The sequence below is a fragment of the Streptomyces sp. NPDC086989 genome (assembly GCF_044745505.1).
Classification (GTDB): domain Bacteria; phylum Actinomycetota; class Actinomycetes; order Streptomycetales; family Streptomycetaceae; genus Streptomyces.
Map to the genome: position 1 here is coordinate 109,094 of NZ_JBIVAL010000001.1, position 53,999 is coordinate 163,092.

Genomic DNA, 53,999 nt, shown 5'->3' on the forward strand with positions numbered 1-53,999 from the left:
CTGGCCGGCGGCGTGGCCGTCATCAAGGCCGGCGCCGCGACCGAGGTGGAGCTCAAGGAGCGCAAGCACCGCATCGAGGACGCCGTCCGCAACGCGAAGGCCGCCGTCGAGGAGGGCATCGTCGCCGGTGGTGGCGTGGCCCTGCTCCAGGCCTCCGCGGTCTTCGAGAAGCTCGACCTCTCGGGTGACGAGGCGACCGGCGCCAACGCCGTGAAGCTCGCCCTGGAGGCCCCGCTCAAGCAGATCGCCGTCAACGGTGGTCTCGAGGGTGGCGTCGTCGTGGAGAAGGTCCGCAACCTGACCGTCGGCTGGGGCCTGAACGCCGCGACCGGCGAGTACGTGGACATGATCGCCGAGGGCATCATCGACCCGGCGAAGGTCACGCGCTCCGCTCTGCAGAACGCCGCGTCCATCGCCGCGCTGTTCCTGACGACCGAGGCCGTCATCGCCGACAAGCCGGAGAAGGCCGCCGCGGGCGCGCCGGGCGGCATGCCGGGCGGTGACATGGACTTCTGATCGACCGCGGCTCAGGCCGCAGCCGATCGGCTGTTCTCACGACCGAGGGCGGCACTCCCGTACAGGGGGTGCCGCCCTCGGGCGTTTCGGCGGGCCGGGCATGAGCCCCGGTCCCGGGTGGCGGGGCATGGAGGGCCGCGCCCGGGTGCCGAGACGGATCACCACGCAACAGGGCGGTTTGGTTGACTGGGTGCATGAGCGATCTCTTCGTCAAGATCTGCGGGCTGAAGACCGCGCACGACGTCGCCACGGCCGTGGACGCCGGGGCCGATGCCGTCGGGTTCGTCTTCGCGCCGGGCAGCCCGCGCACCGTCGACGTCGCCACGGCGCGGGCGCTGGCCGCCGACGTGCCGGACTCGGTGCTCACCGTCGGGGTGTTCCGCGGGCAGCCGGTCGACGAGGTGCGGCGGCTGACCGAGGAGAGCGGCGTACGGGGAGTGCAGCTGCACGGCGACGAGGGCCCGGAGTTCTACGGGGCGCTGCGCGCCGAGGGCCGGACCCTGCTGCGGGCCACCGCCCTGCACGTCGGGCGGTGCGGGGAGTACGGCGAGGACCTGCTGCTGATCGACGCGCCCGACCCCGGCTCCGGCAAGCCGTGGAACTGGGGCTCCGCGGAGTTCACCGCGCCGCAGGGGCGCTGGCTGCTGGCCGGTGGGCTGACCCCGCACAGCGTCCGCGAGGCCGTGCAGACCACCGGAGCCTGGGGCGTGGACGTGTCCAGCGGCGTCGAGAGCGAGCGCGGCGTCAAGTCCCCCGCCCTGATCCGCGCCTTCATCGGGGCCGCCCGCGGCTGATCGGGCGCCCGTCGTCAGCCGGCCGAGGCGGTTCCGTCCTCCTCGACGGCCTCGACGCCCGGCAGCGACCGGAGGGCCGCGACCTGGGCGGGGTCGAGCCGGGCGGCGAAGCCGTGCAGGGTGCTGTCGAAGACGTGGACCGGGGTGGCGCCGACGAGCCGCGCCACGTCGGCGGGGTCGAGGTCCCTGCGTACGGTGACGATGTACGTGGGGTGGTCGACGGGCGCCGCGTACGGGACCGGGTCACGGACGGCGGCCGAGGCCGGGGCGGGGAAGGCGGTCAGAGCGGCCAGTACGACGACGGCGGCAGCGGGCAGGGCCCGGCTCACACGGATGCGCATGGGGCGAGGCCATCACGTACGACGGCGCAGGTCAACGACGTCCGCGGGGGTGGCGGGGGCACCGGGGGGCGCGTCGGCCGCGCGCTCCCCGGTGTGGTGGCGGGCCGTACGGGTGATCTTGGCGGAGGGCCGCGGACCGCGCGGGCGTGGTCATGGCCCGGACGGCACAGGGGATCGCCCTTTCCGCAGCGGGTGGGACGGGCGGTACGGGCGCTGGCGACGTGTGGGCCGCCTGGCGGTGCACGGCGGTTCAGGACGCGCCGGGGTGGCACCGATGGAAGGAGGGCCGCCCCCGCAGAGGCACGCGTCCTCGCCGGGGCGGCTCCTTCATGCCGACCTTCCGGTCCATGCCGGCCTTCCGGCCCACCGCCTTCAGGGAGTTCCTTCCATGCGCCTGCTCGCACGCCTGGCCGCCACCGCCCTGCTCACCGTGCCCGCGGTCGCGGCCGGTACGGCCGCCGCCGACACCCCGGAGCCGACCCCGGTGCCTCTGCACACCGCCGAGAACGCGGTGCCCGGCCAGTACATCGTGACGCTGGAGAAGGGGCAGGACGCGGCGAAGGTGGCGCAGGAGCTGGGTCTGAAGCCGACGTTCGTCTACAGCAAGGCGATGACCGGCTTCGCCGTCCCGCTGACCCCGCTCCAGTTGCAGATCGTCCGGGTGAGCCCCGGGGTGAAGTCGGTCGAGGAGGACGCCAAGGTGCAGTCCGTGCCGACGCCGACCAGGACGCCCGGGATGCGGGCGCCGTCCTCGTCGTGGGGCCTGGACCGGATCGACCAGAAGAACCTGCCGCTCGACAACGACTTCACCACCCAGGGCAACGGCGCCGGGGTGACCGCGTACATCCTCGACACCGGCATCGACTACGGCCACACCGAGTTCGGCGGCCGGGCGACGTTCGGGTTCGACGCCATCGGCGACGGCCGCAACGGCATGGACTGCCAGGGCCACGGCACGCACGTGGCGGGCACGGTGGCGGGCTCGACGTACGGGGTGGCGCGCAAGGCGAACCTGGTCAGCGTCCGCGTCCTCGGCTGCGACGGCAGCGGCACGTGGTCGGGCATCATCGCGGGCATGGACTGGGTGGCCGCGAACGCCAAGCAGCCGGCCGTGCTGAACGGCTCGCTCGGCGGGGACAAGTCGACCGCGGTCAACGACGCGGCGACCGCGCTCTCCGACGCGGGTGTGCTGCCGGTCGTCGCGGCGGGCAACTCCGCGAAGGACGCCTGCACGGTCTCGCCCGCGTCCGCCGCGCGCGTGCTGACGGTGGCGGCGAGCAACCAGTGGGACGAGGAGACCTCCTTCTCCAACTTCGGTACGTGCGTCTCGCTCTACGCCCCCGGCCAGGCCGTCGTCTCCGCGAAGCTCGGCGGCGGCAGCGTGGCCCTCGACGGGACGTCGATGGCCGCGCCGCACGTCGCCGGTGTCGCCGTCCTCTACAAGCAGGCGCACCCGACCGCGAGCCCTGCGGAGATCAACGAGTTCCTCGACGACGAGTCCACCAAGGACGTTCTGACCAGCGTCAGCAAGGGCACCCCCAACCGGCTGCTGTACACCGCCGGTCTCTGACCGCCGGAGGGTTCCGGCGGTCCCGGCCCGCCGCCCGTTCACGGATAGGCTGCGGGCCGGGGGGGATCATGGACACGCCACCGCCGCTCGTGAAGCGGCTCCGGGATCACGTACGGCTCGCCGCGGCCTGCGCGTTCAGCGCGGTCGCGGTGCTGTACGCCGTCCTGTGCCTGAAGTCGGCCGCGGACATGTCCGACGTCGTGTGCAGCGTGGGACACACCGCGGGCTGTCCGCGCGGGCTGGGGTGGCTGGTGCTGTGGACGTTGGTCGCCGGGTCGGCCGCGGCCGGCCTGTGGTGGTCGGTCGTGAAGGGCCGCGGGTACCGCTCCGCCGTCGGCTGGGTCATGGCCGTGGTGCTCGCGCTCGTCGCGCTGGGTCCGGCCTGGCTCGGCTTCTCGTGGCTGCGCGGCCCGCACATGGACCTCTTCTCGTACCAGGCCCCGGGGAGCGCGGTGGTCGGGAAGCCGCTCGGCTCCTGGGCGGGCCCCCCGGCCACGGGGTTCGTGGTCCGGGCCGGTGCGGATGGTGTGACCGGTTATGACGGGGAGGGCCGCCGGGGCTGGAGCCTGCGCGTTCCGGCAGGCGGGGCGGTGTGCGCGATGAGCGCGGACAGCCCTTCCGGTACCGGTCTGCTGACCTTCGCCACCGTGCTGGACGGCTGTGGCGGCCGCTTGGTGGCGGTGGACGTCACCTCCGGCAAGCAGCTCTGGACCACGAACATCCCGCACCTCGTGGGCCGGCCGTCCGCGGGCGGCTCGCTGGCCGTGGTCGCGACCGCGGACGCCGTTCTCGCCCACGACCTGGCCACCGGCGCCGAGCGGTGGCGCTCCCCGCTGCCCGCGGGCGCCGTCCCCATGGAGGTGGCCGCGGGCCCCGACCGGGTCCTGCTCCTGGCCCGGACCGACCAGGGCGTCGAGCTGTTCGCGCTCGGGGCCCGCACCGGCGCCGTCGCCTGGCGGTTCCCGATGCCGGTCGGGTACGAGTCCCCGCGCATCGTGTCGGCCTCCCCGGCCGCCGCCGTCGGTGCCGGGCGCCTGCTGGTCTTCGACGAGGCGGGCCGCCCGCAGCCCGACGGGGAGGCGCCGTACGTCCCGACCACGGGCCCGGCGGAGTGGCTGGTCGCGGGCGACGTGCTGTACGCGTCGGTCCCGGAACGGGAGCAGCGGGAGGTCCTGGCGGCGTTCTCCCTGAAGGACGGCCGCCACCTGTGGACCCGCGCCTTCGAGGACGAGTGGCGGATCCGCGCCTTGGCGGCCGACCGCACCGGCCGGATCGCGGTGATCACCGAGGGTGCGTACACCCACCTGTGGCACCTCGACCCGGGCACCGGGAAGCCGCGCGGCGAATCGACGGTGCTGCGGCGCCTGCGGCTGGGCGAGTCGTTCGCGCTCTACGGCCGTACGTTCGTCAACCTCGACGACGACACCCGCCTCCCGCCGATCTTCGACGTGGCCCCGACGATCGGCTGGTGAGCCGGGTCAGAGGCTGGCGACGAAGGCGGTCCAGGCCGGACCGTTGACGGTGAGGTGCGGGCCGTCCGGGACCTTGGAGTCCCGGACGGGAACGAGGTCGGGGTGGCCGTCGCCGACTTCGAGGCAGTTGCCACCGTCGCCGGCGCTGTACGTGGACTTGCGCCAGGTGGCCATCTCCAGGCAGTCGCCGCCTGTGCCATCGCTGTAGCTGGATTTGTGCCAGGTGGCCGTGGACAGGTCGTACTCACGAGTGCTGGTCATGCTCGTATTCCTCCGCCGCGGACTCGATCAGGGCCAGTGATTGAGTAGGTGACAGCGCGCTGGCCGTGAGGAGATCGTAGGTCAGTGAGTGGCGGGTCACTGTGGCGGGATCGTCCAGGAGTACACCTATGGCGTTGCCTTGGACGTAGGCGAGCGGGGGAGCGTCCTCGAAAGTCATCAGCTTCAGGGTGCCTCCCATCGAGGAGTGTGCTCCCGCGCTGAACGGCAGTACCTGCACGAAGATCCGGCGCTTGCGGATCAGAGTTGCGATGTGGCGCAGGGCCTCCGCCATCACCGTCCCGCCTCCAACGACTCTCCGGAGGACGGTTTCGTCAAGCACACACCACAACAGGGGGGTTGTTGGATCAGACAGCAGCTTGGCGCGGTCCAGCCTGTTCGTGACCAGCTCAGCGATGACTTCCTCTGTGGCTGTGGGTTGATACGCGACGAACACTTCGCGCGCGTACGACTCTGTCTGGAGCATTCCCGGCAGCGCCAGGGGCGCGTACTCCCGGATCGTCTTGGCTTCCGCTTCCGCCTCTGCGGCCTCGGCAAAGTGGTTCGGGTACTTCGACTTTGCCAGGGCGCCGCAGTTGCGGCTGAAGAAGCCGGCCGTGCCCAGGATGTCGTCTATCTGCCGGGCGAATTCGATGTGCATCCGCCGCGTGCCGGCTTCGAGCTGGCCGATGAACGAGCCGCTGACGAAGAGCGGCTCGCCCAACTCGGCCTGGCTGAGGCCCGCGCGTTCTCGGGCCACGCGGAGTTCGGCGCCGAGCAGGGCGCGGGGTGAGGAGGACGGGTCGAGGTTCTTACCTGCCATGGCAACTCTCCTGGCAACACGTGCCGTTGTTGCGGTGTCCGTGTTGAAAGGCTAGCGAGCCCGTCGCCACTCTGTGTGTCGAAGCTGAATACTCAGAGTGGAAAGGTGACATGTCATGGTGCTCACGGCCAAGGAGCGGATGCAGGCGGCGGAGGAGGCCGTGCGGCAGCTGAGGGAGTCCCTCGCCGGCGTCGGGGTCACCCTTCCCTCGCTGGACGTGGACGGGGTCTCGGCGGCGGGGACGTACGGGCTGCCGCTGATCGACCTCGGGCGGTGCAACCTCACCACCGCGCTCCGGCTGGCGGTCGTGCTCCACGAGCGGGCCCGCCCCGCGTGAGCGAGGCCGCCCTGGAAGGGTGCCGCGCGGCGGCGCGGGCCTGGGAGTTCGAGCTGGCCTGGAAGCTGTGCTGGCTGGAGAAGGGCCTGGCGGGGCCCGGGTGGAGGAGGAGCGGGATGGGGCTCCAGGTGCGAGTGGAGCTGCACGAGGCCAGTGGGCTGTGGACCGCGGTGGGCGACGACGGGAAGCGGCGGGTGCGGGAGACCGCCGAGACGGCGGACGAGGCGACGGCCCTCGTGCACGAGGCGTTCGGGCTGAAGGCCTGGCGGCCGCAGCCGCCTCCGCCGCCGGGCTGGCACCGCTTCACGCTGGTCCACAGTCCGGTGGGCCGGGCGCCCGGCTACGCCGACCCGCGCTACGACGCCATCAAGGCGCGGCCGCCACGGGGCTGCGTGCCCGAGGAACTCGGCGGGTGTTTCGCGCTGCGGTGCGAGCGGCCCGGCGCGCGGCTGCTGGACGCCGTGGGGGAGCTGTGCGGGGAGGTCCGGACCGGGTACGGGCTGCTGATGACCGACCTCGGCATCGAGAAGCTGTGGGAGTGGGCGTCCGACGGTACGGACGGCTGGGGCGCCGAGATCGTGGGCCAGCTCCTGCTCATGGCCGCCGAGCGGGGGCCACAGCTCGGCTACAGCACGGACGACCTGGTGTCCTTCCTGCGGACCGCGGCGGCCGGGAACGGGGCCGGCCAGTCGGTGGAGTTCATCAGTGCTTCGGTGTCTGGTCCAGGGTGAGCCCGATGGAGTGCGCGGCCTGCGGGCCGCGCCGGCGTCAGTCCGTGCTCAGGCGGGCGTGGAGGTGTTCGTCGTGCCAGCCGTCCGCGTGGAGGAGGGCGCCGCGCATGGTGCCCTCCAGGGGGAAACCTGCCTTCGTCGCGACGCGGCAGGACGCCGGGTTGGCCACGGAGTGGGTGATGCGCAGGCGGTGCAGGCCCAGTTCCTCGAAGGCCCAGCGGCCGACCCGGTCCGTGGCCGCGGTCATGACGCCGGTGCCCCGGCCCGCGGGCAGCAGCCAGTAGAGGATCTCGCCGCTCCCAGCCGGGAGGTCGAGGTCGGCCACGCCGATCAGGCCGACGGGCGGCCCGCCCGGGGCCGGGGCCACCGCCCAGATCGCTGCGTGCTCGGTGTGCCAGCGTTCCTGCCAGCGCTCGATCCGGGCGACGGCCTCGGCCGGAGACAGCATCGGCGGACGGTTCCAGTGGCGTATGTCCGGGTCGTGGCAGGACTCGACCAGTGCGGGGGCGTCGTACGGGGTCCACGGCCGGAGGAGGAACGGGCCGGGCAGGTCCAGGACCGGCTGGGGGCGGGCCGACATGCGGCCGGGCGGGACCACGGGGGGAAGCGTCACGCGGCGTTGCGGAAGTGCGCGAGCAGCGCCTCGGCGTCGCCGGTGGTGCCCGTGATGGTGTCGAAGGCCGCGTCCGAGGGGACGGCCGGGCCCCACAGCCAGGCGTGGTGACAGCTGAAACAGAAGATCAGCTCGAACAGGAGCTGGTCGGCGGCGTCGTACGCGCGCAGTCCCCAGCCCGGCGCGAAGCAGACGCGGTCCTTGCCGGGCGGCATGGACGAGAGCAGCCCGAGCGAGTCGGCGGCTTCTCGGCCGGTCCAGCGGGAGACGACGTCGCCGGTCATGGGGTCGCCGTAGCGCTCGGGGCGCGTGGAGAGGCGTACGACCTCGACGACAGCGGTGGCGGCAACGGCTTCGGCGGGGAGCTGCATACCAGTCAGTCTCCCGAACGCCGCTAGATTTTCGCTACAGCCGGTTCGTTGGCCGGTGGGGCGGTGGCCGGATCTGGTTCATGATCGGCGTTGAGGTCGGCCAGCATCTGCGGCGTGAACCCGAAGAACCAGGTGGCTGCGAAGCCCACCACATAGCCGGCCAGCAGCCCGCCCGCGTAGATCGCGAGGTTCAGGCCCAGCCCCGACGGGCCGTCCAGCAGCGGGAACAGGGCCCACCCCGAGGGGCCGATCGCGGTGGCGCCGAAGGCGATCCCCAGCTGGTTGCAGAGCCCGACGAACGCCCCGCCGGCCGCGCCGCCCACGCAGGCGGTGACGAAGGGGCGGCCCAGCGGGAGCGACACCCCGTAGATCAGCGGCTCGCCGACGCCGAGGAAGCCCGCCGGGAGCGCGGACCTGATGGTGGTGCGCAGGGAGCGGTTGTGCGGTACCCGGCAGTGGACCGCGAGTGCGGCGCCGACCTGGCCGGCGCCCGCCATGGCGAGGATCGGCAGCAGCGCGGTGTGGCCGGTCTGCTCGATGAGGGTGGTGTGGATCGGGATCAGGGCCTGGTGCAGGCCCAGCATCACGAGCGGCAGGAACAGGCCTCCGAGGATCAGACCGGCGAAGGCGCCGCCGGTGGCGAGGAGCCAGGTCGCGAAGGAGCCGATGGCGTCGGCGACCGCACCGGCGAGGAACATCAGGCCGAAAATCGTCACCAGGCCGGAGGCCAGGACGGTGAGGGTGGGGGTGACGAGCGCGTCCAGCGACTCGGGGACCCAGCGGCGGCACAGCTTCTCGACGTGCACGGCGAGGTACGCGGCGGCGAGGGCGCCGAGGACGCCGCCCTGGCCGGGGGAGAGGTGCTGGCCGAATGCGTCGATCTTCGCTACCCCGGGGAAGACGATGACGGCGGCGACGGCGCCGCCGAGGATCGGCGTGCCGCCGAACTCCTTGCCGGTGTTGTAGCCGACGAAGACCGCGATCAGCGACATGAACCCGGAGGCGATCGCGGCGAGCGCCGGGACGACGGCGGGCAGCCAGCCGGTGTTCAGCAGCACGCCGTTCAGGCCGGCGATGATGCCGCATCCGATGAGGGCCGGGATCAGCGGGACGAAGACGTTCGCGATGCGGCGCAGGAACAGCTTCACGGGGGTGCGGTTGCGGGCCTGCCTGGCCTGCTTCAACGCGGCGCCGCGGTCGGCGAGTACCGCGGCGGTGACGGGCGTACGGGTGTCGCCCCCCGGGCCGGCCGTGTCGGCCGGGCCGGCCCTGCGGGACCCGGCGGCCGGCGTGCGGCCCTGTTCGACGAGCGCCTCGAACTCCGGGGTGACCCGTGCGACGGTCCCCGGCCCCAACACGATCTGGTACGCCCCCCGGCCGCCGGGAGGGGCCCCCGGGTCCTCGACGACGCCCAACACCGCGGGCAGCGCCCGCAGCGCCTGGTCGTCGACCAGCGAGCGGTCGTGCAGGGCGAGGCGCAGCCGGGTCATGCAGTGCGCGATCGAGCTGATGTTGTCCGGGCCGCCGACGAGGGGGAGGATCGCGGCGGCCGTGGCGCGGTTCTTGTCAGTGGACATGTCGTGATCGCCTTGCGTCGGGGGGAACGGGGCAGTCAGAGGTCGCGGGCGAGGGCGAGGGCCTCGCGGAGGTGTCCGTGCGCGGTGGTGAGGAGGCCGGCCGCGGTGGGGCCGTCCACGGCGCCGAGGAGGACGAGGACGGCCTGCTTGACCTCGCCGCCGGTGGCGTCGAGCGCGGCCTCGATCTCCTCGTCCGGTGCGCCGGTGGCCAGGGCCACGATCCGGCGGGAGCGGGCGCGCAGCTTCTCGTTGGAGGCGCGCAGGTCGACCATCAGGTTCCCGTACGTCTTCCCCAGCCGGATCATGGTGATCGTCGAGATGAGGTTCAGGACGAGCTTCTGCGCGGTACCGGCCTTCAGACGGGTGGAGCCGGTCAGCAGCTCGGGTCCGACGACGACCTCGATGCCGTGCTCGGCGGCCGCGGCGAGCGCCGAGCCGGCGTTGCAGGACAGTCCGACGGTGAGGGCGCCGCGCGTGCGGGCGTACTCGACGGCGCCGACCGCGTACGGGGTGCGGCCGGAGGCGGAGATCCCGATGACGGTGTCGGCGGCGGCCAGCTCCAGGGCGGCCAGGTCGGCGGCGGCCAGCCCGGCGGAGTCCTCGGCGCCTTCGACGGCCTCGACCATGGCGCCGGGGCCGCCCGCGATCAGGCCGACGACCTGCGCCGGGTCGGTGTTGAAGGTGGGCGGGCATTCGCTGGCGTCCAGGACGCCCATCCGGCCGGCGGTGCCGGCGCCCGCGTAGACGAGGCGGCCGCCGCGGGCCATGCGGGCCGCGATCGCGTCGATCGCGGCGGCGATGCGCGGCAGTTGTGCGGCGACGGCGGCCGGGACGGTGGCGTCCCCGGCGTTCATGGTGCGGGCGATCTCCAGGGTGGGGAGCCGGTCGATCTCGGCCAGTTCGGGGCGGAAGGCCTCGGTGGTCAGCGTGTCGAGCTGGGCGCGCAGTGCGGCGTACGACGCGGTCATGGGCGGGGGCTCCTGGCGGTCCGGCGGGGGGCGAGTGCCTCGTACGAGGCGGCGAGTGCGGGCGCGGCGGTCTCGTAGGTGCGCTGGGCGACGGCGACGAACAGGCAGTCGACGACGAGGAGCTGGCTGGTCCGGCTCGACATGGCGGCGGGGCGCAGCCGGGTCTCGCGGGCGGCGGAGGTGGCCAGGACGACGTCGGCGTAGTGGGAGACGGGGGCGTGGGGGTGGCCGGTGAGCGCGATGGTGGTGGCGCCGCGCTCGAAGGCGGTGCGCAGGGGGTCGATCACGTCGCCGGTCGCGCCGGAGTGGCTGATCGCGACGGCGGCGTCGCCGGGGCGCAGCTGCACGGCGCCGGTGACGGCCAGGTGGGGGTCGCCGTGGGCGTGGGCGACGAGTCCGATGCGCAGCAGCTTCTGGGCGAGGTCCTGGCCGACGAGTGCGGAGGCGCCGACGCCGTAGACGTCGATCCGGCGGGCCGTGGCGAGCGCGGTGACGGCGGCGCCGAGCGCGGCGAGGTCGAGTCCGGCGGCGGTGTCGGCGAGGGTCTGGGCCTCCTCGTGGGCCAGTTTGGCGACGACGTCGGCGATCGGGTCGTCGACGGCTATGTCGGCGGTGACGGCGGGCGCCGCGCCGGACTCCTGCCGGGCGGCGAGCGCGGCGAGGGCCAGGCGCAGATCGCGGTAGCCCTGGTAGCCGAGGAGGCGGGCGGTGCGGACGACGGTGGCCTCGCTGGTGCCGGTGCGGGCGGCGAGGGCGCTGACGGTGAGGCGGGAGCAGCCGGCGGGGTCTGCGGCGACGGTTTCGGCGACGGCCAGCACGGAGGGGGTCATGGACGGGCCGAGGCTGCGGACGCGGGCCCGCAGCGGAAGGCCGCGGCCGGGGGCGGAGGCGCCACCGTGGGGCGCTGCGGCGGCGTCTGCGTGGGGCGCGGCGGGGGCGTCCGCGTGGCCGTGCGGCGTGGCGGGGACCTCGCTGAAAGCAACTTTCGGCTCGTCGCTCATCTCTGAAATCTATTTTCGGCCGGGGTGGGGGTCAAGGCGCCATCCGGCACCGGCAGGGGAGGGCCTTCACCACGTGGGCCGTACGGGTTCACAATGGGCGCATGGACCACGCGACCCCCCTGGAACAGGCGCTGCACGCCGCCCGTGCCCTCGTGCTCGCCGATCTCGTCGCGGGCGAGGTCGCCGACGCCGATGTCGTCTCCCTCGTCGAGGACTCGGTCACGCACCGCCGGTGGTGGGTGGAGCAGTGGCCGGCGGGGGTCGACTACCTCGCCGGACTCGTCGCCCAGGACGTACAGGACGCACTGCTGGAGAAGTACGGGCGCTGGCCGCTGTGCCCGGTCTGCTCGCACGGCGATCCGCACGCGCTGGACGTGGAGCCGGAGTTGGGGCCCGATCCGCACTGGGTGTGCGGCAAGGCCGGGGTGAAGGTCGCCGCGGTCGGCGCACTCGGGCCCGTCTTCGGGACCGGCCGGTGAGCCGCGGGTGACGCTCTACATCGACCCGCCGACCTGGCCGGGCCACGGCCGCATGTGGTCCCACCTGGTCAGCGACGTCTCGTACGAGGAACTGCACGCCTTCGCGGCGTCGATCGGCTGCCCGCCGAAGGCGTTCGAGCGCGATCACTACGACGTGCCGTCGTACCGCTACGCGGACGCGGTGGCGGCGGGTGCGGTGGAGATCGGCAGCAAGGAACTGGTCCGCCGCCTCACCCAGGCGGGCCTGCGCCGCCCCAAGGGCCGCCCGGCGTAGGACGCGGCGCGGCGCGCGCGGAGAGACCCGGGCCGGGGGCGGAGCCCTACCGGCCCGCCGGCTCCGCGTCGGCCGGCGCGGGGGCGGAGCCCGCCCGGGTGATGACGCGGGTCGTGCCGGTCCCCGTGCGGCGGTCGATCCGCCGGGCCAGCACCGTCAGGCCGACCGCGGTGACGGTCATGGCCGAGCCGGCCCAGGCGGTGGCGGCATAGCCGTAGCCGGCGTCGATGACGGTGCCGCCCAGCCAGGGGCCGCCGGTGTTGCCGACGTTGAAGGCGGCGGTGGTCGTGGCCCCGGCGAGGGTGGGCGCGGCGCCGGCGACGTTGAAGGCGCGCGCGTTCAGGGCCGGGGCGGTGAAGAACGCCGAGACGCCGAGCAGGAAGGCGAGCGCGACGGCCGCGACCTGGACGGAGGCCAGCAGGGCCAGGGCCGCGAGGAAGGCGGTGGAGGCGCTGATGCCCCAGGTCATCACGCCGAAGAGGCGGCCGTCGGCGATCCGCCCGCCGACGGTGGTGCCGACGAGCGCGCCGACGCCGAAGAGGGCGAGGACCCACGGCACCCACGCCGAGTCCAGTCCGGCCTCGTCCGTGAGCAGCGGGGACAGGTAGCTGAAGGCGCAGAACACGCCGCCCGCGGCGAGGGCGGTGACGGTGACGGCCAGCCACACCTGGAGGTCGCCGTAGATGGCGAGCTCGCGGCGCAGGCGGGGCTTCTCCGCGGGCAGCGGGATCTTCGGGATCAGCGCCAGGATGCCCACGAGGGCGATGGCGGAGGCCGCGCCCACCGACCAGAACGCGGAGCGCCAGCCGAACTGCTCCCCGAGGAAGGCGCCGGCGGGGACGCCGAGGACGTTGGCGATGGACAGGCCGCCGATCATGACCGCCATCGCGCGGGCGCGCTGGTCCCTGCCGACCATCGCGATGGCGACGGCCGCGCCCACCGCCCAGAAGCCGGCGCAGGCGAGCGCGGAGACGATGCGGGAGGCGAAGAGGAACTCGTACGAGGGGGCCAGCGCGCCGGCGACCTGACCGAGGCCGAAGAGGCTGATGAGAGCGATGAGGGTGGTGCGGCGCGGGAGCCGCAGCGTGGCCACGGCCAGCAGCGGCGCCCCGACGACCATGCCGATCGCGAAGGCGGATATGAGCAGGCCCGCCCGGGGGATGGTGACGTTCATGTCCTGCGCGATGGGCGGCAGCAGCCCGGAGAGCATGAACTCGCTCGTTCCGAGCGAGAAGACGGCCAGGCCGAGGACGTGGACGGCGACGGGCATGCGGGAGCGAGCGGGAGCTGGGGGCACGTCCGGTACGAACCTTCCCGCACCGGATCTCATTCCCCCCGTCTCGTTCCCCCGGCTCTCATTCCCCCCGGCCTCGTTCCCCCCGGTCTCGTTCCCCCAGCCTCATGCGCCGTCGCTCAGGGCGGCCAGCTCGGCGGCCAGGTTGCGGCGGGCCGGGGCCTCCCAGTGCGCGGTGCCGTACGGGGTGCGGAAGAGGCGGGGCAGGCCGAGCAGCTGGCGCAGTACGGCGGCCCGGCCGGTGCGGAACGCGTCCTCGGGGACGAAGCCGTACTCGGCGCGGACGGCGGCGACGTACGCCGCGTACGCGTCGGGGCCGCCCGCGAGGACGGCCAGGTCCGCGTCGCAGAGCACCTCTCCGTTGGTGTCGCCGGGGGCGGGGTCGTGGGTGACGGTGAGCCGGACCAGGCGGGCCACCTCGGCGGTGCGGGCGGCGTCGATGCCGAGTTCGGGCAGGGCGCGCTCGGCGAGCGCCGCGCTGCGCTCCTCGTTCTCGGAGCGGTCGGGGCGGTAGACGGCGTCGTGGAACCAGGCGGCGAGCTCGACGGCGGCGGGGTCGGCGGCGTGCGCGGCGAGTACGTCGATCCGCGCGAGTACGTCGGCCAGGTGCGCGGTGGTGTGGTACCGGCGCTGCGGCTCCGCCCAGGCGGCCAGGAGCCGGTCGGCGTACGGGCCGGGGTCGCGGTCGGGGTCGGCGCCTGCGGCGGTGGTGGTGGCGTGCCAGCGGTCGCGGAGGTCGGAGGTCATGGGCACATTGTGGGGGTGGCGTGTTTGTGCTGGTGATGCGCGGGCGCGGGCCCGTACCCTTCATATTGGACTAGACCTATTTTCCGTATGCGAAGGATGGCATCGAATGAGCAACCAAGCGCTGCTGGAGGTGATCGCCCTCGATGCCCGGGACGCGGTCGCGGCCCAGGCCGGCGGGGCCGACCGGCTGGAGCTGGTCACCGACATGGCCGCCGACGGGCTCACCCCGCCGCGCGAGACCTTCGCGGCGATCCGCGCGGCGGTCGACATCCCGCTGCGCGTGATGATCCGCCGGACGGACGGGTTCGCCGCCGGCCCGGTCGACCTGCTGGTGGAGCAGGCACGGGCGCTGCGGGCGGAGGGGGCGCAGGAGTTCGTCCTCGGGTTCCTGACCCCGGACGGCAGCCCCGACCTGGCCGCGGTGGAGGCCGTCCTGGCGGAGCTGGAGGGCTGCCGCTGGACCTTCCACCGGGCGCTGGACCGGGCGGCGGACCGCGACCAGGCGCGCAAGGCCCTCGCCGACCTGCCGGGGCTCGACGCCTACCTGACGGCAGGTTCGGCCGACGGGGTCGACGAGGGCCTTCCCGTGCTGCTCTCCGAGGCGGCGCGGCGGGGCGAACCGGGATACGTGGCGCGCATCATGGTCGGTGGCAGCCTCACCCTGGCGCACCTGCCGCGGCTGCGGGCCGCCGGCATCGACGCCTTCCACATCGGCGGGGCGGCCAGGCCGCAGGGGTGGGACGCCCCGGTCTCGGCGTCGGCGGTCGCGCAATGGCGCAAGGCCCTTTCACAGCCGCCGCCCGCCGGCCGCTTCGGTGACGGGTGATCAGCACTACTTGCACTTGGCGCTGCTGAGCGCCTTGTCCACGCCCGCGTTGTAGCCGCGCTCGTAGTTCGGGTCCGGTTGCACGAACCCCTGTTGGTTGGACTGCGCCTTGCAGGTTTTCAGTGTCTCGGACAGACCCCTCTGGAAGCCCGCGTTGAACTGGTCCTGGGCGTTCTTCTGTTCGGCCTGCTTGACGGTGCCGCAGGTGACCTTGTCGTCCTGGTTCGAGGCCGTCACCTTGCCGGCCGGGATGAACCCGCTGGTGGAGGCGTTCCCGTCGTCGTCGGCCTTGGTGGAGAAGATGAACTGGTGGGTCGCACTGCCACCGTGGACGGTGACGGTCGTACCCGGCAGGGCATCTGTGACCGAGACGTTGTACTTGCCCGTGGTGTTGGGGGTCTGCTTCACGCTGCACGTCAGGGAAGGCACCGCTGCCGCCTGCGCGGAAGCCGCCAGCAACGGTGCCGACCCGAGTGCCAGCGAGGACACGAGCACGGGCGCCAGCACGGCCAGTCGAATGCGGGGTTTCATCGTTCGTCCTTCCTCGGATGGATCACGCAAGAACCGGGCCCGGGGAGGTGTGAACACGTCCATCGTCCTGCCGCCCACCGGCCGTGTCCACCGGAGCTACGGAAGGGCAGGTCCGAGGGCCGCGGGCAACGCGGCGGCGTGCAGGACGTGCAGACCCGAGACGGCACGGGTCAGGCACACGTAGAGGCGGCGCAGGCCGGTGCGTTCGTCGGGTTCGCCGGAGACGATCGCGGCGGGCTCGTCCAGCACCACGTAGTCGTACTCCAGGCCCTTCGCCAGCGACGCCGGGACGAGGGTGAGGCGGGACTGCGCCGTCGTCTCCTCGCCGGGCGACAGGTGGGCCATCCCGGCCGCCTCCAGCGCCTTCGCCAGCTCCGGGATCCGGGTGTCGGCCGCGATCAGGCCGATCGAGCCCTCGTGGGCCAGCGCGGCCCGGCAGGCGTCCAGGACCGACGCCGTCAGGTCCGGCGTCGGCGTGACGACCAGCGAGCCCGGCGTCTCACGGACCGAGGAGACCGGGGCCAGCCCCGGGGAGATCGACGGCAGCAGCCGCGAGGCGTACGCGATCACCTCGCGCGGCACGCGGAAGCCGGCCGTCAGCTCCTCCAGCACCGCCTCCGGCTTGCCCAGGTGCGCCAGCGCCTCGTCCCAGCTGCGCGTGGCCCACGGGGTCGTGCCCTGCGCGAGGTCGCCCAGCACCGTGGCGGAGCCGGTCGTGCAGCGCCGGCCCACCGCCCGGTACTGCATCGGCGACAGGTCCTGCGCCTCGTCGAGGACGACGTGCCCGAGCGAGTGCGTGCGCTCCACCAGGTCGGCCGCCTCGTCGATCAGCACCAGGTCCGCCGACGACCACTTCGCCGACTTCACGCTCCGGTACGGCTTGGGCCACAGCAGGAGCCGCTGCTCCTCCTCCGACAGGACGCCCTCCGCGTGCGCCGCCAGGAACTCCGGTTCCGACAGCAGGCGCAGCACCAGCTTCGCCGGGTCCACCGCCGGCCACATCGTCTTGACCGCAGCCTTCACGGCGGCGCTGCGGGCCACCGCGTCCTGGACCCGGTCGTCCGGCGCCTCGCCCGCCTGCTCCATCCGTACGAGCACGGTGTGCGCGATCCGCTGCGACAGCGCGTCGCGGGCGGCGCCGTAGCGGATGTCCCGGTCCAGGAGCTCCTTGACGATCTCCTCCAGCTCGTACGCCGGCACCCGCCACCGCCGCGATCCGCGCACCACCATCAGCGGCTCGGCGGGCGGCGTGACGTGCGAGCGGACCGCGCGGCGCAGCACCTGCGCCATCCGGGCGTCGCCCTTGACGACGGCGGTCGCGGCGGCGTCGGCGCCGCGGACCTCCAGTCCGCCCTGCGTGACGAGGTCCTCGACGGTGGCCTGCTTGACCTCCAGCTCGCCCAGGGCGGGCAGGACCTGCTCGATGTAGTGCAGGAAGGAACGGTTCGGCCCGATGACGAGGGTGCCGGTGCGGGCGAGCCGCTCCCGGTGGGCGTACAGCAGGTACGCGACGCGGTGCAGGCCGACCGCCGTCTTGCCGGTGCCGGGGCCGCCTTGCACGCAGACGGAACCGGACAGCCCGGAGCGGACGATCTCGTCCTGCTCGGGCTGGATCGTCGCGACGATGTCGCGCATGGGGCCGACGCGCGGCCGCTCGATCTCCTGCTGGAGCAGCTTGCTGACGGCTGCCGCCTCGGCGGGGTCGGAGAGGTGCTCGTCCTCGTACGCGGTGAGATCGCCGCCGGTGTAGCCGAAGCGGCGGCGCAGCGCGATGTCCTGCGGGTCGTTCTTGGAGGCCCGGTAGAACGGCTGGGAGACGGGCGCGCGCCAGTCGATCACCATGGGGTCGCCGTCGGCGTCGTGGACGTGGCGGCGGCCGATGTAGAACTGCTCGCCCTCCGCGCCTTCGGCCAGTTCCGCGCCGGGTGCGTGCAGGTAGTTGAGGCGGCCGAAGAAGAGCGGGGTGTGCGCGAGGTCGGCGAGGGCCTTGATCCGGTCGTCGATCTGGGCCTGGAGGACGATCGCGTTGACCCAGTTCGCGGTGACGTCGCGGATGTCGAGGGCCTCGACGTCCTCGCGCATGGCGCGGAGCGCGGCGCGGGAGGCGGTGAGGTGGGCCTGCTCGCGGGCGAGGGGGTGGGCGCCGGAGCCGGCGTCGGAAGCGGCTTCGGAGCCGGCTTCGGGGGCGTGCGCGGACACGGGAATGCCTCCAGCTGCTGAGCGATCGGTACGGGCGATGCCCACCGGTTTCCGACCGGCGGGCGGCTCTCCCCGGAACGGCGGCGGGAGGCGGCAAGAGCGGAGATTGTAGTCAGCGGGCCGGACAGGCGCGACCGGATTACCGAGCCGGGCCTCCCTCCCGGGCAGGACGCCCGTACGGGTGTCACCGGGCGGCACGGATGTCATACCGGGGAGTGTCAGACCTGGGGCAGAGGCTCCAGCGCACGGCATGGGCCCGGAGGAGGAGGTGCGGTGGCCTGCGGTTCCGCCCGGCGGGCGATGTGGGGGACGGAGTGGAAGCGCACCATGGATACATGAGCACCGCAACCTTCACCCCGATCCGGGGCGGCCGCCCTAGCGGCGCCACCGCCACCTCCGACTCCCCTCCCCGCCACCTGGTGGGCAACGCCCTGCGCGCCGCGAAGGTCTTCGTGGCCGCCGCGGTGAGCGTCGTCGTCCTCGGCGAATACGGCGAGGACGCGGGCGTCATACGCCGCTGACCGACGGCCCGGCCGCGCTGCGGGCCGACCGTGCCGCGCTGCGGGCAGACCACGCCGCGCTGCTGGCTGGCCGGATAACGGCGGAGGGGCCGCGTTGATCCACTAGGGTCACGCGCGTGACCCCGAGCCGCCACCCCAGCCCCTCGCCATCGCCGTTGGCCGGCGTCCTGGTCACGGGCTCGCTCCTCGTGCTCGGCGTGCTCTGCGTTGTGATGCGCATCCCGGTCGCGGACGGTCTCGTCGACGGCTTCAGCGGCGCCGAGTGGCGTCCCCCCACCGGGTACCCGCCCTTCGCGGCGATCCTGTTCACCCCGGCCGCCTGGCTGCCCGCCGCCGTCCTGAAGGCCGTGTTCGTCCTCGGCAACGCCGCCCTGCTCGCCCTACTGATCGTGACGTCCTGCCGCCTGGCGGGACTGCGGGCCCGGCCCGGGCCCGTCCTGGCCGCCACCATCGCCGGGCTGTGGGTGGAGCCGCTGTTCCAGAGCCTGCTCGCCGGGCAGATCAACCTGGCGCTGGCCTGCCTGGTCCTGTGGGACCTGGGCCGGCCCCCTGCCGCCCTCGGCAAGGGGTTCGCCCTGGGCACCGCCGCCGGGATCACCCTGACCCCGGCGCTGTTCATCCCGTACCTGCTGCTGACCCGCCGGATCCGGGCCGGGCTGACGGCCCTGGGGGCCTTCGCCGGGACCGTCCTGCTCGGGCTGCTGGTGCTCCCGCAGGCCTCCGCCGAGTTCTGGGCCCGGCACCTGCCCGCCTCCGGCCGGGTCCCGCTGCCGGACTGGCCGCACCTGTGGGTGTGGTGCGTCCCGCTCCTCGCCCTCCTGGCCCGGGTGGCGACGACTCGCCGCCCCCCGGCCCCGAAGCCCGGCCTCGTCATGGTCCCCGTCCGCAGGTCACCCCTCGGGCAGCAGGATGTCCGCGTCGTCGAAGATCCTCAGCACCACGAGCAGCAGCCGGCCGCGCGACACCATGTACTCGGCCACGATCTGTGAGGTGAGTCGGATCTCGCGATCCTGCTCGCCCGCCCCTATCGGCCGGGACAGCTCGGTGTACGGATCGCGTGCCAGGATCTCGACGGCCTTGTCGAAGGAGGCGCGGCGTGCGGGGTCCAGCCGGTCCCGGTCGTGGCCGGCCGACTCCGTGTAGAGGACCTCGTAGATCTCCTGGTGCGTCATGTGACTCTCCCTGCCGGACGTGCGTCCCCCTCAGCGTAGCGACCGGGCGGCGGGCCGGTCAGTCGCTGGTCAGGATGTCGTCGGCGTCCATGATCCGGTAGGCGTAGCCCTGTTCGGCCAGGAAGCGCTGGCGGTGGGCCGCGAAGTCCTGGTCGATCGTGTCCCGCGCGACGACCGAGTAGAACCGCGCCTCGTGGCCGTCCGCCTTCGGACGCAGTACGCGGCCCAGGCGCTGCGCCTCCTCCTGGCGGGAGCCGAACGTACCGGACACCTGGATCGCGACCGTGGCCTCGGGCAGGTCGATGGAGAAGTTCGCGACCTTCGACACCACCAGCACGCTGATCTCGCCCTCGCGGAAGGCGTCGAACAGCTTCTCCCGCTGCGCGTTGGACGTCTCGCCCTTGATGACGGGCGCGTCCAGGTGCTCGCCGAGTTCGTCGAGCTGGTCGATGTACTGCCCGATGACCAGCGTCTGCTCGCCCCGGTGCTTGCGCACCAGCGCCTCGGTGACCTTCCGCTTCGTCGCCGTCGTCGCGCAGAAGCGGTACTTCTCCTCGGTCTCGGCGGTCGCGTACGCCAGGCGCTCGCTCTCGGTCAGGTTCACGCGGACCTCGACGCAGTCCGCCGGGGCGATGTAGCCCTGCGCCTCGATCTCCTTCCACGGCGCGTCGAACCGCTTCGGGCCGATCAGTGAGAACACGTCCGACTCGCGGCCGTCCTCGCGGACCAGGGTCGCGGTCAGGCCGAGCCGCCGACGGGCCTGGAGGTCCGCGGTGAACTTGAAGACCGGCGCCGGAAGCAGGTGCACCTCGTCGTAGAGGATCAGACCCCAGTCCCGGGAGTCGAACAGCTCCAGGTGCGGATAGACGCCCTTCCGCTTCGTCGTGAGGACCTGGTAGGTGGCGATGGTGACCGGCCGGATCTCCTTGCGGGTGCCGGAGTACTCGCCGATCTCCTCCTCCGTCAGCGAGGTCCGCCTGACCAGCTCGTGCTTCCACTGCCGGGCCGAGACCGTGTTCGTGACCAGGATCAGCGTCGTCGCCTTGGCCTTCGCCATGGCACCGGCGCCGACCAGCGTCTTCCCGGCACCACAGGGCAGGACGACCACGCCCGAGCCGCCGTGCCAGAAGCCCTCGACGGCCTGCTGCTGGTACGGCCGCAGCGCCCAGCCGTTCTCCTCCAGGTCGATCGGGTGCGCCTCGCCGTCGACGTACCCGGCGAGGTCCTCGGCCGGCCAGCCCAGCTTCAGCAGGGTCTGCTTGATCTGCCCGCGCTCGGAGGGGTGCACGGCCACCGTGTCGGGGTCGAGCCGGGCTCCGACCAGCGGGGTGATCCGCTTGGAGCGCAGGATCTCCTCCAGCACGGGACGGTCGGTGCTGGTCAGCACCAGTCCGTGCACCGGGTGCTTGGAGAGGGTGAGGCGGCCGTAGCGCGCCATGGTCTCGGCGACGTCGACGAGCAGCGCGTGCGGGACGGGGTAGCGGGAGAACTCGACGAGCGCGTCGACGACCTGCTCGGCGTCGTGCCCCGCGGCCCGGGCGTTCCACAGGCCGAGCGGGGTGATCCGGTACGTGTGGATGTGCTCGGGGGCCCGTTCGAGCTCGGCGAAGGGGGCGATGGCGCGGCGCGCGGCACCGGCGAGCTCGTGGTCGACTTCGAGGAGGAGTGTCTTGTCGCTCTGGACGATGAGAGGCCCGTTCACAAACGTCCCTTTCCTGCGTGGGGTGGCAGCCCGGGCGCGGACGGCCAAACCTCCAGTCTGCCGCATCGCTCCCCCGCCGGGGGGATTGTGGCCGGGCCGGCGTACGGAGCCCCGCCCGGAGCGGGCGCCCACCGGCCCGCGGAAACCCCGCTGCCGCGACCACGCGGCCCGGTGAGCGGCGAAGGGGCCCGGCACATGGTGCGGGGCCCCTCGGACGTACGGGATCAGGCGCGCGTGCGGGATCAGGCGCGCGTGGCCCGGCGGCGGCGGGCGCCGAGCCAGGCGGCCGCCCCGCCGAGGGCGACGAGGACGGCGGCGAGACCCGCGTACAGGCCGGTGCCGGAGCCCGCGCCGGTGGTCGCCAGCGAACCCGTGGCCTTGGTGGTGGTGCCGGCGGCGACCGGTGTGGCGGAGGCCGGGGCGGACGCGCCCGTGGACGGCCGCGCGGTGGCGGACGCGCTCGGCGCCGGCGAGGGCGTGGTGCCCGTGGCGCCCGTGCCCGTGGTGGCCGGGGCGACCTGGAACTTGGCCTCGGCGGACCAGACCTGGTGCGTGTTGCCCTCGGCCAGGCCGGTCCTCGCGTGCAGGGTGACCGTGGTCTCCTTCTTCAGCTTCGACTGCGGGCCGAGCTTGGCGCGCAGGTGCACCACGCGCTCGCCGGAGGCGGCGCCGAAGCCCTTCGGGATGACGGGCAGACGGTAATCGTCCTTGTCCGTCAGGTCCTTCCACTGGCCGTCGACCTGCATCTGGAGCCGGACGTCGGCCGCCGCGGCGGAGGTGCCGTCGGCGAGGCTCATGTCCAGGCCCGTGGCCAGGGCCGTGCTGAACTCGCCGTCGCCCGTGGCGCGGTAGCGCAGGTCCATCTCACGGCACTGGTGCTCGCCGGTCTTGTCCTGGCAGGGGGTGATCCGGTCGAACCAGGTCTCGAGCTTGCCCGCCTTGACGGCCGGGTCCGTCGTGAAGGTCAGGGTGCCGGTGTCGGCGCCCTCCGCCGCCTCGTCGGCGTAGGTCGTGGGCCGCAGGGTGAAGTCGCCGTCGTTGGTCGGGTAGCTCTTGCCGAGGCCGATCGTGACCTTCCAGGTCAGCTTGGCGCCCGCCGGGATCTCGAAGCCCTCGGCGGCCGGCTTGCCCGCCGGGTGGAACATGCCCTCCCACTCGCCGTCCTGCTGCAGGATGAAGGACTCGGTCGCCGGCGCGGTCACGCCCTCGACCTTGAAGACGACGTCCGCCTTCTGCAGCGGGCTCGCGCCGGCCGGCGTGCCGAGGATCCACGGGTGGTACGAGTGGGGCTTGTCCGAGGGGTTGGTGACCGTCAGCTCGAAGCTCTCCGTCGCGCCGCCCCGGGTCAGCGGGCCGCTCGGCGCCGGGGCGCCCATCGTGATCTTCAGCGCGTGCTGGTTGCCGGCTCCGGGCGCCGGGGCGGCGTACGCGGACAGCGGCATCAGAGCGGTACCGGCGACGGCTGCGACGACTGCTGCGGCGGCCGCGGAGCGGAGGTGGTGGCGGCGGGCGGCGGTGCGAGCGGACATGGTGGACTCCCCCCAAGGAATCAGGAAGGCAGGCGGGCAGCGCGGAGCGGTGACGGCCGGCAGGGCAGACGGAAGAGGACGCGCGGATGCCCGCGGCAGAGCGCCGGGGCGGGTGGTGCGGGGTTTTCGCTCCGGCGCCGGTTCGACTTCCTCGGCCGCTCGCTGCGATGAACTGATCTTCACATGGGGTGGGTCGCTGATCCATCGCCGCTTTGTCACCGCTGCGCAACAGGCGTCGCAGAGGACGGCGTCACGCGCCCAGGTGGGGAAGCGGGCCGGCGTCATAGGGGAGTTCGAGGGGCAGCAGCGCCCGGGCGGCGGCCTGCTCGCCCGACCGGACCAGGCCGTGGATCTCCCGGGCCAGCGGGGTCACGTCGCGGATGGACACCGTCCACTCGTCCGCGTACGCCCGCGAGGCCGGCCCGGACAGGCCCAGCTGGAGCGAGCGGTGGGCCAGCGGGTTCAGGCCCAGGTCGCGCTCCGGGTCCCACTGGACGCGGGCGGGGGCCTCGCGCAGGGCCCGCTGCCAGGCCTCGCGGTCGGCGTGCGTGCCGCGTTCGAAGTGGGACAGGCAGGCGTGGCGCAGCGCGTGGTCGAAGCCCTCGCGGGTGATCTCGACGGCCAGCACGGTCTCCTGGTCGGCCTTGGTGGCCCAGCCGCAGCGGTACATCATCCACAGGAACGACGGCTTGACCCACGTCATGCGCTCCCGCTTCCAGGCGGGCGGGAAGCGGCCGTCGCGGGCCGCGGGCACCCCCAGCCGGGGCGCGTACGCCTGGTAGACGGTGACCGTGGTCCCGGTGTGGGCGGCGCGGATCTGGCGGTCCGGAACCGGCACCGGAACCGGCACCGGAACCGGCACCTGAGCCGGAACCTGAGCCGGAACCTGAGCCGGAACGTGAACCTGAGCCGGAACCTGAGCCGGAGCCGGCACCGGCGCCTGCACCGGGGCGTGCGTGTTCGTCTCGTGTCGCATGCGGTCAGGGTGCGGGGTGCCAACCCCGCCCGGCCAGCCGTTTTCCACCGGTCGGCCGCCACCGGCCGCTACAGGTGCTCCTCCGCCAGCTCCGCGACCCCGGTGATCCGGTGCAGCGCGTACGTCCGGACCTCGTCGGCCGTGTGGTCGTACCCGGTGACGAAGCCGCCCTCGATCCGGACCGGGGCGATCACCCGCTGGCTCGCCGCGCCGTCCGCGTTCACGTACCCGATCCACACCGCCGACCCGGTCAGCGCGGCCGCCTGCACCGTGGCCAGGGTCTCCGCCGCGCTCGTGCGGGGGAGTTCGCCCGGCGCCGCGGCCGGGGCAGCCGGGTCCGTGGGCTCCCTGCGCACCGCCGTCGCCGCCAGATCGCCCGCGCGGATGGCCCGTACGGCCGCGCCGAGCAGCGTCTCGTCCGGTACCGGCGGGCCGTCCGGCACCGGGACCGGCGCCGAACGGGCCGGTGTCCGGTGGGCGTCGGCCCGCGTGACGACGACGTCGCCGGTCAGGGACTCCGCGGCCGGCGCGTAGCCCATCGCCCGCAACCCGTCGAGCAGGGCGCCCGGTTCGGCCTGCGCCGCCAGCACGGTCGGGGCCAGGCGGCGCAGGCCCAGCCCGGTGGACCGGCGGTCGGCCAGGATCTCGTTCAGCATGCCGTCGTCGTCGCAGCGCACGTACGAGGACGCCGCGCCGACCCGCAGGTGCCCGTGCCGGCGGGCCACGTCGTCGATCAGGTACGCCAGCGGCTGCGGAACCGGCGTGGTGCTGTGCTCCGCGAGGAAGGCGTGCAGGTCCGAGGCGGTCCGCCCGGAGTCCAGGGCCCGCCGGACGGAGCCGGGCGTGAACCGGTAGACGGTCGCCCCGCCCTTGGACTCAACGTCCGCGAGCACGGCCAGCACGTCGCCGAGCTCCCGGCGCAGCGGCCCGGGCGCCACCGCCGTCAGGTCGGCCTGGAGCAGTACGTGGTCCACCGGCTCCGGGAACAGCGGCGCGAGCAGCGGCGCCGGGTCGCGGTGCTCCAGCAGCGCCCGGCCGTGCCCGGCGAGCGCCCCGCGGCCGGTGACGCCGAGCACCTCGGCCTCGGTCAGCGTCCACTGCGCGAGGCGGGCGCGCAGTTCGCTCGTCCCCCGTACGGGGCGTTCCCACGCGAGCCGCGCCAGGAGGGCGTCCGGGCGGGCGGAGCCGCCCTCGGGCAGCGCGGCGAGGAGTTCGAGGACGCGGCGGCGGACCTCGGGGGCGGCGGAGCGGTCGAGTTCGGGGCCCAGCGCGGACAGGGTGCGGCCCTTGGAGTCCTGGTCGCCGACCAGGCCGGCGGTGCGGGTGGCGGGCAGCCAGGCCGCGGCCAGGGCCGACCACCGCTCGGCGGGCGGGAGGTCGACCCAGTCGTCGAAGGCGGGGGTGGGCGCGTACCGCTCGTCCGCTTCCCCGTCGCTGGCCAGCAGTCCGGCCGCGTAGGCGAGTTCGATCCAGAACGCGGCCGCCGGCTCGGTGGTGTCCAAGGCGGCCGCGGTCCGCTTCAGATCGCGCACGGACAGACCGCCCGCCCGCAGCACCGGCGGTCCGGCGTGCTCCCAGGACTTCACCAGCTCCTCGACCGTGGCCAGCGCGGCCAGTGCCTGCCCGGCCGCGTTGGCGTCCACAAGCTGTGGACGGTGCTCGCGCTCCGCGGGCACGTCCGGGGCCAGCGGCTCCGTCACCCGGTGCGCGAGGCCGCCGCGCAGGTGCAGCGCCACCTCCCGGGGCAGCACGACGGTCCGCGCCGACGCCGGCAGCAGCAGCCCGCGGTCGCGCAGCCAGCGCACGGGCGGCGTCGGGTTCGGCGTGACCTCCCCGTACGGCGGCCCCCACACGAGCCGGCCGAGTACCTGGTGGGCCTCGGCCGGGGCCTCGTCGAGCAGCGCCGACATCCGCTCGGGGTCGGTGAACAGTCCGGTCAGCGCCGTCACCGCGGACACCGGGTCGTGCGTGGCGGGCAGCCCGGCCGCCGCCACGATCTCCTGGATCCGGGTCGGCGACATCCCGGCGGTGGCCTCGGCGACGGTCGGCCCGAGCCCGGTGGGGGAGGGCCGGCCGGCGGCCGGGGCGAGGAGCTCGCGGGCGGTGCGGACCAGCCGCAGCCGTTCGTCGTCGCCCCAGACCAGGGCCTGCTCGCGCAGGGTGCCCAGGGCGCGGGGCAGTTCGGCGCGGGCGCCGTTGTCCTCGTGGGAGCCGGATCCGCTGCCGTGTTCACCGGCCAGCAGCGACTCCAGCACCGGGTACGGGCACGGGTCGGGGGCCACCGCGAGGGCCTCCGCGGTCTGCAGCGCGAACCGGTCGAGCCGGTCCAGCGCGCGGACCACCGAGGCCCGGGTGCCGGCCCGGGTGGCCAGCTGCGTGATGTCGCCCGGCACCGGGCTGAGCAGGTCCGGGCGGGCGTGCAGCAGGGCCCCGAGCGACACGTCGTCGCGGGCGCGCAGCGCCTCGGCGAGGGAGCGCGGGGCGCTGCTCGCTGTGGCGCTCACCGCAGCACTGCTGGGCTCGGGCAGCTCAGGCACGGTCGCCTCCATGGTCGCGTCGGCCGGTCCCCATCCGGCCAACGGTATCCGCTGCGCCCTCGGCCGCTCCACGGGCGCACGCGCTACCTTTCCGGTGGGTGGTACGGGAGGAGCCGGGCATGGGGATCGAGAGCGACCATCTGGTCTACGAATATCTGAGCCGCGTCGGGGACTTGGCGCAGCGGCGGCAGCTGTCCTCGGGGGACCGGATGCGGCTGGTGGCGGGGTTGCGGGACGAGATCGACCGTCGGCGCGCCAAGTACGAGCCGGAGACCCCGGCGGCCGTACGCCGCATCCTGGAGCGGATCGGCACGCCGGAGGAGGTCCTCGACGGCGTGGGCGCGTCCCCGGCCCCGGCGACGTCGGCCGCCACCCCCGATCCGCCTCCGGCGGTGCCCGTCCAGCGGGGACCGGGCCGGCTGCGCCGCAAGGTGGTGCCGGAGCCGCGCCCGGCGGACACCGCGCCCGCGCCGCCGCACCTGGCCGGGCTCGACGAACTCGGGGCCGACGGCGGCGCGGAGCCCGACTGGTGGCGGGTCGCTCCGGGGCCGTACGGGGCGGGGCCGCAGGTGGAGGGCTTCGCGGGCGGGGTGGAGATCGCGGAGCTGTTCCGGGACCCGGCGCAGGAGAAGCCGGATCCCGCGCAGGGCCCGGCGGGTGCGGGGCCGGCCGACGCGGCGGCGTCCGGCGTCCGGGGTCTCGTGGCGTACCTGAAGAAGCGCCGGGAGGCCAAGGCGGCCGGAGCGGCGGCGGACGCGGAGCCCGCGCCCGCGGTGGGGGCCGCAGCGCGGCCCAAGCCGCACGCCTTCCTGCTGCTGGCGGCGGTCGTGCTGGTGGCGGGCGCGGTCACCGGGTGGTGGCTGCTGCTGATCGGCGGCTGGCTGATCGCGTACGCCTCGCGGGTGCTGGGACCGACCGAGCGCAAGGCGGTGGTGTTCGGGCTGCCCGGAGCCGTCTTCGCGGGCGCGGTGGTGTGGCTGTGGGGCCGCCTGGAGCACCGCTGGGGCGCACCGCTCACGGACGAGGGGCTGGGCGTGGCCTTCCGGGACATGTGGCCCTGGGTGGCCCGGGGCGCGGCCGTGACCTCCGCCCTCTACCTGACCTGGCGCTCACGCCGCCGCTGACCCCGCCCGGCCGCCGCCCCGCAGCCGCCTTGCCCGGCTGGTCGCTGAGGCGCCGCCCGCCGTGCCCGGCTGGTCGTTGACGCGCCCCCGCCGACCCCGGCCGGTCCCGACCCGCCGGCCGCTGACCCGGCCGGTCGCCGTGCCGCCGTGCCCGAGGGCGCTGGCCCGCCGGGCCGCCATCCCACGGCAGGTGGGGATCGCCTCCGGTTCACGGGAGGGAAACCTTCGTGTCCCCGCCGCACCGGCGGGGCTCGGCACAATGGCGGTATGAGCCCCGAGACCCCCACCGCGCCCGCCGCGTCCGTGCGGCAGCTGACCGTCGGCTTCGACCTCGACATGACCCTCATCGATTCGCGCCCCGGCATCAGGGCCGCCTACCAGGCGCTCTCCGCCGAGACGGGCACGTTCATCGACGCCGACGAGGCCGTCACGCGGCTCGGGCCGCCGCTGGACGAGGAGCTCGCGTACTGGTTCCCCCAGACGGAGATCCCCGCCATGGCCGACCGCTACCGGGAGATCTACCCCACGTACGCCATCGAGGCGACGCCCGCGATGCCCGGCGCCCGCGAGGCGATCGAAGCGGTCCAGGCGCTCGGCGGCCGCGCCATCGTCGTGACGGCCAAGCACGAGCCCAACGCGCGGCTGCACCTGGCGCACCTCGGCATCGAGCCGGACGCGGTCATCGGCTGGCTGTGGGCCGAGGCCAAGGCGGGCGCGCTGCGCGAGTACGGGGCCCAGGTCTACGTCGGCGACCACGTGGGCGACGTCCGCGGCGCCCGTACGGCCGGCGCGCTGTCGGTGGCGGTCCCGACGGGCCCGTGCCCCGAGCCGGAACTGCGGGAGGCGGGCGCCGACGTCGTGCTGCCGGACCTCACGGCGCTGCCGCAGTGGCTGGCGCAGTACGTCGCCGCGCAGGCGGTCTGACCGCGCAGGACTGCGAGGGCCGGTCTCAGCTCTGGGAGGCGCGCGCGGCGCGGCGCTGGGCCGCCGCCGAGCGCAGCACGCCCGCCGCCGAGACGGCGAAGCCCACGCCCATCAGCATGCACACGGCCCATGCGTAGGACGGGAACGGGTCGGTGTGCAGGAACAGCGGGGCCATCGTCACGAGGGTGGCCACGGCGCCGACGATGAACACGATGCCACCGGCGCGCACCAGGCCGTCGCCGGGCCGTGCTTCATCGCCTTGAGGAGTAACAGTCACCCCACCAGGGTAGTTCCCTGGCCGAAGCAGCCGACAGCGCAGCCGACGCCGAAGAGCCGGTGAAGGACCGGGGAACGTCTTGTCACCTGCCGATCGCCCACTAGCCTGGATACGGCGGGTCACCATGGCCCGCTGCGCTGTTGTCCGGAGCCGCCGTGCGGCGTACCGGACCCCGACGAGCACAAGGACAGAGGACGGACGTGCCTACCGGCAAGGTCAAGTGGTTCAACAGTGAGAAGGGCTTCGGCTTTCTCTCCCGCGACGACGGCGGTGACGTCTTCGTCCACTCGTCGGTGCTCCCGGCCGGGGTCGACGCACTCAAGCCCGGCCAGCGCGTCGAGTTCGGCGTTGTCGCGGGACAGCGCGGTGACCAGGCGCTTTCCGTGACCGTGCTGGACCCGGCGCCCTCGGTCGCGGCCGCGCAGCGCCGCAAGCCCGACGAGCTGGCGTCCATCGTGCAGGACCTCACGACCCTGCTGGAGAACATCACGCCGATGCTGGAGCGCGGCCGTTACCCCGACAAGGTGCACGGCACGAAGATCGCCGGCCTGCTGCGCGCGGTGGCCGACCAGCTCGACGTCTGAGCCCGTACGCACGACGGTGCCCCGGCCCTCTCAAGAGGGCCGGGGCACCGTCGTACGGGTGTGCGGCCGGCCTACGGGAAGGCCAGGGCACCCGGTGCGATGGCCGGTACCAGACCCTCCGCCGCGGCCCGCGTCAACAGCCCGCGCACCGCCGCGTACCCGTCTTCGCCGAGGTCGGCGGTGAACTCGTTGACGTACAGCCCGATGTGCTGGTCGGCGACGGCCGGGTCCAGTTCCTGCGCGTGGGCGCGGACGTACGGGCGGGAGGCCGCCGGGTCGTCCCAGGCCATCCGGACCGACGCACGGGCCGACTCGGCCAGCGCGTGCAGCCTCTCGGCCCCCAGCGAGCGCTTCGCGATGATCGCGCCGAGCGGGATCGGCAGGCCGGTCGTGGACTCCCAGTGCTCGCCCAGGTCGGCAAGGCAGTGCAGCCCGTAGTCCTGATAGGTGAACCGGGCCTCGTGGATGACCAGTCCGGCGTCCACCCGGCCGTCGCTGACGGCCGGCATGATCTCGTGGAACGGCAGCACGACGACCTTGCCGACACCCTCCGGCAGCACGTCCGCGGCCCACAGCCGGAACAGCAGGTAGGCGGTGGAGCGTTCGCTCGGCACGGCGACGGTCCTGCCGGCCAGTCCCCCGGACTCCGGCCGGGAGGTGCCCCCACCAGGACCCGGCTCCCGCGTCAGCACCAGCGGCCCGCAGCCGCGCCCGAGCGCCCCGCCGCAGGGCAGCAGCGCGTACTCCTCCAGCACCCAGGGCAGCACGGCGTACGACACCTTCAGCACGTCCAGCTCGCCGCGCTCGGCCATGCCGTTGGTGATGTCGATGTCGGCGAAGGTGACGTCGAGGACGGGCGCGCCCGGGACCCGGCCGTGGGCCCACGCGTCGAAGACGAAGGTGTCGTTCGGACAGGGCGAATAAGCGATCTTGACCGCCGGGTGCGGGTCACGACTCATGTCGGTGCTCTCCCCAATGGACGAGTACGGGCCCCAGGGCGCGGAATCCGGCGGTGAGCGCGGCCAGCGCGTCCCCGATCCGCCAGGCGTCGCGGTCGCGGGGGCCGACGGCGTTGGACACGGCGCGGATCTCCAGTACGGGCAGTCCGTGCGCGGCGGCCGCCTCCGCGACCCCGAAGCCCTCCATGGCCTCGGCGCCGGCGAGCGGGTGCCGGGCGGCGAGCTTGGCGGCGCCCTCGGCGGTGCCGGTGACGGTGGAGACGGTCAGTACGGGTGCGAGGAGCGCGCCGGTGGCCTCGGCGGCCCGGGCGGCGAGCTCGGCGGGCGGCAGGTGCACGCTGTGCCCGAAGCCGAGCTCCTGTACGTCGAGGAAGCCGTCGGGGGTCTCGGCCCCGAGGTCGGCGGCCACGACGGCGTCGGCGACCACGAGGGAGCCGACCGGGGCGGCGGGCTGGAACCCGCCGCCGATTCCGGCGGAGACGACGAGGGTGTAGTCGGCCAGCGCGAGCGCGGTGGCCGTGGCGGCCGCGACGGCGGCCGGCCCCACCCCGCCGACGAGCACGTCGGCGGCGAGGCCGGGCAGATCGCGCCGCGAGAGGAGGTAGGAACCGGGCAGGGCGCGCGGCTCCGGCGTCACCGGGTCCGGATGAGGGACGGGCCCGGCCAGGCCACTGACGACGGAGTCTGCCTCCGCCGCCACCGCGGTCACGATGAGCGCGCGCACCGTCGGTACGTGGCTACTTGAGCTTGAGGTTGAAGGCCCAGACGGCGAGCGGCTTGCCGTCCTCGCCGACCTGGACGATGTTCAGCTTCTTCGAGGCCGGTGCCTCGCCCTGACCGCCGGTCGCGAAGACGTCGGCGCCCGGGAAGCTGCGGTAGGTGTTGGAGGAGGGCTCGGTGATCGGCTGTCCGTCGAGGACGGCCTGCCACTTCTTGCCGTCCTCGACGACCTCGGGCTCGACACCCATGCGGAGGGTGTCCCCGCGGCCGTACTCGACGGTCTTGGCGCCCTTGAGGTCGGTGAGGCACTCCTGGACCTTGTCCATGGAGAGCTCCTTGCCGTCGGAGCAGGCTGCCTCGGTGGACACCGACGACGTGCCGACCGTCACGGTCGCCAGCGGCGTCGGCTTGTCGCAGGCGGAGAGAAGGAGGAGGCCGGCGGACACGGCTCCGAGGGCCGCGACGCTGCGGCGGCCCCTACCCGAGAAAAGCGGTGCGGTCATGAGCCGAAGGCTATCGGGCCACCCGGCTCCGCCGCCGCACGGGGGGTGTCCGTGGCCCGCGGCGCGGCGCGCCGGCCGCCCCCCGCGGCCCGCACACCGCCCCGGGGACGGGCCCTAGGCCACTCGGGGGCGGGTGGAGCCCGGGTGGTGGCGGGGGGAGGACAGCAGGCCGCGGAAGGCCATGGTGGTGCCCGCCGCGACGATGGCCGCGGCGACCGCCATCCCCAGTACCCCGTTCAGCGGCAGTGCGATGCCGATCGCGCCGCCCAGCACCCACGCCATCTGGAGCAGCGTCTCCGAGCGGGCGAACGCGGACGTCCGCACCGCCTCCGGCACGTCCCGCTGGATCATCGCGTCCAGCGACAGCTTCGCCAGCGCCTGGCAGAACCCGGCCGTCGCCGCCAGCACCGCCATGAACAGCCCGCTGAAGAACACCGCCGCCAGGACCGCGACGCCCAGGGTCGCCGCCAGCACCGCCGCGACGATGGTCTCGGGCGCCCGGGCCCGAAGCCACGCGCCCACCGCCGTCCCGAACGCGTTACCGGCGCCCGCCGAGACGCCCACGATGCCCAGCGACACCGCCGCGCTCTGCCCGGCGAGCGGGTGCTCCCGCAGCAGGAACGCCAGGAAGAAGATCAGGAACCCGGACAGGGCGCGCATCGACGCGTTCGCCAGCAGACCGCACAGGACCGACGGACCCACCGTGCGCAGGCCGGGCTTGCGCGAGTGGGGCTCGTGCGTGGAGAGCCGGGCCCGCCGCTCGCCCTTCGCCTCGTCCACCTTGTGCGGCAGCGAGAACGCCGCGAAAGTGCCCCAGACGAAGATGGCGCAGGCGCCGTACAGCGGCCACGGCGGCCCGATGGTGTGCAGGCCCGCCGCGACGGGCGCCGCCGCCGCGGTGGCGAGCAGGCCGGCCAGCGTGACCCGGGAGTTCGCCTTGACGAGTGAGAACTTCGGCGGGAGCAGCCGCGGCACCACCGCGCTGCGGACCACCCCGTACGCCTTGGACGCGACCAGCACGCCCAGCGCCGCCGGGTAGAGCTCCAGCCCGCCCGTGGCCACCGCGCCCGACATCATCACCGCGAGCAGCGCCCGCGCGAGCATCGCGCAGGCCATCGCGGCCCGCCGGCCGTGCGGCAGCCGGTCCAGCGCCGGGCCGATCACCGGGGCCAGCACCGTGAACGGGGCCATGGTGATCGCCAGGTACAGGGCGACACGGCCGCGGGCCTCGTCCGTGGGGACCGAGAAGAACACCGTCGAGGCCAGCGCCACCGTGATCATCACATCGCCGGCGCCGTTGATGGCGTGCAGCTCGATCAGCCTGCCGAGGCCCGATTCACCGGCGCCGTGCGCGTGCGTGGCCCGCCGGATCCCGCGCGCCGCACCGGTGAAGGGACGCTGCAGGGCACGCCCGACGGCCCGGCCGGCCCGCTTGGCCGGTCCCGAGCCGTCGCCGGACGACCGTACGGGTGCCACACCCGCCATACTGCCCCACGGACCCGTCCGGGTCCCGTCCCGGCGCGTTACGGGCGCCCGTCGGGTTGCCGTCGGCAGGCCGTCGCGGCGGTGCCGGCACCCGGTCTCGTCCGCGAATCGGACCTTGCATGTGGGCCCAAGGCGCCGGAGGAGGTAGCGTGCGTAGCGCGCCACCGGCGGTTGCTCTCGGCCGCGCGCCTCTTCGCGATCCCGCAGAATGGATTGCAGGTAGGTGCGCCCGAGGCCGATCGGGTGCGGACGTCGACGCGGCCCTCTGGTCCGCTCCGCCCGCGCCACGTACGGACAGGACCGACGGGTCGTTCAGGACGACAGTACGGACGGCGCACTCGTGAGACGGCGTAGGAGAGAACGAGACCTGTGAGTGCTGCGACGACGCGAAGCCGTACCCCCGACCGCCTGTGCGCCGAGGCGGTAGACCTCGCCCGCGCGGCGGCCGAGGAGGCCGCTGCTCCCTCAGTGGTGGGCGAGCACGTCTCCGCCGTCGCGGAGGGCGACCGGGTCGTCACGCACTTCTTCGAGTGCAAGGACCCCGGCTACCGGGGCTGGCGCTGGGCCGTCACCGTGACCCGCGCCTCCCGCGCCAAGAACGTCACCCTCGACGAAACGGTGCTGCTTCCCGGCGAGGACGCCCTCCTGGCCCCCGAGTGGGTGCCGTGGAGCGAGCGGCTGCGCCCCGGCGACATGGGCCCCGGCGACCTGCTGCCCACCGACGCCGACGACCTGCGGCTCGAACCCGGCTTCACCGGCGAGGACGCCCCGCCGCCGAACTCGCTCGTCTCCCCCGAGATGGCCGAACTCGTCGAGGCCGAGGACGCCGACGTCACCGACCGCACCGTGGTGCCCGTACGGGGGTCCATCGCCTCCGTCGCCGAGGAACTCGGCATGCGCCGCGCCCGTGTCCTGTCGCGCTACGGGCTGCACAGCGCCGCCGACCGCTGGGACGAGTCCTTCGGCGCCAAGACCCCGATGGCGCAGGCGGCGCCCGCCTCCTGCGTCTCCTGCGGGTTCCTCGTCGCGATCGGCGGCTCGCTGGGCCAGGCCTTCGGCGTCTGCGCCAACGAGTTCGGCCCCGCCGACGGACACCTCGTCTCCCTCTCGTACGGCTGCGGCGGCCACTCCGAGGCCGCGGTCATGCCGAAGCCGCCGCGCCCGGCCCCGCCGGTGCTGGACTCGATGGCCTCCGACGAGTTCCCGCTGCGCCCGGCCCCCGACACGGGTTCGGTCCCCTCGACGGACCTTCCGGCCGCGGACCTCGGCCACTCGTAGCACGCGCGGCCGCAGGGGGCCGGCCGTCCGGGCCGGCCGACTGTCCGTCGCCCGTCCGTCCGTCGCCCGTCCGTCGGCCGTCCGTCCGGCGGGGCGACGGCACCGCCCCGGCGGCGTACCCTCGGCGCATGGGGGAAGCGGACATGGTGGGGCTGGACGGCCGGGTGACCGGGACGGTGGGTCCCGGCCTGGTGGGCGAGGTCATCGTCCGCATCCGCGGCGGCGCGGAGCACTTCCTCGCGCATCCCGCCCCGGGCACGGGCAGACTGCCCGTCGGCACGGTGGTGACCGTCGTGGAGTACCTGCCGCCGCGCACGGTGTACGTGATGGCGGCGTACGACAACTGAGCCCCTCCGCCACCTGCCCGGATGTGGTTCGTATCAAGATGGCGACAAGACCTCGCCAGGATCTTCTTAACGCGCCGGCACAGGAGCACACTCGCCCTCGTCAGTGTCGAACGGCACTGCGACAAAGGGGGCGTTGCCGATGGCTATCGGCGTCGTGGCGGGAATCGTTCTCGCCGCAATAGTGGCCTTGATCGGCCTGTTCAAGCTCATGTGGCGGGTGGCTGAACCGAACGAGGCACTCGTCATCTCCGGTTCCACGCACCGCACCGAGGGCATCGGCGAGGGCATGGGCTTCCGGATCGTCACCGGGCGCGGAACCCTCGTGGTCCCCGGTGTGCAGGCGGTGCGAAAGCTGTCGCTGGACCTCAACGAGACCCAGCTGAACGTGGACTGCGTGACCCACCAGGGCATCCCGCTGCGGGTGAAGGGCGTCGTGATCTTCAAGATCGGCGACGACCTCGTGTCCATCGCGAACGCGGCGCGCCGCTTCCTGGACCAGCAGAAGATGATGCCCGAGCGGGTGCACATCGTCTTCGCGGGCCATCTGCGGTCCATCGTGGGCGGTTTGACGGTCGAGGACATGATCCGCGACCGGGAGAAGCTGACCGGGCAGACCCGGGCGGCCTGCGGCACCGAGATGGAGAAGCTCGGCCTGATCGTCGACTCGCTGCAGATCCACGAGATCGAGGACCCGACCGGCTACATCAAGAACCTGGCGATGCCGCACGCGGCCGCCGTCCAGCGGGACGCGCGCATCGCGCAGGCCGAGGCGAACCGTTTGGCCACCGAGGCCGAGCAGACCGCGTTCGCACGGATGGCAGAGGCCACCCGCGACAGCGAGATCCTCCAGGCGGGCTACCAGGCCGAACGCGACAAGGCAGCCGCGACCGCCCGCCAGGCGGGTCCGCTCTCGGAGGCCGCCGCCCGCCAGGAGGTCGTCGTCCAGGAGACCCGGGTCGCCGAGCTCGAAGCGCACCGGCGCGAGCAGCAGCTCCAGGCGGACGTGCGCAAGCCCGCGGACGCCGCGGCCTACGAGACCCGCACCCGCGCCGAGGCCGAGCGCGACGCCCGGATCTCGGCGGCGCAGGCCAAGGCCAAGGAGACCGAGCTGGCGGCCGCGGCCGAGGCCACGCGCGTGACGACGGCGGCGACCGCCGACGCGGCGGCCACCGAGGCCCGCGGTCTCGCGGCGGCGAAGGCCACCCGGGCGACCGGTGAGGCCGAGGCCGCGGCCACCCAGGCCAAGGGCCTCGCGGTGGCGGCGTCGGCGAAGGCCAAGGGCCTCGCCGAGGCGGACGCGATCAAGGCGCGGGCCGCCGCACTCGCCGAGAACCAGGAGGCGGTCGTCGCCCAGCAGCTCGCCGAGAACTGGCCGGCGATCGTGGAGGCGGGCGCCGGGGCCTTCGGGAACGTGGAGCACATGGTGCTGCTCAACGGCGCCGAGGGCATGTCGGAGATGTTCGCGAAGGCCCTGACCATGGGCGGCACGGGCCTGGGCCTGGCCCGCCAGCTGCTCGCGTCGATGTCCCAGCCGGGCGCTGCGGGGACCACCGCCCCCGCCGCCCCGGTGAACGGCAGCGCCGCGTCCTCCTCCCACCAGATCCCGATCGCGGAGGCGTAGGCCGCCGCGTCCGCGGGGCCGGGAACCCTGTCTCCGGCCCCGCGCTGCGCGTTAGGCTCGCGCCCATGAGGCTGTTTGCCGCGGTGATGCCGCCCCAGGGGGCCGTCGACGAGCTGCGCCGGGCCGTGCAGGCCGTCCGAGACGACCGGCTCCGCTGGACCGGGGAGGCGGGCTGGCACTTCACCCTCGCCTTCATGGGCGAGGTGCACGACGGGCTCCTGCCCGACCTGCACGCCCGCCTCGCGCGCGCCGCCCACCGTACGGACCCCTTCTCGCTGCGCATCCACGGCTGCGGGCACTTCGGCGAACGCGCCCTGTGGGCCGGCGCCGCCGGCGGGCTCGACCAGATGCGGATGCTCGCCGAGCGCGCCGACGCCGCCGCCCGCCGGGCCGGCGTGCCGATGGAGCAGCACCGCCGCTACACCGCCCACCTCACCCTGGCCCGCAGCCAGGGCGGCACCCGTCTGGGCCCCTACCTGGAGGCCCTCGCGGGGTTCGAGGGCACGCCCTGGGAGGTCCGGGAGCTCAGCCTGGTCCGCAGCAACCTCCCGACCGCCGGGGTGCCGGGGGAGCAGCCCCGCTACGAGGTGGTCGGGGCCTGGCCCCTGGGCGTCTGACCCGCCGGCCGCGGCCCCCGGGGGCCCGGCCCCCGCTTGCCCGGCCCTCGGTACGGGGACCCCGCTGGGCCGCGTTACGCTCGACGGGTGGATCCCAAGACCCGAAACCGTGTGATGGCCGGTGTTCTCGTGCTGATGTTCGTCGTCGTGGCAGTGGCGGCCGCCGTAGGCCGGTGACTCCTGCCCGTGGGCCCTTGCCTGGAGTGGACTCCAAGCAGTTGGCTTGGGGCCCATGAAGTACACACAGCTCGGACGCACCGGACTCAAGGTCAGCCGACTTGTACTCGGCACGATGAACTTCGGTCCGCAGACAGACGAACCGACCAGCCACTCCATCCTGGACGCCGCGCTCGCCGCGGGCCTGAACTTCGTGGACACCGCCAACGTCTACGGGTGGGGCGAGAACAAGGGCCGCACCGAGGAGATCATCGGCACCTGGTTCGCCCAGGGCGGCGGCCGGCGGGACAAGACCGTGCTGGCCACCAAGGTCTACGGGAACATGGCCGCCGAGGGCGACCCCTGGCCCAACCACGACCGGCTCTCGGCGCTGAACATCCGCCGGGCCGTCGAGGCCAGCCTCAAGCGGCTCCAGACGGACTACATCGATCTCTACCAGTTCCACCACGTCGACCGCCGGACCCCCTTCGAGGAGATCTGGCAGGCCGTGGACGTGCTGATCCAGCAGGGCAAGGTGCTCTACGCCGGATCGTCGAACTTCCCCGGCTACAAGATCGCCCAGGCCAACGAGACGGCCGCCCGGCGCGGCTCGGTCGGCCTGGTCAGCGAGCAGTGCCTGTACAACCTCGCCGAGCGGCGCGCCGAGATGGAGGCCGTCCCGGCCGCGCAGGAGTACGGGCTCGGCGTGATCCCGTGGTCCCCGCTGCACGGCGGGCTGCTGGGCGGGGTCATCAGGAAGGAGGTCGAGGGCGGCCGCCGCGCCTCCGGGCGGTCCGCGGACGCCCTGGCCAACACCTCCGTACGGGCCCAGGTTCAGGCGTACGAGGACCTGCTGGACAAGCACGGGCTGGAACCCGGCGAAACGGCCCTGGCCTGGCTGCTGACCCGGCCCGGGGTGACGGGGCCGATCGTGGGTCCCCGGACGGCGGAGCAGCTGGAGAGCGCACTGCGCGCCCTGGACCTGGAGCTGTCGCAGGAGGTGCTCGCCGCCCTGGACGAGATCTTCCCCGGCCCCGGACCCTCCCCGGAGGCCTTCGCCTGGTGATCCTTCCGGGATGACGCAGCGACCGGTCCGCACCCCCGGATGCGAGGTGCGGACCGGTCGCTGGGGCCGGGTCGCGGCGGAACGCCGGAGGCGCCCCGGGGCGTCAGGGAGTGCGGTAGGGGCCGCCGACGCCCCATGCCTGGTGGAGGACCGCCGCGAACTCGCCGGCCAGGCGGTGTTCGCCGGAGGCGTTGGGGTGGGTGCCGTCGTAGGTGTCCCGGTGGATCTCGTACGCCTCCGGCCGCGCGGCCAGCAGGATCGGCGAGGCCTCCGTCGACAGGTCGGCGACGGCCTTCGCGAGGAGCTCGTTGAACCGGGAGACCTCGGCCGCGAACGGTGCGTCGGACTCGGCCCGCACGTTCGGGATGACCGGCAGCAGAACCATCCGGATCCCCGGCCGGGCGGCGCGGGCCTCCGCGATGAAGCGGCGGGCGTTGGCCGCGGTCTCGTCGGCGGCGGTGTAGAAGCCGAGGTCTATCAGCCCGAGGGAGACGAGCAGGACGTCCGCCTGCCCGGAGCGCACGGCGGAGCCGATGAGCGGGGCCATGTGCTGCCAGCCCTCGCCCCAGCCGGCGAGGTGGCGGCGGGCGTGGCCGGGGAAGTCGGGGTCGGCGTAGGCGTGGCTGACCGGCTCGTTCGCGCCGGTGTCGAAGAGCTCGCAGCGCGGACCGACGATCCGGTACGGGCCGTCGAAGGTGGCTTCGAGGTGCTGCCACATCCGGTAGCGCCAGGTGTAGTCGCCGGCGCGTCCGATGGTCATGGAGTCGCCGACGAACATGAAACGCATCCGGTCATCATCGCGGATCACGCGCCGGGAGCCCCTGTGATGCCGGACACGCGGGAGGCCCTGGCAGGCTTGGGGCATGCGTCTGTTGCCGTTGACCGCCGTCATTGCCCTTGCCGTGCTGCCGGGTTCGGCCGCCGCGGCCGCCGGGAGCCCCGCCGCCGGTGCATCGGGGTTCACGATCACCGATCCGCGGATCAAGGAGTCGAGCGGGCTGGCCGCGAGCCGCATCCACCCGGGCGTGTACTGGACGCACAACGACAGCGACGACGGCCCGTACGTGTACGCGGTGGACTCGGCGACCGGCAGGACCGTGGCCCGGGTGACGCTGACCGGCATCGGGACCCCGCGCGACGTCGAGGCGATCTCGCTCGGACCGGACGGACAGCTCTACGTCGGCGACATCGGCGACAACCTGGGCGGGACCTGGGACCACGTCTGGATCTACCGCTTTCCCGAGCCGAAGCAGCTGGCCGACGTCACGGTCACGGCCGAGCAGTTCACGGTGAAGTACGCGGACGGGGCGCGCAACGCGGAGGCGCTGATGGTGCATCCGGTGACGGGCCGGGTGTACATCGCGAGCAAGAGCGAGGACAAGGGCGGGCTGTACGAGGGCCCGCAGCAGCTGTCCGCGTCGGGGACGAACGTGTTCAAGCGGGTGGCGGACCTGCCGTGGGTGACGGACGGGGCGTTCTCGCCGGACGGCGGCCGGCTCACGCTGCGCGGCTACTTCTTCGCGCGGACCTACCCGTGGAAGGACGGGCGGCCCGAGGGCGAGGGCGAGCGGGTAGACGCGCCGTGGCAGGGCCAGGCGGAGTCGGTGACGTACTCGGCGGACGGGTCGACGCTGCTGTTCGGCTCGGAGGGTGCGTCGAGCCGGGTCGTGGCCGTCCCGGTGAAACCTGCGGCCGCCGGCTCCGCCACCCCGGCCCCCGATCCCGCGAAGCCGGGGGCGCCGGCGGCCCCCGGCCCCGCGGGCGGGCAGGGCGGGGGCGGCTTCACCAAGGGCGCGGCCGTCCTGGCCGTGGGCACGGCCCTGGTGCTCGGAGCCAAGCGGCTCCTGCGCCGCCGCCCCCGGGGCGACGCCTGAACGGGCTCCGGGCCCGGCTATTTCTGCTTGATCGCCGAGATGTCGAACTCCAGGACGACCTTGTCGCCGACCAGCACGCCACCGCCTTCCAGGGCCGCGTTCCACGTGACGCCGAAGTCCTTGCGGGAGATGGCGACCGAACCCTCCAGGCCGACCCGCAGGTTGCCGTAGGGGTCGACGGCGTTGCCGGTGTACTCGAAGTCGATGGTGACCGGGCGGGTGGTGTCCTTGATGGTCAGGTCGCCGGTGACGCGGTACTCGGTGTCGGACAGCGGCTCGACCGCGGTGCTGCGGAAGGTGATGTCGGGGAAGGAGGGCGCGTCCAGGAAGTCGTTGGTGCGCAGGTGCTGGTCGCGCTGTTCTACGCCGGTGTCGATGCTTTCGGTCTTGATCACCACCGTGGCGGTGGAACGGGACGGATCGGCGCCGTCCAGGTGCGCGGTGCCCTCGAACTGGTGGAAGGCGCCGCGGACCTTGGTCACCATGGCGTGGCGGGCGACGAAGCCGATCCGGGTGTGAGCGGGGTCGAGGGCGTAGTCCCCGGTGAGTTCGGAGAGGGTGGCGGACATGGCGAGGTGCCTCCGGAAGGCCGGGACCCGGCGGCGGTACGGCCGGATCGTTGCGGACCCACGCTAGGGCGGAACCCGTTCCGGTCCCGGCCGGACGCACGGGGTGGCGGCAGAGTGCACTCTGACCGGCGACGCCGGCGCCCCCTCGCGCCCCGGCCGCCCCGCGGCGGCCCGGCGGGAGGCCGGCCCGGGATCACATCGGACGTGATCCCGGGCCGGGCCCGCCGGACGTGATCCCGGGCCGGCCCCGACGGACGTTCCCTAGGCCGCCGTGACCAGTTCCCGGCTGCGCGGGGACGGCACGAACGTGACGCCGTTGCGGCTCACGCTCAGGCGGAGGTTGCCCACCCGGGACAGGATCAGCGCGATCGCCGCGGCGGCCGCCAGCGAGACGAGGCCGCCCGCGGCCATGCCGATCCGGGCTCCGTAGGTGTCCGTCACCCATCCGACGACCGGTGCGCCGATCGGGGTGCCGCCGGTGAACACCATCATGTAGAGGGCCATCACCCGTCCCCGCATCTCGGGGTCGGTGGCCATCTGGACGCTCGCGTTGGCCGTGACGTTGACCGTCAGCCCGAACATCCCGATCGGCACGAGCAGCGCCGCGAACAGCCAGAACCCGGGCGCGAAGGCCGTCACGACCTCCAGGGCGGAGAACAGGAGCGCCGCCGCGACCAGCAGCCGCAGCCGTGAGTGCCCGCGGCGGGCCGCCAGCAGCGCACCCGCCAGGGAGCCCGCGGCGATCAGCGTGTTGAAGAGCCCGTAGGTGCCCGCGTCCCCGTGGAAGACGTCGCTGACGAACGCCGACAGCCAGATCGGGAAGTTGAACCCGAAGGTGCCGATGAAGCCGACCAGCACGATCGGCCAGATCAGCTCCGGCCGGCCGGCGACGTACCGCAGCCCCTCGCGCAGCTGGCCCTTGGCGCGCGGCTGCGTCTCGACCGGCCGCAGTTCGCGGGTCCGCATCAGCAGCAGGCCGGCGACGGGCGCGGCGAAGGACAGCCCGTTCAGCAGGAAGGCCCAGCCGGAGCCGACGGCGGTGATCAGCACACCGGCGACCGCCGGACCGACCAGCCGCGCGGACTGGAAGTTCGCCGAGTTCAGGCTGACGGCGTTGGCGAGCTGGCCCTTGCCGACCATCTCGGAGACGAACGTCTGCCGGGCGGGGTTGTCCACGACGGTGACGAGGCCCAGCAGGAAGGCCGCGGCGTACACGTGCCAGACCTGGACGTGCCCGGCCAGGGTGAGCGCCGCCAGGGCGACGCCGGTCAGGCCCATCAGGGTCTGCGTGACGAGCAGCAGCGGCCGCTTGGGCAGCCGGTCCGCGAGGACGCCTCCGTAGAGGCCGAACACCATCATCGGCAGGAACTGCAGCGCGATCGTGATCCCGACGGCGGAGGCCGAGCCGGTGAGGGACAGGACCAGCCAGTCCTGGGCGATGCGCTGCATCCAGGTGCCGGTGTTGGACACCGCCTGTCCCATGAAGAAGAGCCGGTAGTTCCGGATCCTCAGCGAGCTGAACATCGAGTTGTTCTTGCCCGTGGAGCGTGTGGGGCGCGTCGGGCGCCCGGTGGTAGTGGTGGGTGTATGGCCGGGTGCGGAGTCTGCTCCGTTTCCCGTACTCAAAAGCGTTCGCCTCCTGGCGTCGTCTCCTACAGGTGCGCGAGCTTCTCCAGGACGGGCGCGGCCTCGCGCAGCTTGGCCCATTCGTCCTCGGTCAGCTCGGCAGCGAGCCCGGCCAGGAAGGCGTTGCGCTTGCGACGGCTCTCTTCGAGCATCGCTTCGGCTTCCTCGGTCTGGGTGACCACCTTCTGGCGGCGGTCGTCCGGGTGCGGCTGCAGCCTGACCAGACCCTTGGCCTCCAGCAGCGCCACGATGCGGGTCATCGACGGAGGCTGGACGTGCTCGCGACGGGCCAGCTCACCGGGGGTGGCCTGGCCGCAGCGGGCGAGGGTGCCGAGGACCGACATCTCGGTCGGGCTCAGCGATTCGTCGACGCGCTGGTGCTTCAGGCGCCGGCCCAGCCGCATGACGGCGGAGCGGAGGTCGTTCACGGCGGCAGCGTCGTCGCCATGGGTAAGGTCGAGCATCTCTTTAGACTACCTCATTACTCTCGCTAAAGAACGCCATTTAACCGTGTCACTCGTACGGGTGAGTCGGCGGCGGAAAGTGACACGCGTCGGCGGCCTGTGCCACGACCCTTTCGGCATGGGGACACACGTGCTGAGCATGCGCATAGACGGGGAGCTGCTCGACCGCCTCCGGACTCATGCCGCGAAACGCGGAATGAGCGTCCAGGACTATGTCGTCCGGACGCTCATTCGCGATGACTTCGACGAGCGCTTCAAGGCGGCCGTCGACGAGACGGAGAAGTTCTACGGTCTTACGTGAGGCCGAGGGCCGGCATCGCGTAGTAGAAGACGAACACCGCGGACACGACGTACAGAGCCGCCGGGACCTCGCGGCCCCGGCCGGTCGCCAGGCGCAGCACGCAGAAGCTGATGAAGCCGAAGCCGATGCCGTTGGTGATCGAGTACGTGAAGGGCATCATCACCATGGCCAGGAAGGCCGGGACGGCGATGGTGAAGTCGCTCCAGTCGATGTCCTTGACCGAGCCCGCCAGGATCAGGAAGCCGACCGCCACGAGCGCGGGGGTGGCCGCCTGGGACGGGACCATGGTGGCGAGCGGGGTCAGGAACAGCGCCACGGTGAAGAGTCCGCCGGTGACGACGTTCGCCAGACCGGTGCGGGCGCCTTCGCCGACGCCGGCCGTGGACTCCACGAAGCAGGTGGTGGCCGAGGACGAGGTGGCGCCGCCGGAGGCGACGGCCAGGCCGTCGATGAGCAGCACCTTGTTGATGCCGGGGAAGTTGCCGTCCTTGTCGATCAGCTTGGCCTCGTCGCCGACGCCGAGGATCGTGCCCATCGCGTCGAAGAAGCAGGACAGCAGCACGGTGAAGACGAAGAGGACGCCGGTCAGCAGGCCGACCTTGCCGAACCCGCCGAACAGGCTGACCTGGCCGACGAGCCCGAAGTCGGGCGCGGCCACCGGGTTGCCCGGCCACTCGGGCACGGTCAGGCCCCAGCCGGAGTCGGGCAGGCCGGCGATCAGCTGGACGGCCACGGCGACGACGGTCATGACCACGATGGAGATCAGGATCGCGCCGGGCGTCTTGCGGATCAGCAGGGCGAGGGTCAGCAGGACGCCGACGATGAAGATCAGGACCGGCCAGCCGTGCAGGTGCCCGCCGGTGCCGAGCTGGAGCGGCACGGTGGTGTGCGCGGCGTCGGGGATGCGGGTGACGAATCCCGAGTCGACGAGGCCGATCAGCATGATGAACAGGCCGATGCCGATCGCGATGCCCTTGCGCAGGCCGAGCGGGACGGCGTTCATGACCCGCTCGCGCAGGCCGGTCGCCACCAGCAGCATCACGACGAAACCGGCCAGGACGACCATGCCCATGGCGTCGGGCCAGCTCATGCGCGGGGCCAGCTGGAGGGCGACCACGGTGTTCACGCCGAGGCCGGCGGCGAGCGCGATCGGGACGTTGCCGATGACGCCCATGAGGAGCGTGGTGAACGCCGCCGTCAGGACGGTGGCGGTGACGAGCTGGCCGCTGTCGAGCTGGTGCCCGTACATGTCCTTCGCGCTGCCCAGGATGATCGGGTTCAGCACGATGATGTAGGCCATCGCGAAGAAGGTGGCGAAACCGCCGCGGACCTCACGGGCGACGGTGGAGCCGCGCTCGGAGATCTTGAAATGGCGGTCCAGGGCGGACCTGCCCCCGGGGGCAGGGTCCGGGAGGGTGGCGGGCGCGGATGCGGGGGCCGACGTGCTCATACGGTCCTCTGAGGTCCTCATTGCGGGGCATTGGGGGTTTCATACGAAGAAAATGGGCCAAGCCCACACCGTTTCAGTATGAACACATGAACGAAAGCCCGTCCATCTCCGCGCGTAGACCCCGTTTCGGCGCACCTAGACTTGGGGGCATGGCGAAATGGACTGCGAAGCACGAGGCGCCCGAGCCCCTGGAGGGCCCGGTCGTCGCGACCGTGACCGGCGGCACGATCATCTGGTTCGCCATGTTCCTGGTCCAGCTCCCCTTCTACGGCTGGTTCGCCGACCGGGACCTGCTGTGGTGGGTCTGGTGCTGTGCGGCCGGTGGCGTCCTCGGGCTCATCGGCCGCTGGTACGTCCGGGGCCGCGACGCCGCCCTCAAGCGCCACGCCGACGCGCTGGCCGCGCAGGGGACGGCGCCCGGACCGGGCCCCGCGGCCCCGCACGCCTAGCAGCGAGCCCCACACGCCTGGCAGGAGTCCGCGCCGGGCCGGTGCGGGCCACGCCCGGGGCGACCGCAGGACGATTTCCCTCATCCCGAAGTCGGATCTTCGGACTTCTCGGCGGGTGAAGCGGTAAAACCCCCTTTACCGTCGATTGCATGACGCAGCGGGCACAGACCGACCCCAACGGCTCCGAGCCGGCCGGCACCGGAACCGCCATCGACGCGGGCGCCGAGCTGGACCCCGTACACCCCGTCCGGCCACCCGCGCCGCGCTTCAAGCCCGCCGGCCTCACCACCGCCGAAGTCGCCGAACGCGTCGCCCGCGGAGCCGTCAACGACGTGCCCGTCCGCAGCAGCCGCTCCACCGCCGACATCGTCCGCGCCAACGTCTTCACCCGGTTCAACGCCATCATCGGCGTGCTCTGGGTGATCATGCTCATCGTCGCGCCGTTCCAGGACAGCCTCTTCGGCTACGTGATCATCGCGAACACCGGCATCGGCATCATCCAGGAGATGCGGGCGAAGAAGACCCTGGACGGCCTCGCGGTCATCGGCGAAGCCAAACCCAGCGTCCGCCGTGACGGCCGGACCGCCGAGATCTCCACCTCCGAGATCGTCCTCGACGACGTCATCGAGCTCGGGCCCGGCGACAAGGTCGTCGTCGACGGGTCCGTCGGCGAGGCCGACGGCCTGGAGATCGACGAGTCCCTGCTCACCGGCGAGGCCGACCCCGTCCTGAAGAAGCCCGGCGACCCCGTCATGTCCGGGTCCTTCGTCGTCGCCGGCGGCGGCGCGTTCACCGCCACCAAGGTCGGCCGCGAGGCCTACGCCGCCCAGCTGGCCGAAGAGGCCACCCGCTTCACGCTCGTCCACTCCGAGCTGCGCTCCGGCATCTCCACCATCCTCAAGTACGTCACCTGGATGATGATCCCGACCTCGATCGGCCTGATCATCAGCCAGCTCGTCGTCAAGGACGACAACCTCAAGGACGCCATCGCCCGGACCGTCGGCGGCATCGTCCCGATGATCCCCGAAGGCCTGGTCCTGCTGACCTCCGTCGCCTTCGCGATCGGTGTCATCCGGCTCGGCCGCAAACAGTGCCTGGTGCAGGAACTGCCGGCCATCGAAGGCCTCGCCCGCGTCGACGTCGTCTGCCTCGACAAGACCGGCACCCTCACCGAGGGCGGCATGGACGTCACCGAGCTCCGCCCGCTCGGCGGCGCGCAGGACTCGTACGTCAAGAAGGTGCTCGGCGCGCTCGGCGAGTCCGATCCGCGGCCCAACGCCAGCCTCCAGGCCATCATCGACGCCTACCCCGTCAGCGCGGAGTGGCGCTGCACCGAGTCCCTGCCCTTCTCCTCGGCCCGCAAGTACAGCGGCGCCAGCTTCAGCGAGGGCGACGGGGAGAACAACACCTGGCTGCTCGGCGCCCCCGACGTCCTCCTCCCGGCCGGCGACCCGGCCCTCGACGAGATCAACGAGCTCAACGAACAGGGCCTGCGCGTGCTGCTGCTCGCCCGCGCCACACGCGAGCTCGACGACCCGGCCGTCGGGACCGGCGCCCGGCCCACCGCCCTGATCGTCCTGGAACAGCGGCTGCGCCCCGACGCCGCCGACACCCTGCGCTACTTCGCGGACCAGGAGGTCCACGCGAAGGTCATCTCCGGCGACAACGCGGTCTCCGTCGGCGCGGTCGCCGGCAAGCTCGGCCTGCCCGGCGCCGAGAACACCGTCGACGCGCGCAGGCTGCCGGCCGAACGGACCGACATGGCCAAGGCGCTCGACGAGAACGCCGTCTTCGGGCGGGTCACCCCGCAGCAGAAGCGCGACATGGTCGGCGCGCTCCAGTCCAACGGCCACACCGTCGCCATGACGGGCGACGGCGTCAACGACGTGCTCGCGCTCAAGGACGCGGACATCGGCGTCAGCATGGGATCGGGCTCGGAGGCGACCCGCGCGGTGGCCCAGATCGTCCTCCTCGACAACAGCTTCGCGACCCTTCCGTCGGTGGTCGCCGAGGGCCGCCGGGTCATCGGCAACATCACCCGGGTCGCCACCCTCTTTCTGACGAAGACGGTCTACTCGGTGCTGCTGGCCGTCCTCGTGGTCTGCTCGCAGGTGGAGTACCCCTTCCTGCCGCGCCACCTGACGCTGCTCTCCACCCTCACCATCGGCATCCCGGCGTTCTTCCTGGCCCTCGCCCCGAACAAGGAGCGCGCGAAGCCGAACTTCGTGAAACGGGTGATGCGGTACGCCATCCCCGGTGGTGGGATCGCGGCCGTGGCCACCTTCGTGACGTACCTGCTCGCCCGCCACCACTACTCCGGCCCGGACGCCCTGAACGCCGAGACCAGCGCGGCGACGCTGACGCTGTTCCTCACCTCGATGTGGGTCCTGGCCATCATCGCCCGCCCCTACACGTGGTGGCGGGTGGTCCTGGTCGGCGCGATGGGCGGGGCGTTCCTGCTCGTCCTCGTCGTCCCGTGGCTCCAGGACTTCTTCCAGCTGAAGCTCGTGGGCACACAGCTCCCGTGGACGGCCGTGGCCATCGCGGCGGCCGCCTCGGCCCTGATCGAGTTCACCTTCCGCTGGGTCAACCGCAGGTTCCCGGCGTAGCGCGCGGGACCGCCCCGCCCGGCCCGGAGGCGGGGCGGGGCAGCGCCGTCAGGCCCGGTCCTACGACCGGCCCCACGTACCGGAGGCCCACAGGGCCCGGGTGCCCGACCGGTCGTAGATGACGACGTTCCCGTCGTTCTGCACGGACAGGTAGGCGCCCTGGCTGCCGGAGACCCCGGCGTCCCAGGCGGCGTGGCCGCCGCCGTCCTTGCCCGTGTAGTAGATGGTCAGGCTGCCGGTCCAGCTGCTCATCGAGCCGTTGGCGCGGTAGAGCCCGTACGTGTTCGTCGCCCACAGCGGGGCGTTGTCGCTTTTGCGGTACAGGACGAGGTTGCCGTCGGACTGCATCAGCAGCCAGGTCGTGAGGGAGGCGCGCCACTGGCCGGCCTTGAGGGAGAAGCCGCCCTCCCAGAGGCTCTCGTTGCCGTTGAAGGAGCCCTGGAGCGTCCCGGTCTCGGTGTGCCAGAGGTATCCGTAGTGATCGGGGGCGGCCCGGTTCACCTGGAAGTCGCCGTGGCCGTCCACCACTGCGCAGGCCTGGCCGCCGCCCCACGTGCCGGTGGACCACACGGCGCGTCCGTCCGGGCGGTAGACCACGAGGTTGCCGTCCTCCTGGAGGATCGCGTGCGCCCCCGGGTTGCCCCAGGTTCCACTGGACCAGACGACGGGACCCGGACGGCCGGCCCACACCAGGCTCAGCACCAGATTGCCGTCGGGCTGCATCACCAGGACCGCGTTGTTCGACTGCAAGCGCTGGTCGGCGGAGAGCTGTTCGCCGGGCCGCAGGGCAGCCGAGGAGCCGGGGTCCTCCCGGTCACCGGGCGAACAGGGCCGCGGCGCCGTCGGCATGCCGACGGCGACCGCCGAGGTCGCCGTCGCCGTCGTGGCACCGGCTGCGAGGACCAGGGCGCCGGTCAGTGCGACGACGCAACGTCTGAACGGGCCGTGCTTCCCTCTGATGTTCATGATCCCCCTTCCGCGAGCCGCCCGGTGCGGCGTCGCGCAGAGGTCATTGAAGCGCACGGCCCGGGTGCGGGTACGGCGGCCCCGCACCCGGGGCGGTGACGGGGGGCGGGCCGGGCCCGCGACCTCAGTCGAACCAGCGGTCGCGGGCCAGTTCCGCCGTGCGGGAGGGGTCCTCCAGCAGGGCCGCGACCTCGAAGCGGCGCGGCCACTGGCCCGCCGACCAGGCCAGGCCCGCCGCCACGCCCTCCAGGGTGGAGGCGTGCAGGGTGCCGTCCGGTGTGCGGCGCCAGTCCAGCTCCACACCGCCCGCGACCAGCTCCTCGTGCTCCAGATAGGTCGCCGGGGTCGAGGGGCCCAGGAGGATGCGGACCGGCTCCGGGACGCCGTGCTCCTCGCCCGGTGTCGTGACCTCCGCCGGGACCGTCTCCGACAGCCGCCGGACCTGGAGGAGGTCCGCCAGGTCGGCCGCGCGGGCCGGGGCCACCGGGAGCAGCGGGAGCCCCTCGGCCAGGGGCAGCAGGTCCGGGGCGTCCGCGATGACGGCGTCCGCCGCGTCGACCACCACGATCTCGCCGTCCACCACCGCGCGCAGCTCGTCCGGGAGCGTGACCTGCTCGGGGTCCAGGTCGGCCAGGGCCCCGTACAGGGCGTGCAGCTGGCGGTCCGACACCTCGCGGTCCGGGTCGGCGAGCCGGCCCAGGAGCTCGGCGGCGCCGCCGGGCTCCTCCAGCAGGGCGGCAACGGACGTACGGACCCCCAGCGCCCGCAGGACCTGCTCGTCCTCGAAGCCCGTCGCGTCCGCGGGGGTGTACAGGCCCGCCAGCAGCGGGTCCCCGCCCGCCGCGCGCAGGCCCGCCGGGCGGCGCCCGTCGAGCACCGGGTGGTCGCGCAGCCACCACGCGGTGTACGGGCGTACCGACTGCGTGGTGCCGTCCGGCAGCAGCACCCGTACGGGCTGGGTCAGCGCGTCGCGCAGCGGGGGCTGAGCCAGCATGGCCAGGGCCTGCGGCCAGCAGTCGTCGTCGACCAGGTCGAGGTCGCGCACGGCCACCAGCTCGGTCGCCACCGGCGGCAGCGGGGTGTCCGGGAGCTGGTCCAGTACGTCCTCGCACCACACGTCGACCGCGTCCAGCAGGCCCGCGTCGTCCGGCTCGGCGAAGTCCCCTTCGCGGGGCTCCAGTTCGTCCGGGTCGAGGACCACGTCGGTGGCGCGGACCAGCTGGAAGGCGGCGAGCACCCCGCAGGCGGTCAGCGGCTGCGCACCCCACCGCTCGGCCAGCTCGCCGTCCACGTAGGGGACTTCGTCCTCGCGGATCACCGAGGCCAGCGGGGAGCCGGGCAGCAGAAGCTCGCCCGCGGGCGTCAGTTCCCCGTCCTCGTCCGGGAGGGCCAGCGCGCCCAGCCACGGCTCGTCGCCCGGCGCCAGGTCGGCGTCCCGGACCAGGCCCAGGACCACCTCGGCCAGCTCGTCGGCGTCGAGGGCGTCCTCGTCCCAGATCTCCCCGGCGTCGAGGGAGGCGGCCACCGCCGCCCGCACCTGCGGGGTCGTCAGGACCGCGCGGGGCGTGGCCGGGAGGGCGCCCAGGCGTTCCAGCAGCGGGTGCGCCGCGTCCGGGTGGGCCACCTTCAGGCCCATCCGGGCCAGGTCCTTCGGGGTGTCCGCGCCGGGCAGCAGCACGTGCCGCGGACCGATCGTGGTCCGCCCGTCGGCCAGCGGCACCGGCAGGCCCGACAGCCGGTCCGGATCCACCCCGGCGAGGGTGTCGTACAGCCGGTGCCACCAGTCCGGGGTGCGCTCGATGCCCGCGATCCGCTCGATGGCGTCGCCCAGCGGCAGCCGGCCCACGCCGAGCGTGCGCAGCTCGGGCCGGCGCTCCAGCCCGGCCGGCAGCAGCGTCGGCAGGACCTCGGCGAGGACCCGTACGGTGTCGGCGCCCGCGCCCTCCACCACCTCGGCCTCGAAGGGGCGCAGCGCGGACCGCTCCTCGGCGTGCTCGGCGGGGGCCGCCGGGGCGAGGAACGCCGTCCGCGGCAGCCGCTGCAGCACGGCCGCGCGCAGCGCCCCGTCCAGCACGCCCTTGCCGAGCGGCCCGGGTACGAGGTCCACGAGCCCGGTGCTCACCGGGTCCCAGTCGCCGAGCAGTTCGGCGTAGGCGTCGGCCGCCCGCTCCACCAGGAAGTCGGTCAGCGGGCCCGGCGCGGGGTGCCGGCGGGAGGTGTCCAGCGGCAGCGTCGCGATGAGCAGGGCGGGGATGCCCAGCGGTTCGTCGGTCGGGGTCGGCGCGTGCACCACGGGCGCGGTGGCCGGGCGTACGGGGGCGCCGTCGGTGTCGACGGGCACGGCCCAGGACACCGTCCAGGTGGGCCGCAGCCGTTCCTCGACCGGCCGGTCCGCGAGGAGGGCGGGCTCGATGGGGCCGCTGTGGCGGACGGTGCGCCAGCGCCGGGTCTCCCCGGTGCCGGCCCCGTCGACCGCCCCGGTGCCTCCGCCGGCCCCGGCCGCCCCAGCCGAGTCCTGGACGACCGTGTACGGGCCCTCGGTACGCCGGTGGAGCACGCGGTGCCCGGTGGCGGGGGTCTCCACGACGATCTCCCGCAGCCCCGGCAGGGTGAGCAGCAGCGCGTCGTCGATGCCGGCCAGCAGCCGCTGTACCAGGTCCTCGGCGGCGGCGTCGCGCAGCGGGAGGACGACCACCGTGTCGTAGCCCTCGGGGGCGGTGCCCTCGGCGGGCAACGGCAGCCGCAGCAGCGGGACGTGCCCGTCGCGGCGGCGCAGTTCGTCGCCGAGGCCAGGGCTGCCCTGCGCCGCGTCCCGGGCCAGCTCGCGGGCCTCGGCCAGGGACCAGCGGACACCGCCGTGGCGGCCCAGCACGGCGGGTTCGTCGGAGACCGCGAGGACGGCCGCGAAGCCGACGCCGAAGCGGCCGACGGTGTCCGAGGAGCCCGTCGACCCCGCGGGCTCCCGCTTCGCGGAGGCCCGCAGGGTGCTCAGCGACTCCACGCCGGTCGCATCCAGCGGGGCACCGGTGTTGGCGACGGCCAGCACGCCGGGCCGCCCGCCCGCGCCGGAGTGCAGGGTCAGCCGCAGCCGGCCGGGCACCTCGGCCCGGGCCGCGGCGTCGGCCGCGTTCTGCGCCAGCTCGACGACGAGCCGGTCGCGGTAGCCGCCGAGGGCCAGGTCCTCCTCGGCGTTCGCGTCCTCACGGAAGCGGGCCGGGCCCGCGCCCCAGGCGTCGAGCACCCCGCGTCGCAGCCGGGCCGTGCCGAAGGGGTCCACGCCACCCTGGGCCGCCGTCACTCGCACGCTCACGCCGCTGCCTCCAAGCTGTACTGCATTCACCGAATGCCGACGCCCTGAAGGTATCGCGTGTGCGGCTGCGCCTCGCCCGTGAGGTGGGCGAACACGACGACGCGACGTGGCCGACGGGACCGGGGTCCCGGGGTGGGCGTGGTGTTGCGCAACGACGGAGCCCCCGGCGGCACGAGGTCACCGGGGGCTCCGTACGAGCGCGACGCGGGGTTCGGTCAGAGCTTGTCGATCACGTAGTCGATGCACGCGGTCAGCGCCTGCACGTCCGCCGGGTCGATCGCCGGGAACATCGCGATGCGCAGCTGGTTGCGGCCGAGCTTGCGGTACGGCTCGGTGTCCACGATGCCGTTGGCGCGCAGCACCTTGGCGACGGCGGCCGCGTCGACGTCGTCCGAGAAGTCGATCGTGCCGATGACGGAGGAGCGCTTGCCGGCGTCCGCGACGAACGGGGTCGCGTACTTCGACGCCTCCGCCCAGCCGTACAGGTGGCGCGCGCTGGCCGCGGTACGGCCGGTCGTGAACTCCAGACCGCCCTGGCTGTTCATCCACTCCAGCTGCCGGTCCAGCAGGAAGAGGGTGGCGAGCGCCGGGGTGTTGTACGTCTGGTTCTTCAGCGAGTTGTCGATCGCCGTCGGCAGTGAGAAGAACTCCGGGATGTGCCGGCCCGACGCGTGGACGCGCGCCGCGCGCTCCAGGGCCGCCGGCGAGAACGCCGCCAGCCACAGGCCGCCGTCGGAGGCGAAGGACTTCTGCGGGGCGAAGTAGTAGACGTCGCTCTCGGTGATGTCCACCGGCAGGCCGCCGGCGCCCGAGGTCGCGTCCACCAGGACGAGGGACCCGGCGTCGGCGCCCGCGACGCGCTTGACCGGCGCGGCGACGCCCGTCGAGGTCTCGTTGTGCGTGTACGCGTACACGTCGACGCCCGCCTCGGCCACCGGCTCCGGGTGCGTGCCCGGCTCGGAGGAGATCACGGTCGGCTCGTCCAGCCACGGCGCGAGCTTCGCGGCCTTGGCGAACTTGGACGAGAACTCGCCGAAGGTGAGGTGCTGGGACTTACGCTCGATGAGCCCGGCCGTCGCGATGTCCCAGAAGGCGGTGGAGCCGCCGTTGCCCAGGATCACCTCGTAGCCCTCGGGCAGCGAGAACAGGTCCCGGATGCCCTGGCGCACGGAGCCGACCAGGTTCTTGACCGGGGCCTGGCGGTGCGAGGTCCCGAGCAGGGAGGTACCGGTGGCGGCGAGGGCGTCCAGCGCCTCGGTCCGCACCTTGGAGGGGCCCGCGCCGAAGCGTCCGTCGGCGGGCTTGATGTCAGCGGGAATCTGGATCTCGGCCACGAGCGGAGCGTATCCGGTCCTGGTCCACGCCTTGGAGAAGCGTCCACCCGATGAGACGAACGTCCCGGGTCCGGGTGGCGGGGGAGGGTGGGGTGCGGTAAGGCGGTACGCGGCGACCTGGCCCTTACATACCCCTTAGTCTGGATTAATGCCCGCACCCTCCCCCGCACCCACCCCCGCCGCCCCCGTGGCGGCCGCCGCCCCCGCTACCCCGGCGCTCCCGGCCCCCGCCGGGCCGTCCCGCCTGGGGCCCGTCGCGCTGGTGATCGCGGCAGGGATCTCGGTCCAGTTCGGCGCCGCGCTCGCGGTCATGATCATGCCGGGGGCGGGCGCCGCGGGCGTGGTCACGCTGCGGCTCGCGGCCGCCGCGCTGGTGCTGCTGCTCCTGTGCCGCCCGAAGGTGCGCGGCTACGCGCGCGCCGACTGGGGCACCGTCGTCGCCTTCGGCGTCGCGATGGCCGGCATGAACGGGCTCTTCTACCAGTCCATCGACCGCATCCCGCTCGGCCCGGCCGTCACCCTGGAGGTCCTCGGCCCCCTCGTCCTGTCGGTCGTCGTCTCCCGTCGCGCGGCGAGCCTGCTGTGGGCCGCCCTGGCCCTGGCCGGTGTCGCCCTGCTGGCCGGCCACGGCGGCGGGGGCGGCTTCGGCGGCCTCGACCCGGCGGGCTGCGCCTTCGCGCTCGGAGCGGGCGCGATGTGGGCGGCGTACATCGTGTTCAGCGCCCGTACGGGCCGCCGCTTCCCGCAGGCGGACGGGCTGGCGCTGGCCATGGCGGTGGCGGCGGTGCTGTCGCTCCCGCTGGGCATCGCCCAGGCCGGTTCCGCGCTCCTCGTGCCGAGCACGCTGGCGCTGGGCGCAGGGGTCGCCGTCCTGTCCTCCGTCCTGCCGTACACCCTGGAACTGCTGGCGCTGCGCCGCCTGCCCGCACCGACCTTCGCCATCCTGATGAGCCTGGAGCCGGCGATCGCGGCCACGGCCGGCTTCCTGGTCCTGAACCAGGCGATGTCGGCCCTGGACGCGCTCGCGATCGCCCTGGTCATCGCGGCGAGCATGGGCGCGGTCCGCTCCCAGGGCGGCAGGACCTCGGCCTGACGCGGGCGTCCGGGCGCCCGCCCCGCCGGCCGCGGGGGAGTTCGGCGATGCGGGGCGGGCGCGGTCCTGTGCGGGCCGTCAGCCCAGCGGCAGGTCCAGGTACGACGGCGTGGCCTCCGGGGAGGTGAAGGCCA

The 53,999-nt window shown here is 73.7% G+C and carries 55 protein-coding genes (2 of these 55 running past the window's edge); 24 read left to right on the forward strand and 31 right to left on the reverse strand.

Annotated features, from left to right (window positions below; translation table 11 throughout):
• Nucleotides 1-516, forward strand: partial view of a chaperonin GroEL gene (gene groL, locus ACIPK4_RS00570; protein WP_376197820.1) — the final stretch only. Its footprint begins 1,107 nt before the window's first position; 516 of the gene's 1,623 nt are visible here — the last part of the coding sequence; its start codon lies off the left edge, out of view; it ends in the stop codon at nt 514-516.
• 194 nt (nt 517-710) lie between these two features.
• Nucleotides 711-1,310: a phosphoribosylanthranilate isomerase gene (locus ACIPK4_RS00575; protein WP_402308024.1), complete on the forward strand. Its 600-nt coding sequence runs from the start codon at nt 711-713 to the stop codon at nt 1,308-1,310.
• Between the two features lie 14 nt (nt 1,311-1,324).
• On the opposite strand, the gene ACIPK4_RS00580 is transcribed toward ACIPK4_RS00575, so the two are convergent.
• A complete protein-coding gene (locus tag ACIPK4_RS00580; RefSeq protein ID WP_402308027.1) occupies nt 1,325-1,651 on the reverse strand; it encodes a protease inhibitor I9 family protein in 327 nt (108 codons plus the stop codon).
• Between the two features lie 388 nt (nt 1,652-2,039).
• Here ACIPK4_RS00580 and ACIPK4_RS00585 point away from each other — a divergent pair, with 388 nt between their 5' ends.
• Together ACIPK4_RS00585 and ACIPK4_RS00590 are read left to right on the forward strand one after the other, a co-directional pair.
• Nucleotides 2,040-3,221 carry a S8 family peptidase gene (locus ACIPK4_RS00585; protein ID WP_402308030.1) on the forward strand — a complete coding sequence of 394 codons (1,182 nt, stop codon included), beginning with the start codon at nt 2,040-2,042 and terminating at the stop codon, nt 3,219-3,221.
• Nucleotides 3,222-3,289: 68 nt separating this feature from the next.
• A complete protein-coding gene (locus ACIPK4_RS00590; protein WP_402308033.1) occupies nt 3,290-4,693 on the forward strand; it encodes a PQQ-binding-like beta-propeller repeat protein in 1,404 nt (467 codons plus the stop codon).
• A 6-nt stretch (nt 4,694-4,699) separates the two neighbouring features.
• Here the strand turns inward: ACIPK4_RS00590 and ACIPK4_RS00595 are convergent, their stop codons facing one another.
• A complete protein-coding gene (locus ACIPK4_RS00595; protein ID WP_402308035.1) occupies nt 4,700-4,954 on the reverse strand; it encodes a DUF397 domain-containing protein in 255 nt (84 codons plus the stop codon).
• Nucleotides 4,938-5,774 (reverse strand): Scr1 family TA system antitoxin-like transcriptional regulator, encoded by an 837-nt coding sequence (locus ACIPK4_RS00600; protein WP_402308038.1) that lies wholly within the window; start codon nt 5,772-5,774, stop codon nt 4,938-4,940. Before ACIPK4_RS00600 ends, ACIPK4_RS00595 begins: the two co-directional genes overlap by 17 nt.
• 115 nt (nt 5,775-5,889) lie before the next feature.
• Here ACIPK4_RS00600 and ACIPK4_RS00605 point away from each other — a divergent pair, with 115 nt between their 5' ends.
• Together ACIPK4_RS00605 and ACIPK4_RS00610 are read left to right on the forward strand one after the other, a co-directional pair.
• Nucleotides 5,890-6,111, forward strand: coding sequence for a hypothetical protein (locus tag ACIPK4_RS00605; RefSeq protein ID WP_054225723.1), 222 nt, complete (start codon nt 5,890-5,892; stop codon nt 6,109-6,111).
• Nucleotides 6,108-6,842 carry a hypothetical protein gene (locus tag ACIPK4_RS00610; protein ID WP_402308041.1) on the forward strand — a complete coding sequence of 245 codons (735 nt, stop codon included), beginning with the start codon at nt 6,108-6,110 and terminating at the stop codon, nt 6,840-6,842. Before ACIPK4_RS00605 ends, ACIPK4_RS00610 begins: the two co-directional genes overlap by 4 nt.
• Before the next feature lie 37 nt (nt 6,843-6,879).
• Here ACIPK4_RS00610 and ACIPK4_RS00615 read toward each other — a convergent pair whose 3' ends face one another.
• Genes ACIPK4_RS00615 through ACIPK4_RS00635 form a run of 5 tightly spaced genes read right to left on the reverse strand, consistent with a single transcriptional unit; the run spans nt 6,880 to nt 11,372 of the window.
• On the reverse strand, nt 6,880-7,455 hold the full coding sequence (locus ACIPK4_RS00615; RefSeq protein ID WP_402308044.1) for a GNAT family N-acetyltransferase: 576 nt from the start codon (nt 7,453-7,455) through the stop codon (nt 6,880-6,882).
• Nucleotides 7,452-7,826, reverse strand: coding sequence for a hypothetical protein (locus ACIPK4_RS00620; RefSeq protein ID WP_402308047.1), 375 nt, complete (start codon nt 7,824-7,826; stop codon nt 7,452-7,454). Before ACIPK4_RS00620 ends, ACIPK4_RS00615 begins: the two co-directional genes overlap by 4 nt.
• A 23-nt stretch (nt 7,827-7,849) precedes the next feature.
• The gene (locus ACIPK4_RS00625; protein WP_402308050.1) at nt 7,850-9,403 is read right to left on the reverse strand and encodes a PTS transporter subunit EIIC; all 1,554 of its coding nucleotides are present in this window, start codon (nt 9,401-9,403) and stop codon (nt 7,850-7,852) included.
• Nucleotides 9,404-9,438: 35 nt separating this feature from the next.
• Nucleotides 9,439-10,371 (reverse strand): N-acetylmuramic acid 6-phosphate etherase, encoded by a 933-nt coding sequence (murQ, locus tag ACIPK4_RS00630; RefSeq protein ID WP_402308053.1) that lies wholly within the window; start codon nt 10,369-10,371, stop codon nt 9,439-9,441.
• The gene (locus ACIPK4_RS00635; RefSeq protein ID WP_402308056.1) at nt 10,368-11,372 is read right to left on the reverse strand and encodes a MurR/RpiR family transcriptional regulator; all 1,005 of its coding nucleotides are present in this window, start codon (nt 11,370-11,372) and stop codon (nt 10,368-10,370) included. The genes murQ and ACIPK4_RS00635 overlap by 4 nt, the downstream gene beginning before the upstream one ends.
• Nucleotides 11,373-11,473: 101 nt before the next feature.
• Here ACIPK4_RS00635 and ACIPK4_RS00640 point away from each other — a divergent pair, with 101 nt between their 5' ends.
• Entirely contained in the window at nt 11,474-11,851 is a 378-nt protein-coding gene (locus tag ACIPK4_RS00640; RefSeq protein WP_402308058.1) for a hypothetical protein, read from the forward strand.
• A gap of 7 nt (nt 11,852-11,858) precedes the next feature.
• Entirely contained in the window at nt 11,859-12,125 is a 267-nt protein-coding gene (locus tag ACIPK4_RS00645; RefSeq protein WP_054225715.1) for a DUF4031 domain-containing protein, read from the forward strand.
• A gap of 46 nt (nt 12,126-12,171) precedes the next feature.
• Here ACIPK4_RS00645 and ACIPK4_RS00650 read toward each other — a convergent pair whose 3' ends face one another.
• On the reverse strand, nt 12,172-13,395 hold the full coding sequence (locus ACIPK4_RS00650; RefSeq protein ID WP_402309043.1) for a Cmx/CmrA family chloramphenicol efflux MFS transporter: 1,224 nt from the start codon (nt 13,393-13,395) through the stop codon (nt 12,172-12,174).
• A gap of 129 nt (nt 13,396-13,524) precedes the next feature.
• Entirely contained in the window at nt 13,525-14,166 is a 642-nt protein-coding gene (locus tag ACIPK4_RS00655; RefSeq protein WP_402308061.1) for a hypothetical protein, read from the reverse strand.
• A 106-nt stretch (nt 14,167-14,272) separates the two neighbouring features.
• Between ACIPK4_RS00655 and ACIPK4_RS00660 the strand changes: the two genes are divergently transcribed.
• Nucleotides 14,273-14,992 carry a copper homeostasis protein CutC gene (locus tag ACIPK4_RS00660; protein ID WP_402308064.1) on the forward strand — a complete coding sequence of 240 codons (720 nt, stop codon included), beginning with the start codon at nt 14,273-14,275 and terminating at the stop codon, nt 14,990-14,992.
• A gap of 6 nt (nt 14,993-14,998) precedes the next feature.
• Here ACIPK4_RS00660 and ACIPK4_RS00665 read toward each other — a convergent pair whose 3' ends face one another.
• Nucleotides 14,999-15,523, reverse strand: coding sequence for a hypothetical protein (locus tag ACIPK4_RS00665; RefSeq protein ID WP_402308066.1), 525 nt, complete (start codon nt 15,521-15,523; stop codon nt 14,999-15,001).
• 96 nt (nt 15,524-15,619) lie between these two features.
• On the reverse strand, nt 15,620-17,722 hold the full coding sequence (locus ACIPK4_RS00670; RefSeq protein ID WP_402308069.1) for a HelD family protein: 2,103 nt from the start codon (nt 17,720-17,722) through the stop codon (nt 15,620-15,622).
• A 335-nt stretch (nt 17,723-18,057) separates the two neighbouring features.
• Between ACIPK4_RS00670 and ACIPK4_RS00675 the strand changes: the two genes are divergently transcribed.
• Nucleotides 18,058-18,243 (forward strand): hypothetical protein, encoded by a 186-nt coding sequence (locus tag ACIPK4_RS00675; RefSeq protein ID WP_054225709.1) that lies wholly within the window; start codon nt 18,058-18,060, stop codon nt 18,241-18,243.
• Between the two features lie 116 nt (nt 18,244-18,359).
• Nucleotides 18,360-19,232: a glycosyltransferase family 87 protein gene (locus tag ACIPK4_RS00680; protein WP_402308072.1), complete on the forward strand. Its 873-nt coding sequence runs from the start codon at nt 18,360-18,362 to the stop codon at nt 19,230-19,232.
• Here the strand turns inward: ACIPK4_RS00680 and ACIPK4_RS00685 are convergent.
• From ACIPK4_RS00685 to ACIPK4_RS00705, 5 genes are all read right to left on the reverse strand, one after another.
• A complete protein-coding gene (locus ACIPK4_RS00685; RefSeq protein ID WP_134073367.1) occupies nt 19,134-19,415 on the reverse strand; it encodes a hypothetical protein in 282 nt (93 codons plus the stop codon). The genes ACIPK4_RS00680 and ACIPK4_RS00685 overlap by 99 nt on opposite strands.
• A 58-nt stretch (nt 19,416-19,473) precedes the next feature.
• On the reverse strand, nt 19,474-21,117 hold the full coding sequence (locus tag ACIPK4_RS00690) for a DNA repair helicase XPB (RefSeq protein ID WP_054225707.1): 1,644 nt from the start codon (nt 21,115-21,117) through the stop codon (nt 19,474-19,476).
• A 242-nt stretch (nt 21,118-21,359) separates the two neighbouring features.
• Nucleotides 21,360-22,646: a hypothetical protein gene (locus tag ACIPK4_RS00695; RefSeq protein WP_402308076.1), complete on the reverse strand. Its 1,287-nt coding sequence runs from the start codon at nt 22,644-22,646 to the stop codon at nt 21,360-21,362.
• Between the two features lie 250 nt (nt 22,647-22,896).
• Nucleotides 22,897-23,496, reverse strand: a complete 600-nt coding sequence (locus ACIPK4_RS00700) for a DUF4291 domain-containing protein (protein ID WP_402308079.1) — start codon at nt 23,494-23,496, stop codon at nt 22,897-22,899.
• A 194-nt stretch (nt 23,497-23,690) separates the two neighbouring features.
• Nucleotides 23,691-26,171, reverse strand: a complete 2,481-nt coding sequence (locus ACIPK4_RS00705) for a helicase C-terminal domain-containing protein (RefSeq protein ID WP_402308082.1) — start codon at nt 26,169-26,171, stop codon at nt 23,691-23,693.
• 107 nt (nt 26,172-26,278) lie between these two features.
• Here ACIPK4_RS00705 and ACIPK4_RS00710 point away from each other — a divergent pair, with 107 nt between their 5' ends.
• Together ACIPK4_RS00710 and ACIPK4_RS00715 are read left to right on the forward strand one after the other, a co-directional pair.
• Nucleotides 26,279-27,283 carry a hypothetical protein gene (locus ACIPK4_RS00710; protein WP_402308085.1) on the forward strand — a complete coding sequence of 335 codons (1,005 nt, stop codon included), beginning with the start codon at nt 26,279-26,281 and terminating at the stop codon, nt 27,281-27,283.
• Nucleotides 27,284-27,550: 267 nt separating this feature from the next.
• Nucleotides 27,551-28,207 carry an HAD family hydrolase gene (locus ACIPK4_RS00715; protein WP_402308088.1) on the forward strand — a complete coding sequence of 219 codons (657 nt, stop codon included), beginning with the start codon at nt 27,551-27,553 and terminating at the stop codon, nt 28,205-28,207.
• Nucleotides 28,208-28,232: 25 nt separating this feature from the next.
• On the opposite strand, the gene ACIPK4_RS00720 is transcribed toward ACIPK4_RS00715, so the two are convergent.
• The gene (locus ACIPK4_RS00720; protein ID WP_402308091.1) at nt 28,233-28,484 is read right to left on the reverse strand and encodes a hypothetical protein; all 252 of its coding nucleotides are present in this window, start codon (nt 28,482-28,484) and stop codon (nt 28,233-28,235) included.
• 200 nt (nt 28,485-28,684) lie between these two features.
• On the opposite strand from ACIPK4_RS00720, the gene ACIPK4_RS00725 reads away from it, so the two are divergent.
• The gene (locus tag ACIPK4_RS00725; RefSeq protein ID WP_030012939.1) at nt 28,685-29,068 is read left to right on the forward strand and encodes a cold-shock protein; all 384 of its coding nucleotides are present in this window, start codon (nt 28,685-28,687) and stop codon (nt 29,066-29,068) included.
• A 71-nt stretch (nt 29,069-29,139) separates the two neighbouring features.
• Here ACIPK4_RS00725 and ACIPK4_RS00730 read toward each other — a convergent pair whose 3' ends face one another.
• From ACIPK4_RS00730 to ACIPK4_RS00745, 4 genes are all read right to left on the reverse strand, one after another.
• Nucleotides 29,140-30,027, reverse strand: coding sequence for a 1,4-dihydroxy-6-naphthoate synthase (locus tag ACIPK4_RS00730; RefSeq protein ID WP_402308095.1), 888 nt, complete (start codon nt 30,025-30,027; stop codon nt 29,140-29,142).
• Nucleotides 30,017-30,751: a futalosine hydrolase gene (locus ACIPK4_RS00735; protein WP_402308097.1), complete on the reverse strand. Its 735-nt coding sequence runs from the start codon at nt 30,749-30,751 to the stop codon at nt 30,017-30,019. The genes ACIPK4_RS00730 and ACIPK4_RS00735 overlap by 11 nt, the downstream gene beginning before the upstream one ends.
• Before the next feature lie 13 nt (nt 30,752-30,764).
• Nucleotides 30,765-31,250, reverse strand: coding sequence for a hypothetical protein (locus ACIPK4_RS00740; RefSeq protein WP_054222629.1), 486 nt, complete (start codon nt 31,248-31,250; stop codon nt 30,765-30,767).
• A 114-nt stretch (nt 31,251-31,364) separates the two neighbouring features.
• The gene (locus ACIPK4_RS00745; protein WP_402308100.1) at nt 31,365-32,735 is read right to left on the reverse strand and encodes an MFS transporter; all 1,371 of its coding nucleotides are present in this window, start codon (nt 32,733-32,735) and stop codon (nt 31,365-31,367) included.
• Nucleotides 32,736-33,104: 369 nt separating this feature from the next.
• On the opposite strand from ACIPK4_RS00745, the gene ACIPK4_RS00750 reads away from it, so the two are divergent.
• The 5 genes from ACIPK4_RS00750 to ACIPK4_RS00770 all read left to right on the forward strand — a co-directional run bounded on the left by ACIPK4_RS00750 (nt 33,105) and on the right by ACIPK4_RS00770 (nt 37,820).
• Nucleotides 33,105-34,013 (forward strand): DUF3027 domain-containing protein, encoded by a 909-nt coding sequence (locus ACIPK4_RS00750; RefSeq protein ID WP_054222631.1) that lies wholly within the window; start codon nt 33,105-33,107, stop codon nt 34,011-34,013.
• A gap of 128 nt (nt 34,014-34,141) precedes the next feature.
• Nucleotides 34,142-34,360 carry a hypothetical protein gene (locus ACIPK4_RS00755; RefSeq protein WP_385193202.1) on the forward strand — a complete coding sequence of 73 codons (219 nt, stop codon included), beginning with the start codon at nt 34,142-34,144 and terminating at the stop codon, nt 34,358-34,360.
• Between the two features lie 139 nt (nt 34,361-34,499).
• Complete coding sequence (locus ACIPK4_RS00760) at nt 34,500-35,981, forward strand: SPFH domain-containing protein (RefSeq protein WP_402308103.1); 1,482 nt, start codon at nt 34,500-34,502, stop codon at nt 35,979-35,981.
• Between the two features lie 65 nt (nt 35,982-36,046).
• A complete protein-coding gene (gene thpR, locus ACIPK4_RS00765) occupies nt 36,047-36,598 on the forward strand; it encodes an RNA 2',3'-cyclic phosphodiesterase (protein ID WP_402308106.1) in 552 nt (183 codons plus the stop codon).
• Nucleotides 36,599-36,830: 232 nt separating this feature from the next.
• Nucleotides 36,831-37,820 carry an aldo/keto reductase gene (locus ACIPK4_RS00770; protein WP_402308109.1) on the forward strand — a complete coding sequence of 330 codons (990 nt, stop codon included), beginning with the start codon at nt 36,831-36,833 and terminating at the stop codon, nt 37,818-37,820.
• Between the two features lie 103 nt (nt 37,821-37,923).
• Here the strand turns inward: ACIPK4_RS00770 and ACIPK4_RS00775 are convergent, their stop codons facing one another.
• Nucleotides 37,924-38,607: a GDSL-type esterase/lipase family protein gene (locus ACIPK4_RS00775; protein ID WP_402308112.1), complete on the reverse strand. Its 684-nt coding sequence runs from the start codon at nt 38,605-38,607 to the stop codon at nt 37,924-37,926.
• A gap of 76 nt (nt 38,608-38,683) precedes the next feature.
• On the opposite strand from ACIPK4_RS00775, the gene ACIPK4_RS00780 reads away from it, so the two are divergent.
• Nucleotides 38,684-39,694: a WD40 repeat domain-containing protein gene (locus ACIPK4_RS00780; protein ID WP_402308114.1), complete on the forward strand. Its 1,011-nt coding sequence runs from the start codon at nt 38,684-38,686 to the stop codon at nt 39,692-39,694.
• Nucleotides 39,695-39,711: 17 nt separating this feature from the next.
• On the opposite strand, the gene ACIPK4_RS00785 is transcribed toward ACIPK4_RS00780, so the two are convergent.
• The 3 genes from ACIPK4_RS00785 to ACIPK4_RS00795 all read right to left on the reverse strand — a co-directional run bounded on the left by ACIPK4_RS00785 (nt 39,712) and on the right by ACIPK4_RS00795 (nt 42,353).
• Entirely contained in the window at nt 39,712-40,263 is a 552-nt protein-coding gene (locus ACIPK4_RS00785) for a YceI family protein (RefSeq protein WP_402308117.1), read from the reverse strand.
• Nucleotides 40,264-40,524: 261 nt separating this feature from the next.
• On the reverse strand, nt 40,525-41,889 hold the full coding sequence (locus tag ACIPK4_RS00790; protein WP_402308120.1) for an MFS transporter: 1,365 nt from the start codon (nt 41,887-41,889) through the stop codon (nt 40,525-40,527).
• A gap of 26 nt (nt 41,890-41,915) precedes the next feature.
• Nucleotides 41,916-42,353, reverse strand: a complete 438-nt coding sequence (locus ACIPK4_RS00795; RefSeq protein ID WP_030156888.1) for a MarR family winged helix-turn-helix transcriptional regulator — start codon at nt 42,351-42,353, stop codon at nt 41,916-41,918.
• A gap of 118 nt (nt 42,354-42,471) precedes the next feature.
• Here ACIPK4_RS00795 and ACIPK4_RS00800 point away from each other — a divergent pair, with 118 nt between their 5' ends.
• Nucleotides 42,472-42,654 (forward strand): hypothetical protein, encoded by a 183-nt coding sequence (locus ACIPK4_RS00800; RefSeq protein ID WP_030156886.1) that lies wholly within the window; start codon nt 42,472-42,474, stop codon nt 42,652-42,654.
• On the opposite strand, the gene ACIPK4_RS00805 is transcribed toward ACIPK4_RS00800, so the two are convergent.
• Nucleotides 42,647-44,104, reverse strand: a complete 1,458-nt coding sequence (locus ACIPK4_RS00805) for an NCS2 family permease (RefSeq protein WP_402308124.1) — start codon at nt 44,102-44,104, stop codon at nt 42,647-42,649. The two genes, ACIPK4_RS00800 and ACIPK4_RS00805, sit on opposite strands and share 8 nt — an antisense overlap.
• A gap of 149 nt (nt 44,105-44,253) precedes the next feature.
• On the opposite strand from ACIPK4_RS00805, the gene ACIPK4_RS00810 reads away from it, so the two are divergent.
• Both ACIPK4_RS00810 and ACIPK4_RS00815 read left to right on the forward strand, forming a co-directional pair.
• Nucleotides 44,254-44,553 carry a DUF2530 domain-containing protein gene (locus ACIPK4_RS00810; RefSeq protein ID WP_402308126.1) on the forward strand — a complete coding sequence of 100 codons (300 nt, stop codon included), beginning with the start codon at nt 44,254-44,256 and terminating at the stop codon, nt 44,551-44,553.
• Between the two features lie 149 nt (nt 44,554-44,702).
• Nucleotides 44,703-47,162, forward strand: coding sequence for an HAD-IC family P-type ATPase (locus ACIPK4_RS00815; protein WP_402308129.1), 2,460 nt, complete (start codon nt 44,703-44,705; stop codon nt 47,160-47,162).
• A 60-nt stretch (nt 47,163-47,222) separates the two neighbouring features.
• On the opposite strand, the gene ACIPK4_RS00820 is transcribed toward ACIPK4_RS00815, so the two are convergent.
• The 3 genes from ACIPK4_RS00820 to serC form a co-directional block, all read right to left on the reverse strand.
• Nucleotides 47,223-48,128, reverse strand: coding sequence for a hypothetical protein (locus ACIPK4_RS00820; protein WP_402308131.1), 906 nt, complete (start codon nt 48,126-48,128; stop codon nt 47,223-47,225).
• A 124-nt stretch (nt 48,129-48,252) separates the two neighbouring features.
• Complete coding sequence (locus tag ACIPK4_RS00825; protein WP_402308134.1) at nt 48,253-51,438, reverse strand: sacsin N-terminal ATP-binding-like domain-containing protein; 3,186 nt, start codon at nt 51,436-51,438, stop codon at nt 48,253-48,255.
• A gap of 215 nt (nt 51,439-51,653) precedes the next feature.
• A complete protein-coding gene (gene serC, locus ACIPK4_RS00830; RefSeq protein ID WP_402308135.1) occupies nt 51,654-52,772 on the reverse strand; it encodes a phosphoserine transaminase in 1,119 nt (372 codons plus the stop codon).
• A gap of 148 nt (nt 52,773-52,920) precedes the next feature.
• On the opposite strand from serC, the gene ACIPK4_RS00835 reads away from it, so the two are divergent.
• A complete protein-coding gene (locus tag ACIPK4_RS00835; protein ID WP_402308138.1) occupies nt 52,921-53,865 on the forward strand; it encodes an EamA family transporter in 945 nt (314 codons plus the stop codon).
• A gap of 78 nt (nt 53,866-53,943) precedes the next feature.
• Here the strand turns inward: ACIPK4_RS00835 and ACIPK4_RS00840 are convergent, their stop codons facing one another.
• Nucleotides 53,944-53,999 carry the 3' portion of an alpha/beta fold hydrolase gene (locus ACIPK4_RS00840; protein WP_402308141.1) on the reverse strand. 1,558 nt of this gene lie beyond the right edge of the window, so only the last 56 of its 1,614 coding nucleotides appear in the window; its start codon lies beyond the right edge, outside the window; its stop codon occupies nt 53,944-53,946.

What these genes read in the sequence shown, in the direction of transcription:
- ACIPK4_RS00575 (WP_402308024.1), top strand. Translation starts at nt 711, where the DNA reads ATGAGCGATCTCTTCGTCAAGATCTGCGGGCTGAAGACCGCGCACGAC.
- ACIPK4_RS00580 (WP_402308027.1), bottom strand. Translation starts at nt 1,651, where the DNA reads ATGCGCATCCGTGTGAGCCGGGCCCTGCCCGCTGCCGCCGTCGTCGTA.
- ACIPK4_RS00585 (WP_402308030.1), top strand. Translation starts at nt 2,040, where the DNA reads ATGCGCCTGCTCGCACGCCTGGCCGCCACCGCCCTGCTCACCGTGCCC.
- ACIPK4_RS00590 (WP_402308033.1), top strand. Translation starts at nt 3,290, where the DNA reads ATGGACACGCCACCGCCGCTCGTGAAGCGGCTCCGGGATCACGTACGG.
- ACIPK4_RS00595 (WP_402308035.1), bottom strand. Translation starts at nt 4,954, where the DNA reads ATGACCAGCACTCGTGAGTACGACCTGTCCACGGCCACCTGGCACAAA.
- ACIPK4_RS00600 (WP_402308038.1), bottom strand. Translation starts at nt 5,774, where the DNA reads ATGGCAGGTAAGAACCTCGACCCGTCCTCCTCACCCCGCGCCCTGCTC.
- ACIPK4_RS00605 (WP_054225723.1), top strand. Translation starts at nt 5,890, where the DNA reads ATGGTGCTCACGGCCAAGGAGCGGATGCAGGCGGCGGAGGAGGCCGTG.
- ACIPK4_RS00620 (WP_402308047.1), bottom strand. Translation starts at nt 7,826, where the DNA reads ATGCAGCTCCCCGCCGAAGCCGTTGCCGCCACCGCTGTCGTCGAGGTC.
- ACIPK4_RS00625 (WP_402308050.1), bottom strand. Translation starts at nt 9,403, where the DNA reads ATGTCCACTGACAAGAACCGCGCCACGGCCGCCGCGATCCTCCCCCTC.
- murQ (WP_402308053.1), bottom strand. Translation starts at nt 10,371, where the DNA reads ATGACCGCGTCGTACGCCGCACTGCGCGCCCAGCTCGACACGCTGACC.
- ACIPK4_RS00635 (WP_402308056.1), bottom strand. Translation starts at nt 11,372, where the DNA reads ATGAGCGACGAGCCGAAAGTTGCTTTCAGCGAGGTCCCCGCCACGCCG.
- ACIPK4_RS00640 (WP_402308058.1), top strand. Translation starts at nt 11,474, where the DNA reads ATGGACCACGCGACCCCCCTGGAACAGGCGCTGCACGCCGCCCGTGCC.
- ACIPK4_RS00650 (WP_402309043.1), bottom strand. Translation starts at nt 13,395, where the DNA reads ATGCCCGTCGCCGTCCACGTCCTCGGCCTGGCCGTCTTCTCGCTCGGA.
- ACIPK4_RS00655 (WP_402308061.1), bottom strand. Translation starts at nt 14,166, where the DNA reads ATGACCTCCGACCTCCGCGACCGCTGGCACGCCACCACCACCGCCGCA.
- ACIPK4_RS00660 (WP_402308064.1), top strand. Translation starts at nt 14,273, where the DNA reads ATGAGCAACCAAGCGCTGCTGGAGGTGATCGCCCTCGATGCCCGGGAC.
- ACIPK4_RS00665 (WP_402308066.1), bottom strand. Translation starts at nt 15,523, where the DNA reads ATGAAACCCCGCATTCGACTGGCCGTGCTGGCGCCCGTGCTCGTGTCC.
- ACIPK4_RS00675 (WP_054225709.1), top strand. Translation starts at nt 18,058, where the DNA reads ATGAGCACCGCAACCTTCACCCCGATCCGGGGCGGCCGCCCTAGCGGC.
- ACIPK4_RS00685 (WP_134073367.1), bottom strand. Translation starts at nt 19,415, where the DNA reads ATGACGCACCAGGAGATCTACGAGGTCCTCTACACGGAGTCGGCCGGC.
- ACIPK4_RS00695 (WP_402308076.1), bottom strand. Translation starts at nt 22,646, where the DNA reads ATGTCCGCTCGCACCGCCGCCCGCCGCCACCACCTCCGCTCCGCGGCC.
- ACIPK4_RS00705 (WP_402308082.1), bottom strand. Translation starts at nt 26,171, where the DNA reads ATGGAGGCGACCGTGCCTGAGCTGCCCGAGCCCAGCAGTGCTGCGGTG.
- ACIPK4_RS00710 (WP_402308085.1), top strand. Translation starts at nt 26,279, where the DNA reads ATGGGGATCGAGAGCGACCATCTGGTCTACGAATATCTGAGCCGCGTC.
- ACIPK4_RS00715 (WP_402308088.1), top strand. Translation starts at nt 27,551, where the DNA reads ATGAGCCCCGAGACCCCCACCGCGCCCGCCGCGTCCGTGCGGCAGCTG.
- ACIPK4_RS00730 (WP_402308095.1), bottom strand. Translation starts at nt 30,027, where the DNA reads ATGAGTCGTGACCCGCACCCGGCGGTCAAGATCGCTTATTCGCCCTGT.
- ACIPK4_RS00740 (WP_054222629.1), bottom strand. Translation starts at nt 31,250, where the DNA reads ATGACCGCACCGCTTTTCTCGGGTAGGGGCCGCCGCAGCGTCGCGGCC.
- ACIPK4_RS00745 (WP_402308100.1), bottom strand. Translation starts at nt 32,735, where the DNA reads ATGGCGGGTGTGGCACCCGTACGGTCGTCCGGCGACGGCTCGGGACCG.
- ACIPK4_RS00755 (WP_385193202.1), top strand. Translation starts at nt 34,142, where the DNA reads ATGGGGGAAGCGGACATGGTGGGGCTGGACGGCCGGGTGACCGGGACG.
- ACIPK4_RS00760 (WP_402308103.1), top strand. Translation starts at nt 34,500, where the DNA reads ATGGCTATCGGCGTCGTGGCGGGAATCGTTCTCGCCGCAATAGTGGCC.
- thpR (WP_402308106.1), top strand. Translation starts at nt 36,047, where the DNA reads ATGAGGCTGTTTGCCGCGGTGATGCCGCCCCAGGGGGCCGTCGACGAG.
- ACIPK4_RS00770 (WP_402308109.1), top strand. Translation starts at nt 36,831, where the DNA reads ATGAAGTACACACAGCTCGGACGCACCGGACTCAAGGTCAGCCGACTT.
- ACIPK4_RS00775 (WP_402308112.1), bottom strand. Translation starts at nt 38,607, where the DNA reads ATGCGTTTCATGTTCGTCGGCGACTCCATGACCATCGGACGCGCCGGC.
- ACIPK4_RS00780 (WP_402308114.1), top strand. Translation starts at nt 38,684, where the DNA reads ATGCGTCTGTTGCCGTTGACCGCCGTCATTGCCCTTGCCGTGCTGCCG.
- ACIPK4_RS00785 (WP_402308117.1), bottom strand. Translation starts at nt 40,263, where the DNA reads ATGTCCGCCACCCTCTCCGAACTCACCGGGGACTACGCCCTCGACCCC.
- ACIPK4_RS00795 (WP_030156888.1), bottom strand. Translation starts at nt 42,353, where the DNA reads ATGCTCGACCTTACCCATGGCGACGACGCTGCCGCCGTGAACGACCTC.
- ACIPK4_RS00800 (WP_030156886.1), top strand. Translation starts at nt 42,472, where the DNA reads ATGGGGACACACGTGCTGAGCATGCGCATAGACGGGGAGCTGCTCGAC.
- ACIPK4_RS00805 (WP_402308124.1), bottom strand. Translation starts at nt 44,104, where the DNA reads ATGAGCACGTCGGCCCCCGCATCCGCGCCCGCCACCCTCCCGGACCCT.
- ACIPK4_RS00810 (WP_402308126.1), top strand. Translation starts at nt 44,254, where the DNA reads ATGGCGAAATGGACTGCGAAGCACGAGGCGCCCGAGCCCCTGGAGGGC.
- ACIPK4_RS00815 (WP_402308129.1), top strand. Translation starts at nt 44,703, where the DNA reads ATGACGCAGCGGGCACAGACCGACCCCAACGGCTCCGAGCCGGCCGGC.
- ACIPK4_RS00820 (WP_402308131.1), bottom strand. Translation starts at nt 48,128, where the DNA reads ATGAACATCAGAGGGAAGCACGGCCCGTTCAGACGTTGCGTCGTCGCA.
- ACIPK4_RS00835 (WP_402308138.1), top strand. Translation starts at nt 52,921, where the DNA reads ATGCCCGCACCCTCCCCCGCACCCACCCCCGCCGCCCCCGTGGCGGCC.